Source organism: Limosilactobacillus avistercoris, assembly GCF_014836425.1.
Classification (GTDB): Bacteria; Bacillota; Bacilli; order Lactobacillales; family Lactobacillaceae; genus Limosilactobacillus; species Limosilactobacillus agrestimuris.
Map to the genome: position 1 here is coordinate 1 of NZ_JACSQW010000012.1, position 51,803 is coordinate 51,803.

Here is a 51,803-nt window from a genome sequence, read left to right on the forward strand (position 1 = left end):
TTGTCGTAGTCGGTTGGTAAGTGGAGCCAGTCACGGAAGTCAGCACCGGCACCGGTACCATTCCGTAATTCGTCATCCGCCGCATTTACCATTGCTTGCATTTCACCAAGTTCGTTATCGTTAACGAACTTTTTGAGTGAACTAGTATCTAATTTAACTTGTGTCATTCTCCCGATCTTCCTTCTTTTTTGATTCACCTTTAATAATACCGAACGATGTAGCCGTTTTCAATTAGAATTAACAAAATCTAACTACAAGTATTTTTATCTTTAATTAGTGAATTCTTGCCTATTTTTCGTCTTATTAATTGAGGAGTACTTTCCTCAAATTTACATAAGAAGAAGCTAAGCGAATGAATAAGACAAATTTAGAAAGGCGCTGGGAAGAGGCCGGATTAACTGATGACTTCATTTTCAGTAAGGTCTTTTTAGATCCAGAGATTACTTTAGAATTGTTGCGACGAATCTTCCCTGAATTAGCGATTGAAGGAATTAAGATTCTCAATAGCCAGCAGGAATTTAAGAGTACCTATGATGTAAAAAGCGTCCGTTTCGATATCTACGTCGAAGATCATACGAATAATCATTACAATATTGAAATGCAAGTCGCTAACCATCATAACCTCCCCCAGCGAAACCGTTTTTACCAATCCAGTCTAGCAACTGCAGCTTATACGAAAGGGCAAAACTACAGTCACGCTGACAACACATTTGTGATCTTCTTTTGTTGTTTCGATCCCTTTGGCCTTGGCGAGCAGCGCTATGAAAGCAAACGAATGCTTAATTATTATCCTAATTATCCCTACAATGACGGTGAAAAAACAATCTTTTTCGATATTACAAACCTTCGGAAAACGATCGGTCCAAGAATGCAACACGTGTTAGATTTATTAGCCAACCGGAAGCTTGATGAAGAGGATGATTTCATCATACAATTAAAGTAAAGAATCGCACTAGTTAAACAAAATCGGAAATGGAGGAAAGAATATATGCAACGATCATTGTATGAAATGGATATGGAAAATGCCCGAAACGAAGCTGTTAAAGAAGGCCATGAGCGTGATCTGCAGCAAGGGCTACAAGAAGGACCGCAAGAGGGACGTGAACGTGGTCTACAAGAAGGGCGTAAGCAAGGATTAGAGCAAGGTCAGAAAGAAGGATTACAACAGGGCCTAGAACAGGGATTAGAACAGGTAGTGCAGCAAGGTTCTGATAATGAACGCCTCGCTCTCGTAACCGACCTCATCAAGAGTGGTCAATCCAAAGACCAAGTCATTAGCTTCCTTACCAACATCCGAAAGATGGAGCTGACTGAAGCTGAAGGCTACTACCAAAAGGCAATTAAAGCAATGCACTAACCTTCACCACTTCCCAATAACCTTAACAAAGCACCCCGCTTTGTTAAGGTTATTTCTTTTCACTGAAAAAGGTACCGCCTTTTTTCAGTAAGAAAACAAAATTAGCGTTTCATCATCCATCCAGCACCAAAATATAGTATATTCGTATTTGAAAATAGCAGGAGGAATGCGGGATGTTAAAAATATTCATCATGGAAGATAACTCACAGCAATTGGTCTACTATACTGAACTCGTAAAGGAGATCTGCAAGCAATTTCATGAAACTGAAATTGAACTGACTTCTTGTAGCTCAACTGAAGAAATGTTAGCGGTGATGCCAGAAGCCAGTGCTGACAACGTCTTTATCTTTGATATTGACATCAACAGTAACAAACGAGCCGGCCTGCAATTGAGCCAACTGATCCGCAACCGCGATCACCTCGCCCAGATTATCTTCATCACCGTTCATGACGAATTCCTCTACACGACCTACAAGTACCGGGTTAAGGCCCTTGACTTCATTGCTAAGGACCGGGGAAATATCCACCAAGAGCTCACCATCGATCTCAAGCGGATCATTGAGGAACACAAAAAGCGCAATTCTACCCCAGTCTTCACTTATAAGTCTTACAATCAGACTTCCACAATCCCCCTCGACGACATTTGTTACTTCGCATCGAATAAAGAAAATAGTCATGCCTGCACGATCCACACCGTCGATCACCAGGCAATTCAAATCCACCAAAACTTACGAGAAATCGAAAAACAAGATTCCCGCTTCTTCCGTGCACACCGAGGCTACCTCATTAATCCCCACCAGGTCCGCAAAGTTGATTTCTACTACCGCAAAGCCGACTTCTACAATGGAGATTCTTGTCCCATCTCCCAACGGCACGCACGGAAGCTCCTTCAGCTAATTAAAGAAGATAAATAAAAGACACTTCATAACTGTTAAGCCCAATCTTAACAACATGGAGTGTCTTTTTTAGATAACTCAAATCTTATTCATTACTTTTATTGCCAACCGCATTTAGGACCGCTTCAGTGATCTCTGCCGCATTTTCGTCATGCTCTTCAGCACCCTTTTCAATCACTGATTTAAGGTAAAGTTCCGGTTTTTGAAGAAACCTATCATCCTAATTCTTATTTAAAGATAAATTAGTTTACTCGTTCTCTTTTCTAATATATAGAAAGTAATCTCATGGTATGATAGTTTATGTATTTCTATTTAGGTGGTGTAAATTATCATTCATTATTTTCTACCGAGTGACCCTTTCATAGTAGTCATTTGGAAAGCCCTTAACCCGTTAATTGTGTCAGTTATCGAGCTGTTACTATTTCAGCTCTTGACGAAGATCAAAAGTCCCTGGTGGCTTTACCTGATTAATGCCTTTATCGGTATTTCGGTTGTTAATTCCATCCCGCTTACCTACTTGGTGCTTGTTATAATCCCGGTCCTCATTTATTTCTTTGTTGTTCACCGGAATATTACTTTTACCTTTGTCGCCAGCAGCTTTATTTTCGCTTACCTTTCTTACAATGTAATTACGGCGCTGATCGGACCAACCGTGTTAGGAATCTATAGCTCAATCTCACCGGAAACTACAATGGCTTTCAGTAATTGGGGTGCTAACTTCATTTTACTTGTTGAGGGATACCTGACCTACCTTCTCTTAAAGTCATTCTTGAAATCCTACCAAAAGTATACCCAAGTAGTTATCCGTCAACGGCAAATCTTTGCGTGGATTGTTAACATTTTCTTCGCTAGTTTCGAGTTAGTCCGCTTTGGCTACCACTACCAAATTTTGAAGTTCCCGCTGCCGGTTTACTTCCTGATCCTTATCCTCTACATGGTAATTACAATGGCAACCATGAAGATCAGTGCAAACTACTTTGCTTACCGTGACCTGGCAAATAACCAAGCCGTGGAATTAGCAAACTTACAGATCTATACCAGTCATATTGAATCGATGTATGATGATCTGCGACGTTTTCGTCATGATTATAAAAATATTCTTTTGAGTCTCCGGGACGCGATCCAAACGGGAACGATTGAGGATGTCCGCCGACTCTTTAACGAGATCGTCCTTCCAACAAACAATAACGTTGAGATCCGAACCGCTGTCCTCGGGCACCTCAAGAATATTAAAGATCTCGAAGTAAAGAGTCTAGTTTACAGTAAGGTTATCGCGGCGATTGAGCAACAGATCGATGTAACAGTTGAAGTAGTTGACCCAATTAAACTACCAGATAATGTTGATCAAGTTGATATTCTCCGAATGATTTCAATTCTATTCGATAATGCGATTAACGCTGCAGTTCAGTCCGAAAAGAAGCAGATTAACTTTAGCTTCTTTACTAAGGATGACGCGGAATATATCGTGGTTGGAAACTCTACAAAAGAAGAACGGGTTGACCTGCAAAAACTTTCCGGAAGCTTTAAAGGCCTGTCTAGCAGCCGTCATTCATTAGGATTACGGAACCTCCGTATCTTGCTTGCAAAGTACCCGTTTATCCAACACAACCTTTCCGCCAACCATTACTGGGTTGAACAGGTTTTGATTATTCACGGAGCAGCTGGAAAGAAAACTGAAATTTAGCAAAAGAGGCTTGGAAAACAAAATGTTTTCCAAGCCTCTACCTATTTATTCATCCCGTATTGGTAATAATGATACTTATATCAATATAGCGAACCCTTGGCTGCCCACTAACCTTAACTAGATAACTCTTATCTTCTAATGGATCGAACAATTCCCAACCAGAAACATGATTCTCTTTTCGTGTTAACTTAATATCGATCCGTCGCGGGGTAGTTATTAATGTGTTGTGCTGATTCATAATGATTTGTCCCCGCTGGCTGCTTTGCTCATACAGCTTACGCATCTTACCGACATTAATCGTCTTAATTAGTCGCTTATCAGTTGTCGTCTGCCCAATATACGCAATGGGAAGGTGGTAATTATCCGGCCGCTTATCCGTTTGGTTAACCACATAGTAACTTTTGTATAGTAGCTTTTGCTGCTGATCCAGGTAGGTTAACTCTAAACCGTAATAACCAGTAGACCGTCCCGAAACAAATAATTGACGGGTCGAAATAATATAGTATGAGGTTAGAATAAAAAGGATGATTGCGCCAATCCAACTAATAATTTTAATTAATCGCTTGTGATGGGAGTGAACATGGTTTATCAGCGGTACCGTTTGTAATTTTGCCTGCTTCAATGGGGTATGACAAACCGGGCACTCCTTGGTTCCGATTGGCGAAACCTTTCCGCAATTGGGGCATACAAGAGCAAACATCCCTGGTAGTTTTGCCCCACAATTGCGACAGAACAAGGCATCATCACTATTTACCGTATTACATTTCTTACACGTCTTCATTTTAATTATCCTAACTCTGAAATAATCCTCTACCTATTATATAAGAAAACGAAAAAGGAGGAAAACGGTAGCTCATCACCTTCCCGTTTTTCTCCTTTATTTGGATATTTTCTTTGATCTGCTTTAATTTTGACCTAATCTCTATGCGAAGGCAGTTGCGATACTACCAACAACAATTAAAACAATTCCCCAGATAGTGTAGGTCATTTCACGGTGGCTCTTGCGTTCGTGAAGAATCCAAATACCACCAAATGTTGCGATGATAACGTTTAATTGAGTGAAGATGAATGCTTCGGTAACACCGAGAGCCTTAGCTGAAAAGATGTAAGCAAAGGCGGCAATTCCCCATGATAAACCACCAAGAATGTTTAAGTACTGTTCCTTTTGCTTGAATGATGAAGCATTACCAGAGCAGATTGCGTAAATTACGGAACCAAGTAAAATCCCGAGCATTTCTGGGAGAAAGATCCCTTGGGCACTTTCATGAGCAACAATTGGCATCTTTGGGAAACTGGAGTATACCCAGAAACCAACAGTCGTAATCAGCAAGAAGATGAAGTTACTAGTAGTAACCTTCTTGTCTGAATTACCGTCAGATACTGATGTCATTAAAGCACCAATGATAACGATTGCTAAGGCGATGAAACCAATAGTCAAAGCCCGAGCGCTGTGCCATTCACCAAAAATGATAACCCCAATCAATGAGTTACCAACTAATTGGAAAACAGTTGAGAGTGGCATTGTGTTAGAAACACCCATCCGCTTAAAGGAAACGAATTGACCAATTTGACCAATTGTCCATAAGGCACCACACAATACTGAGAACCAGAAGGCGGTTGTGCTGACAGTTGGTTGAGTAGTGACGTACGCAATCAAACCAACAATTGTTGCACCGGCACCGATACCGAACATCTGATTAACAGCTGAGCCACCAATCTTACCGGTGATCAATGGCATAAGCCCCCAACCAAGCGCTGGGATTAATGCGAGTAAATAAACCATCTTTTTTCTCTCTCCTATCAAATGAATAATGATTACGAGATAGTATTATAACTGGTTGCAAACGTTTACACAAGGGCTTTCACAAAATGAATTGATGGTCTAAAACAGCTTATAGGTATAAATAAAGGTAAGAAAACGTTTAACAAAATATTGGTCTAAATGTGAAATCAGGATTATTGAGCATTCCGATGCGGGGCGTTCTGCTGATCAGGGAGAAAGATTGTGAATGTCGTTCCCTTCTTTGGCTGGCTTTTGACGGTAATTTCCCCGCCATGAAGGTTCACTAATTCATGAACAATCGGTAATCCAAGACCGGATTCACCATATTGACTATTACTTCGTGACTGGTCTGCCTTATAGAAACGTTCCCAGATGTTCTTGAGTTGTTTATCGGTCATTCCAATACCATTATCGCTGATCTTGAACTCACAACCATGCTTAACTTTTCGAGCAGTCACCTTAATTAAGCCGTCATCGGTGAATTGGATGGCATTTTGAATAATATTAAACATGATTTGAACAAAACGGTCATAGTCGGCATAAACTAGAAGCCCATCTGGAACATCTAGTTCAAGTGTGTCTCCCTTTTCGCTAGCTCGCTTGGCAAACTGTTCCTTAAGGTTCGTCAAAACGGCGGAACAATCAAATAACTTCCGGTCCATTGAGATTTGGTTAGTCCGGATCTTCTCGTAATCCAGATTGTCATTCACAAGACGGATAAGCCGCTGAGTATCATTCCGCATTAATTCAAGACTGTGCTTCCGGTCTTCTTCTGGAATGGCATCATACTGAAGACCTTCTAGTAGACCGTTAATGGTGGTCAATGGCGTCCTCATCTCATGAGCGGCATCAGCGAGGAACTTACGACGACGTTCTTCCTGCCGGCGAATTTCTTGTTCGGATTCACGAAGAGCTGTCGTCATCTTGTTAAAGCTTCGGGCAAGATCATCCATTTCGTCCTTCCCATTGACAGGAACCTTGACCTGGTAATTTCCCTTAGCAACTTGCCGGGTCGCAACCCGCAAGCGATCGATCCTTCCAGTAATTGAGCGAGCCATAATATAGCTGATTATTAAAGCCACCAACGTAGCGATTAGGAAGGCAACTGCTAGATTAATCTTAAGCTGATGCATATTTTCCTCTACCACAGAAACAAAGGTTGCGATCGAAACAACCGCGATTAACTTTTTATGGTAGAAATACGGCCGAATTACCTCGGTCATTGCTGAATGATCTGAATTATGAACGTTGATTTGGGGGCGAATAATCCGTAAGTAGATTGTCTTTCCCTTGCATAACTTTTTCCAGTCACTTTTACTAATCTGTGGTGCAAAGCCGTTACTAGCAAAGGTCTGCTTCTGGCTCACATCGAAGATCGCAAAATGAACATGTTGATTGGAAAGTAAGGCGGCATTGCTAAGAAGGGCCTGATTTTCAAAGCCACGAAACTTATGATTCACAGTATCATAGCGGATCGCATCCTGAACAAGACTATCAGAGTACGTTTTTAACTGGTTCCAGGTATTCCGGTACATTGTCTCGTTAGTAACGTTGATGAACGCAAGACTCAAGACAGCCATTAGAGTAATGATTACTGTGAAAAAGGCAATCATTAACCGATATAAGAGCTTCATTATTCCTTACCTTCATCATCAAACTTGTACCCGACACCCCAAACAGTCTGAATTACTTGGGGACCAACAGCTTCGAGCTTTTGTCGTAATTTTTTGATGTGGGCATCGACTGTTCGCTCATCACCGTAATATTCATAATCCCAGACTAATTGAAGCAATTGAGAACGCGTAAAGACTTGCCGTGGCTTACTTGCTAGTGTCTTTAGGAGATCGAACTCTTTTGGTGTCAGATCCTTAACGGGCTTTCTGTACATGTAAACTTCACGGGTCTTGGTATCCATCTTAAAGTGCTTAGTCTTAACATCAAAGCGATCACTGGCTTCCTGGTGGCTTTCCTGGACAGCACCAAGTTGTGAACGGCGCTTGAGAGCCTTAATCCGGGCAATCAAAGTAATCGGGCTGAATGGTTTTGTTACGTAGTCATCAGCTCCGATCCCTAAGCCAAGAACTTGATCACTCTCTGAGTCCCGCGCTGTCAACATAATCAATGGGACTGTAGATGAAATCCGCCGAATATCAGCTGCGACCTGCATTCCATCCTTTTTAGGCAAGTTCAAATCAAGCAGAATAACATCCCATTCATGAGGATCCGCACTAAACTTTCCTTCAGCCTCTACCCCATCATAAGCAAATTCATACTGCCAATTTTCTTTTTTGAAAAACATTGCCATCATTTCGCATACGGAATGATTATCCTCAATCATTAATATCTTCATTATGTCAACTCCTCCAATCATGCATATTTAAGTACACTATAATTTCCTGGGAAATAATTTATCAGTTATTATCAATAATTTCCTAAGTGAGTCTCCTTATACAATAAAAAGACTGATCATGCTGGCTATCAACATTCTCAGTCTTTCAATCACTGGTTCATTCACTAATGGAGATGACGGGAGTAATACCCCTAGTCTCCTAAACGCTGTCATATCAACATTCTTATGTTGCTGGGCGTTAGCCATACAACATCTGTACAACATTACAAGTTTTCAATGATATTTCCGATTGAATTATCCTTGACCGGGTGTAAATCATTATAAACCTGAATGGTAATTGAAGCGTCCTTGTGACCTAAAACTGAAGCAACCTTGTTAACGTTGATTCCTTTATCAATCAGTAGCCCCGTATATGTGTGTCTCAAACCATGTGGGGTTACATATAATGGTAGATTATAATTTTCTTCAATTACTTTCAACCATTTACCAGGCTTTGACGGTGATAATATACCGCCCTGCTGACTAGTGAATACTAATTGACTTGGTTTCAAAGAATTAACGTTAAAATATTGTAATTCTTTTTGTTGTACCAGTCGCCACTTTTTTAACACTTGAATTGTTTGTTGACCAATTGGAACGTTACGAACCGAGTAAATGTTTTTAGTTTTTCCTATTATTAGGTGGTTATCCGTATCACGGGTAACCGCCTTTTTTATTTTCAAAAAGCCATGTTCAAAATCTACATTATTCCAGGTTAAGGCCGATAGTTCGCTTTTTCTTAACCCTGTATGTGACAAAACAAAGAGAAATGCAAACGCCTTGTAATTACTATCTTTATACTGTTTCCTTAATCCTTGTTGAAACTGATTAAATTCTGCTCTGGTAAATGACCTTATTTTCTTTTTATTATGAACTTTTGGCCGTTCCACTTGCCTGAACGGATTATCAAAAATCAATTTATATTTAATAGCCAAATCAAAAATACTGGCAGCGTCGTTAATTAGCTTGTTAAAGAACTTTAATTGATTAGCCCATTGATAAACTAGCAATTGACAGTCATTAACTTTTATTTCTTTAATAGCCCTGTTGCCTAAAGCTGGTAACAAATGATTTTTACATTCAGATTCATATTTTCTATAAGTAGAACCTTCAACTGTATGTTTCTTATTATCAAGCCAACGATTAGCTATTTCTTCAAAAGTCACCTGGTCATTATCACTGAAACCGTGATTCTCAATTTCAATCATCTTTCGGCGATACCAGGAACGAGCTTCACCTTTTGTAGTAAAGCCGCCCTTGTTATGTTGCTTGTTATCTGGTGTACGGTATGCAACCCGATAACGTCTACCATTCTTAGTTTGATACTCATATGGTGTCATTTTTCATTCTCCTTTATACGTCCATTGTCTGGGCGTGAATTAATGACACGGGGGATATGTTAGGAGATGAAAACACTGTGAGTAAATAGTACATTTGCATGGTACCTTGGTACCGCACCCCTTGAGCCTTACAGCCACAAGGGTTTAGCGGTACCTTTTTACTTTTTGCGGTACCACTTTTGTTTTAAATTGAAAGTGGTACCTGGCTACCTACTTGATTCGGGATCTTTCTTAACAGGAAAGCTAGAAAGAAATTTATCAATATTAGGAATAATATCGTCTTTATCATACTCAATAGTACCATTAGCGATTTGACGAAACATATTTAACAACGTTGCCATTTCAGAATTTTGATTATCTGAACCATATAGTCGTACAAGGTTAAAGAAAATTAAAAAATCACTTAAACTATATCCAGATAAAATACTTAATGGCTTCTTATCTATTAATTCTCCCTGCTGTTCTATTAATTGGCGAATTTCTTCACTAGAATTTTTAGCAAGCCTACTAGTGGTGGCACGGAGATCAAGCTGTGACTCTGCAAGCTTTTTTTGTTCATCACCAGTTAATTTTTCGCCACCGACAGCTTTATCTAATAATACTTTAGTAGCCATCAAGCTCAAACCGCTACCATTAATAAGGTAATCAACAGAGACAGAACCGAGATCGGCAATGTATTTTAGTCTCTTGGCACTGGGAAGAGTTTCACCCTTTTCCCAACGTGAAACAGATGACTTATTAACAGGCGGATTAAAAGCTAATCCAAAATCAATTTGTGTTTTACCAAGCTTTTCACGCACAGCTTTTATTCTATCACCAATAGCTTTATTACTTTTCAAAAATATCACCACCCAGAATTAAAATAGTTGCAAAAAAATTGCATTTAATTCTTGACATCATATTATCAGTAATGTATATTAAAGTCAATCAGTTGCATATAGGTTGCACTAAGCTGATTTTTTATTTGTTATTTAGTTGCATATAAGTTGCTTTTATAAGAAAGAAGGTGAAGACTATGGAACAGTTAAAAGTAGAGTTGCCTAAGAATGTTACAGACGCTATCACTGCGGCAGTATTTGACAGTTTCAAGCTAGCACAAAAGTCAGCAACTAACGACTGGCCGTTGTACTTATCTAAGAAGCAGGCTTGCCAGTACCTAAACATTGCTAACCGGACGCTCAATGAGTGGATCGAAACTGGTGACATTCCCTACAAGCACATTGGTAAGACCTACCGCTTCAACCGCAACGACTTAGACAAGTTCATGGCTACTAAGTAATCAACCTGGCACGGGGGATGTGTTAGGAGGTGGTTTATGCTGCAAACTTTCTAAGTGGTTCTGAACCACTTAAAAGTAAAGGGTTGAATTGGATAACACAAATAGTTAAATCGTAAAATATTATGGCAATATTTAGAAAGGAAGACCATTGATGATCAAGTTAATTAATTCTAAGCTTACTGCCCTTCTTATGGGTGGCTGGATTGTTTACTGTCTAACAGTTAAAGCATTTGATGGAGCATTGTTTTTATTAACAATCTACTTACTTGCTTTATATGAAAATAAAAAAGCCATTAGCAACCTACAAGATCCTACCCGAGTAGCTGCTAATGACTAAGTTTCATAGGGAATTTAATAAAGAAAAAGTCTATTGATGAACAACCAACAATAGACGAGATAGCTTTATTGAATTCCTTTTTATTCTAACAGAATAGAAAGGAAAGTTAAAGATGAAAGCAAATATCAATATAAACAATCTTGAAGAGACAAGCACGTATTTAAGCATAGTAGAAGGACTAGAACAAGCATTAAGTGATTCACTAGACATGTTATTTAGTCATGTTCCCGATGAAAAAGAAGAACATTTAAAAACCGTTGATATTTATTCAACTTTTTATGAATTAAGAAGAGATCAGAATAAAATATTTTCTTTAACAGCAGCTACTACGGATGTGCTTAAAAGAGTTCATAAGACATTAGATACTGAAATTAATAACTACTACATTGAATAAGGCAATAAGCAATGTATTTAATTGCTTCTCAGACAACACGAAAAAGGAGGTAGGCTATGAATAACACATTCAATGTGGCTCAGAGCCTTTCAAAAAGCGGGATAAAAGTTTATCCACTATCTACTGGTAGCAAGATCCCTGTTGCTGGTTCACATGGCGAACATGATGCCACCGATGATCTGGATACCATTAAAAGATGGTTCAATTATAACCCTAACTTCAACCTTGCTATTAATCTACAAGTTAGTGGATTAGCAGTTGTTGACTTGGATAATCATAGCAACGAGACAAACGGTGTTCAGAATTACAGTAAATATATTCGTAATCGTGGTAATGGTTATGTTGATACACTGAAAACTTACACGGAATTGACCCCAAGAAATGGGCTTCATATCTTCTACAAACTCAATCATGATTTAGGCAACAAAGATATTCAATTGATGCCCGGTGTGGAATTACTAACCGGTAAAGTCACAATTGCCCCTAGTTTCATTGCTAAGTTCAACAAAGGTTATCGAGCAGAATATCAAGGATTTCAGCTACTAAGTTATGACAACGTACAACCACTACCAGAATGGATTATTGAACTTGCTGAAGAAGCACAGAAAAGAACTGTTAAACCCGCTACTGTATATGAGAATTACCAGCCAGGTCAAAAGAGGTGGACGGGTCATTTACTTGATGACTTGGTGCAAGGTGCTAATGAAGGCGACCGCAATAATTATTTAACCAAGCTAACCGGTAAAATGTTTCGGGTTGGTGCTGATAGTAAGACAGTCTATAACTTACTATCATTTGCTAACAGTAATTGTGAACCACCCCTACCCGATCATGAAGTTAATTCAATTTTTGGTTCGATTCTTAAAAAGAACGGAGGACGTTAATTAATGCCAGTTAAAGAAATACCAAAAGAATACCAAAATGCAGCGGACAAACGAGATGCAGAAATGAAAGAACAAACCAAGAAAGTTACGCCTATTTGGCTATATCGTGACCAAGACGACAAAAAGAAAGTAAATACAGTTTTGTTTGCTAAAACAATCATTAAAGAGAACCCAATGGTCAACAATAAGTTTAGTCAAGATGGCTACTGGTACAACAAAAAAACGGGATATTGGTTCACTGACACCGATACCCATTTAAAGAAGATTATTGTTAACGATTTAATCAAAGCTAATAAGTGGCAGCCGTCACTATATGGCAATGTAAAATTATTAGTTACAGTTATGGCAACTTCAGAGAATAACGAAAATCCATTTGACCACAGCGACCCTTATTTAGTTAGTTTCAAAAATGGTACATATGACGTCAAGTCTGATGCTATGAAGCCTAATTCAGCGAATGATTATATACTACAAGGCCACGACTATAATCTAAATATTAGTGGAAGCGCGCCAATCACTAACAAATGGTTTAAAGAAAGTTTTGGTAGTAGAGAGGCTGCCAATGTTGTTAAAGCCTATATTGGTTACATGTTTGTACGGACTTATCAAAATTATCAAAAGTTCATGATCCTTCACGGAAAAGGTGGAGACGGTAAGTCAACTATTCTTAATTATTTACGTTCATTAATTGGAGCAAGCAATACTTCAAACGTAGATTTAGCTGATTTAGTAGATCGTTCCAATGGTAAGTTTTTAACTTCAAAGTTATATCAAAAAGACTTAAATTATTTTGCCGATATAGGCGATGGTTTCATGGAACAAACAAGTATTCTGAAGGGCTTAACTGGTGGGGATGCTATTACTGGTCAGTTCAAAAATAAAGACCCGTTCGAGTTTGTCAACCATGCTAAGTTGATTTTCAGTGCTAATAGTCTACCTGTTTTTAATGACTTCACCGATGGTTTTATTAGACGACCAATTATCGTAGAGGTTCATAGAATTAAACATTTTACTGATAAATATTCTATGAAAACTATTCAAGCAGAGCGTGGTGCCTTTGCTTACGAATGCTTAACATTGTTCAAACAATTATTAGATGACAATTACCCAGGCCAATTAGATCAGTGGGGCTTCCCTACTACCGATGAAATGAAGCAAGCATTACACACTTGGATCATTAACAATGACTTGGTCTCACGTTGGTTAGATGAACGATGTGATACTAGCGACAATACTGCTTTTGAAAAAAATGTATATGTATATGATAGTTACAAGCAATTCTGTACTAGTGAAGGCGGCCACCCGTTAGGTAAACAGAAATTCAACGCTAACTTAGAAAAACACGGGATTAATACAAAAGCTCAGAAAAAAATCGAAGGTAGAAAATATCGAGGTTACAAAGGGATTCGACTACTCAATGATTAAAGGTACCATTTTTACCCCTAAAACAAAAACGGTACCAATAAAAATAAAACGGTACCAATAAACGTTGATATATCAAGGGTTACAGTGTGCGGTACCAAGGTACCACTTAAATGCACTAATCAGTAGGGTAGAATACAGAAAGGAATTATTAAGATGCCAGTATTAAATCAAGGCAAGAAAAAAATACCACTGCAAAAACTAGCAGTAGTAAGGTTATCAATGGCAGATGGTCAAGTAATATATAGCGATGGTCAAGCATATGTTGGCGTGCAAGGCAATAAAACCTTTTTAGCTAAGGAATTTAAAAACCAAGTTAACGACATTCTTAAATATGATGGCAATACGCTAATCAATCCTAAACAATGTGTATGTGCTAGACCAATGATGAAATTAGTTGATATGAACCCAGGAGATGATAAGTGATAATGAAAGTTAAAATAATCCACCAATACAGAGACCGTCCGATTGATCTATCAATCAATGATTTTATAAAGGATAAAGAAGTAATAGATATTAAATATTCTATGTGTGCTTATGGTGAAGATTCTTTTGATTCGGCTTTAGTAATTTACAAGGATAGTGATAATTGATGCTTAATTATGATATTACACGAATGAAACAACGTGTTGAGTTTGGTACCTATGACTATGTATCAGATGATTCGTTGGAAGGTGGTCATGAAACTTTCAAGCCACTAACTACCGTTTGGTGTGGAGAATACACCAATACCCAGACCCAAACATTTGATAATCTAGGAACACACGTCAACGCTGATTTAGTATTGGCAATTAGACACAATCCAGATGTTAATAAGAAACTAAGTGCTAAGTACAAAGATCATGAATACAAGATTATTGCTATCAACAGCGATGACAGACTTAATGCCTTTGACCTTATTACTTTGCAAGATAAAAGTGGAGTAAGTAATAACAATCAATGATTAGAGGTGTCGTAATATGCGACACCCTTTTTATTAGGAGGCAAGTAATGAAACCTAGACACTTATGTAATTATCCTGGTTGTAATGAATTAATACCGTACGACCAGAGCTATTGCAGTAAACACGAATATAAGAAACCGATAGATAGAACTAACAAGCAGCAACGACACCAATTAAATAAGGCTATCTATCATAAGCGAATTACTAGCAAGCATGAAGGTAAGTACCAACGTTTCTATCGTTCGACAGCATGGAAGAAGCTAAGCCACCATTGGTTAATGATGCACCCGTTGTGTGTTAACTGTGAAGCACACGGAATATATCGCAAAGGTGATCTGGTAGACCATATCATTGAACTAAGAGACGACTGGAGCAAGCGACTAGATACAGACAATCTACAAACATTATGCTATGCTTGTCACAACAGAAAGACAAGGCAAGCTAAATATAGGAGACAACAACATGAAAGACAAATGGAATAGGTTCAAAGATAGCAACTGGTTTGTAGTTATATTCTTTTTGATTGTACTTTTAATTGGATTTATATTTGCCTATTGGATAGTCTTCAAGTTACACCTATTGTTACTAGTTATGTTTATCTTCTTGCTTTGGCTGCTAGTGAAGTTTATTGAATTGCTATTCTAATCAAAATAAAATTTGAAATTGCTGAACGTGAAATACCGTTCGGCTTTTTTATTGTTTAGGGGGGCTATGGCAACGGCGAAAAGAGCGGCACATCCACATTACTTTCGGTAAAAGTCCAAATTCGCTTGTTTTTCATAGTATTCACGAACATTATCAATAATAAATAGTATATTGTTCGTACTTTACACTATTTATGTTTTTTTCTTAACATTCAGTCAAAATATATAAGTATTGTTCGCAAATTAGCTAATATTAACTTGCCTTTTTGAGCTAAAAAGGGTATAATGTTCGTATAATAAAGATTACTGGGTATAAATAGCCATTAGATGTTCGTCTATTGGCTATTTTTTATATAACTAAGGTGGTGAATGTATGGCTGGAGCAAAAATTAAACCAGTAGAAAAGTTAAGAGGCCACTGGACGAAAGATCAGTTAGCAGATCGTGAAGAAGTCCAGAATAACCTTAAAAAAAACTATGATTCAATTGATGAAACAGTGCCCGAAGAGTTACACGGTTACGCCCGTAAGGAATGGCAAAAGATCGTGCCCCTGCTCAAAAAGGAAACACCAGCAAGCAACCTAGACCGTAGCCAATTAATTAATTACTGTGTCCTAGCACAGACAGTCCACACCTGCCAAAAGTATATCCTTCAAGATGGCTTGTGTGTCATGACTTCGCAAGGCACTAAGAAGATCAATCCATACTTCAATATGCAAGACAAGGCCATTAAGAATATGCGTGCCATTGCTAGTGACTTCGGACTGAACATTAGCAGCCGGGCCAAGTTAGAGAACCAGAAGGTAAAGCAACAAGACCCCGAAGACCCGTTTGCTGCCTTCTTAGAAGATGATGCCGGGTGATTAAATACGTTGATGATGTATTATCTGGCAAGATCGTAGCTGGCAAGAAGATACGCCTAGCCTGTGAACGCTACAAGCGTGATTTAGAGCGTTCAAAGAGTGACGACTTCCCCTTCTACTATGATGAAAAGATGGCACGTAAAGCCTGCCAGTTCGTCCAGATGTTGCCATTAACCGATGGTGGAAAGTTTCACTTAGCAGAATACCAAGAATGGATTGTAAGCGAGTTATACGGCTGGCGAGTTAAGGAAACGGGAGAACGGCGTTATACACAGGGTATGGTATCAATGGCCCGTAAGTCTGGTAAAACTTACCTAGCTGCTTCCCTGGCCGCTATTGGCTTGATGATGGAAAACAAACCGGCTAAGAACCGCCAAGTCCTATTCGTCTCAAATGCACTGAAACAAGCTAAGCTGGGGTACAATATGCTTTCGAGTAGTCTTAGACAGGTTCAAAAGACTAGCCGTCTAGTCCGTCACCGAGTTAAGGTGCAAAAAGAACGGATTACTGATCTACCTACCGATAGTTTTGCTACGGCCCTAGCTAGTGACACCAATACACTTGATGGTTACGCCGGGACAACGATTATCCTAGACGAATACGCCGCCGCCAAAGATCGCAAGGTATATGATGTTTTGAAGTCTGGACAAGCCCAGGAGCCTAACAGTCTGCTATTGATTATTTCAACCAGTGGCCTAGATTTGAATGTTCCTATGTACACTGAATATAAGATGTTAAGCGATGTGTTAGCTGGTAAGAAGCAAGCAGATCGCTATTTTATTGCTATCTGGGAGCTGGACGACCGTAAAGAAGTTACTAATCCTAAAACCTGGATTAAAGCTAATCCTATCTTTGAAATTCCAGCAATTAAGAAGCGTATGCAACCTAAAATTCAAGATGATGTGGATTTAGGAATAGCGCAAGATGATTTAATACCAGTCTTAACTAAAAACTTTAATATGTGGCTTCAAGCTGCCGATGATTCCTATATTAGTGTGGACGACTGGGATAAAACCGAAATAGATGCCCCCGACACCACCGGACGTGATGTCTATATTGGCGTGGATATGAGTAAGACCAACGACTTAACGGTGATTAGTTGGGTAGTTCCAATTGATGGCCGTTTTTACGTGGATTCTCATTCGTGGGTAGGCACTAAGTATGGTTTAGATCGCAAGATTAAGTTAGACGGCTTCAATTACCGGGCTGGTGAGAAGCGTGGTGAGTGTTCTATCACTACCCTAGAAAGTGGCGTAATTGATACCGATGATGTGTTCAGTTACCTAGTTAATCTAAGCAATAAGAACCACTGGAAACCGATTATCTGTTATGACCCCTATAACTTCAATGATATTTTAACCAAGATTGAAAAACAGATGCCTAACTGGGATATGCGAGCCGTAAGACAAGGTAGTTTGACGCTCAATGTTCCTACCCGTGATTTTAGAGACAAGCTGTTTCAAAAGAAGATCATTCATGGCAATAACAAATTGCTTCGCTACTCAATGATTAATGCCCGGATCAAAGAAGATAACAACGGCTGGCAACTACAAAAGAAAAGCCGTAACTCTAACAGCCGGATTGACCCGGCGGCTGCCCTTATGAATGCTTATGTATTCGCCCGTTCTTACTTTGATGACCAGGAAAAGAGTAAGACGCTCAATGACTTCTATTCCAGTTCAGAGTTTTTGCAATGAAAGGTGGTGAGATTTTTAATGAGTTTGTTTGATAACTGGTTTAGTAAGAATACGACTACAACCAATCATGACCCGTTTCTTGATGCGTTGGTTAGCATTTCAAGTGACGACCCCTATGCCTATGTATCACCATCAAACTTGCGCAATAGCGATGTTTTTACGGCAATCAACATTATTGCCAGTGACATTGCTTCAAACCCTGTTCTGTGTGATACGGACGTAATCAATAAAGAGATTAACAGTAGCCCGAACGACACGATGGACGGTTTCCATTTCAAATTCGCTCTGGCCGCTAATATGCTACTGAATGGTAATTCGTTTGCTGAAATACTGCCTAACCATAACTTGCGGTTTATTCCTAACAATCAAATGACCGTAAGCCAAGACACCATTACCGGGCGGTTAAAGTATACCTACTCACCTAACGGGAAAATTAAGCGAGTGATTCCACCGAACAAGGTGCTGCACTTCAAATATTTCACCCTTGACGGTGTATCTGGATTAAGCCCCCTGTATGCGTTGAAAGATGAGCTAGGAGTACAAAACGCTGGCAACAAGCTACTACTTAACTTCTTTAACAATGGGATTCACGGTACAACGGTGGTCAAGGTCAATCAAGCTGATCTAAACCCCGAAAGCATTAAAAACATTCGTAAGAAGTTCGATGATGCTAATTCCGGGCCTAACTCAATGAAAACCGTTGTGGTAGATGATTCTATGGACGTTAGCAACCTGTCACTCAATACAGACGTACTTAAACTGGTCAACTCTAACGACTGGACGACAAGACAGATTGCCAAGGCGTTTGGTCTGCCCGTTGAGCGGTTAGGGCTTGAAAACGAGCATAGCAACCAGCAACAAAGTAACCTGCAATACTTACAAAGTACCCTGCAACACTACTTTGATTGTTTTACAAGTGAACTATCGAAGAAGTTTGGTAAGGACTTTACCTTTAATACCGACAAGCTGCTAAGCCTTGATCCTGCTACCATTCAACAGCAAGCAATTGACGGCTATAATAACGGCTTGCTGACCAGGAATGAAGCCCGTAGCAAGTTAGGGTTGCCACCGACTAGCGATGGTGACAGCTTTAACGATGATTCAGAGAAAGGAATGAATGAAAATAATGGAAGATCGCCGATTAACGATTAACGCTGAATTGCGAGCAGCAGAACCGACCCCACAGCCGACTGCACAGCCCACTGACAGCGATAAGCAGGATAAGACAGATAATTCACCACAACCTGCTAAAACGGCCCAGAACAGCCCGAAGAAGCTCTCCGGTTATGCGATTGTTTGGAATACTCCTAGCAAGGATTTAGGGGGCTTCAAAGAAGTTGTTTCACCGGACGCTCTTAAAGGCGTTGACCTGTCTAATGTATTAATGCTCAATGACCATGACTATACACAAGTTCTGGCAAGTGTTAAGGCTGGCACCTTAAAGCTAACTCCAGATGATAAGGGGCTGCACTTCGATGCCACCCTGCCAGACACTACTACCGCCAACGATGTATTCGCCAATGTTAAGGCTGGCAACTTAGACAGTTGCTCATTCAGTTTTGATGTGGACGATGGTTCCGACAAGTGGGAAAAGGACGACCAGGGGAATATCACCCGGACTATCAATCAGATTAAAGACCTGTTTGATGTATCTGTGGTGGCCGTGCCTGCTTATGATTCAACCAACGTAGATGCCGACAATTCAGACAACCAAAATGTAAATGTTAATACACGTTCCTATGAAAAGTTTATCAAGGGGGAAAACAAGAAGATGACTGAAAAGACTATTATTGATAACAACGAAAAGACTGAAACCCGTAGCTTTGAAGACTTTATTCGCTCTCACGGTGAAATGCGAGACGGTTTGAAAACTTCCGGTGCTACTGCCGTAATTCCACAAGAAGTTGTAACGCCTGTCTTAGAGTTAAAGAACAGCAAGTATAATCTGGCTCAATACGCTACTGTTAAGACCGTTTCTGCTGGTTCCGGTCACTACCCAATCGCTAAGCGCAACAATAAGGCGGTCCTTGCTACGAAGGAAGAATTGGCCGACATTGCGGACGTTGACGCTAATATGTTTAAAGACGTGCCGTTTGATGTGAAGACCCGTGCTGGTAAGATTGCCCTATCAAACGAAATCGTAGAAGATGCTGCCGTTGATATTGTGGCTGAAGTTAAGAACCAACTGCAAAAGCTGGTTGACAACACCGATAATCAAAACATTATGAAGGTGCTGACCAGTGACACGTTCAAGAAGGAAACTGCTACTGCCACCGATGATTTAAAGAAGATCTTCAACGTTGAATTAGACCCTGCCTTAAACAAGATGTGGTTAGTCAACCAGTCTGGATTTAACTACCTGGATACTTTGAAGGACAGCGAAGGCCGTTACCTGCTGCAACCTAACCCAACCGCTGCTAGTGGTTTCTCACTGTTTGGTGCCCCAGTGGTAGTGATTAGTGATGCGGTTATGCCTAACAATGCTGACGGTTCATTCCCGATGATTGCTGGTGACATTTCCGAAGCCGTTGCCGTTTTCCGGCGATCACAATTACTCGCCCAGTGGGATAAGTTCGATCAATTTGCACAAGGTTTATCTGTCATTGTTCGTTCTGATTATGAACCTATTTCAAGTGACGCTGCTATTAACGTCTCACTTTCCGCTACCAAGCCTGCTGGCAAGTAGCCAATAATATAGTAACAGTCAATTCAAAGAGCCTACCTATTCGTTATGAGTGGGTAGGCTCTTATTTTGTTAGGAGTGATATAAAATGACAGATACAATAAACAATCAACCCGAAATCAGTGTTGACACCATCAAAGACGCTTTGAGAATTGATGGTAATGAAGATGATGTATTGATTCAAAGCTATATTAATACTGCCAAGAATTATGTAGCCAGTGCTATTGTTGATAGCCAGCCTAATGATGAATTAACCAAAAATACTAAATATCGTTTGGCAGTAATTATCTTAGTTCAGTTCTGGTATAGCAACCGCACAACTGATATGAAGAAGACACCATACCAAGTTCGCTCACTGATTCAACAATTACGTGGTGAATATTGGCAGTAATTCATTAAACGAATAATATAGAGAAAATTATTCATAAATGTTATAATAATGATGTGCTTTGAAAGGCACAAACAAAAAGAAAGGTGGTGAAAATCCACCTTCTTTGTAGATTTTTTCTTTGTTCAATGATGTAGTTGTTTATGTTGAAACAAGCAACCAGATTTTACAAACATCATTTGACTTTGTTAATCGATTTTTTCATCTACTAATAAAATAGCTGAAGTTACAGAGCTTTGCTCACCAGGCAACTGGCAGAGTTGTACGTAACTATTAAGGCGTCGTTAATTGCGACGCTTTTCTTATATACCCAGTAATCACATTAAAGGTGGTTACAATTATGCGAAAAGATATTAAAAAGATACGTCAAGTATTAAAAGACTATGCACAATTAAAAAAGGATCTAGCACTAATCAATGCACGTAATACACTGATTAGTAGTCCTTCATTTGAAGGTGTTAGTTCTCACAGCAATACTAATCATACTGAAATTAAATTCGTCAATCACGCTGATTTAAACTGGCGATTACACCACGTGGAAGAAGCAATTAACAATATTGAAGATTCTAAATACCGATTTATTATTAATAAGTACATAATCAACAAAAAGTACAATCGTCAAGAACTATGTGACCGATACAATATTGGCTTGCGAAGCTTTAACAGTATGAAAAATCGTGCATTAGTTGAATTTGCCAAAAATTATGGTATGGATCAGCTCTTAGATGAAATGAAAAAGCCACAGGTGTATGATTGATTATCTTATGTTGACTAGCAGGCCAATGATTGGTACAATGAATCTTGTCGTTATTTTTATCTCAAGGGCGCTCTCACAGTAGAGCGCCTTTTTTATTACACTAAATTTAAAATAAAAAAACCATCACGTTTTGTTGTGATGGCCACGCCCAGACAATATTTAATTTCTATACAACATTTCATACAACATTTATTTGCAATTCAATGCTATTTATTGAAAGTTGTATTTCTCAAAGCCTTATTATATCGGCGTTTTGAAGTTGCTTACTACTCAATGCAACCCCACAATGGAGATGACGGGAGTCGAACCCGTGTCCAAGCATATCGCCATTTCAATCTCTACGTTCGTATCTCAACTATTTAAATTTCATTAGCCAAAACGCCGTTGATCAGGGCAACCATGACTAACTAGCTTGGTAATCTCTTCTTAATGCTTCAAGCCTGAGCATTAAGCGTAGTCCACTATTTTATGAAACCCATCACTGCATCATGGACGAACCCAGGATGGATTTACGCGCGCTACTTGTTAGGCAGCGTATGCGTAAGAGTTTGAATTATTGTTTGCAGTTATAATTTAAAACTGAGCGTTTTTACGAAGACGCAACCTTCGAAACGCAATTGAAACTCGACCTATACCTGTCGAATCCAAAAAACATCCCCAAGATACTGTATTAATTGTATCATTGAAGTGGCTTAATTGCACTACTTAGACTTATTTTTATTCTAAGAAAGAACTCCCAACTAGATGCACTTAACACCTAGTTGGGAGTTTTATTTGTTAGGATTAACGTTCTAGGCAACATAGCCGAAATGTGTTTACCAGGAACCTGCTAGAGTTAGCAAACTCCTTCCTAGGCGCAAGACGCCTTCGTCAGGAGAAATTGCTAACTTTCCGCAGGCTCTTCGCTGGCTCACACTCTACTTTTAATACCAACCGTTTGCGATCCAGTGTTGTTGAGCAGCGGTCCAGGAACCGTAGCGACTAGCAACGTATTGGTCAGCAACCCGTTCTTGGTTAGCAGCTGAGTAGTCACCGTTAAGGTATGAGGCAGAAAGTTGGTACTTACCAATGTATTGGCCGTTAGTAGCACCGTAGTTACCACCAGATTCGCGGTTAGCAATCCATGCCTTGGCTGCGGCATCTGATCCACTTACAGTACTAGTTGCACTTTGTTGACTATCGTTAGTAGTAGTGCTCTTTTGAGTAGTCGTTTGAGATGGAGCTACTTGAATTTCACCATCGCTCTTGATAACTAAGCGTTGGCCAACGTAAATCTTGTTAATATCCTTGATGCTGTTTTGTTGAGCAATCTTGTTAACAAGGCTATTGTCTTTGTTAAACTTGTAAGAAATGCTTGAAAGTGTGTCACCACTCTTAACAGTGTAAATTGTGTCAGCGTTAGCAGCAGCTTGAGTTGCAGCAATACCAAAAACAACAGCACCAATAGAAGCAGTTAATTTAGCAAGCTTTTTCTTAGAAATCATAAATTCAATACCATCCTTTTTATTTAATTCGATTCAACGGTTCTTATATTACACGATGAATGTTACTGCCAGATAACAGCAAGATATCGATTAGCGGATTATTGCGAAGTGTTTGTAAAGTTACTGAAATATTAATTGTACAAAAACTCACATTTATTAAATTTATGGTGTTAAAGCCTAACATATCGCAATTTATCATTTCTTTGGCTAACCTAAATTAACTGTGTGAATAATAAAAAAAGTTGTTAAATTAACTGTGATTTTTCTCTAAATCACCTTATTTAACAACTTTTTAGTTATTTTTATCAACTTTTATTACAGCAATGTTGCAAAATACTTCTCACAATACGTAGCAACACCGTCATCATCGTTTGAATCAGTAATTGCAGTAGCGACCTTCTTAACTTGTGGCAGACCATTTGCCATTACAATTCCTTGGGCAGCAGTTTGAATCATTTCAAAATCATTATCCGCATCCCCAAACGTCATCAGGTTACTGAAGTCTAAGCCAAAATGCTTCAAAAGTGCTTGCAAGCCAACCATCTTGTTAACCTTTGGTGGTAAGAACTCCATAATTATTGGCTGCGATTGAACTGCATGATACTTTTCTTTTAGTTCTGCTGGCAACTGTTTGATAATTGGTGTCAGCTTTTCGGCTGGCGTTGCAATAATGGCTTTACTATAAGTTGTATCTGGAAGATCAGCACCCTTAATGTCACGGAATTCAATGTTCTTCAAGACCGTCTTATAAATTGATCCCGGTAGATCGCTTAATTCATATACCCGATCAAAGTCTAAGATATCAAGCGGAATCTTTTCTTCATTAGCAAATTTCAAAAGCGGCTGAAGATCATCCCGACTCATCCCTAGTTCAAAGAGTCGTTCCTTTGATACGTTATTGATTACCAAACCGCCATTAAAGGTAATTGTATAATCATCGGGAGTAGTCAAACCTAGTTGTTCAATCAATGGCCAGATAGCGTTAATTGGCCGACCAGTACATAAAACAACATGAATCCCCTTTGCATGTAATTGCTTGAGGACTCGTTCGTTCCGTGCGCTAATTTTCTTGTTACTGTTTAAAAGGGTATTATCTAAATCTAATGCAACTACTTTAATCATTTTCTTCTCCTCATTATTATTTGCTTGTTGAAATCTTCCAGAAGGTTTAGCAGTTCAGCGCCACGATCCTTCCCGTAAACATCGACCCACTTTGAAAAGCGCCTCATCACTAACGAGCTAATCCGGTGTTCAACTTGCTTACCCTCTGGTGTGCTAATTAAGAATAAGCGGCGCCGATCTTCCGGATCAGCCTCCTGCTTAATGTAATTATTATTCAAAAGTGGCCGAAGTTGTCGGGAAATAGCGCTTCTCGTTACTCCCCGCTCCTCAGCAATATCCATTAACTTAATTTTCGGTTTTCGCACGATCTTCTTTAAGATTAGGTACTGCTCAAAGGAAAGTGAATATTCTGCAGAAGGCTCAGAGATAAATGAACCGAGGCCCTTTAACCCAGTTAAGTATAAATCAATTGCCTTATCCAGCAGTTTTTCATTATCATCCATCCCTACTCACCTCATTGATATTTCAAGATTGTCTTTGTAATTAACTTGGCGTAGTGATTATTTCCCTGCTTATTCATATGGACGCCATCCTTAGCGAACCAGCTGGACTGACCATTACTTGTGGCATACCAGTCAACTAAGTGCACGTTATGGTGCTTCTTAGCAATCTCTTGGATTTGACTGTTAACCTGCTGCTGCCAACTCTTTGTTGGAATATGGGGAGTTACCCAATAGACTTGTCGCTCTTTACCAATTGTATTCAAGATCTCATCAATCGTTTTTTGGTCCATTGCGCCATTATTTCCCAGGTTAAGAATTACGGTCTGGTTAAGGTGACCTTCATCTTTCAGCTGGCTAAGGACCTTTGGAGTTTGCGAGCCTTGACGACCAACCTTAGCATCGACATAGGCAAGGGGCATTAATTGCTGGAGGCTATTTGAGGCATCGAGCATTACCGAATCACCGACTGCTGTAACCTTTAACTTTTGTGCTCGCTCAATTTCTGCCTTACTTAGCTGGTACTTCTTTTGTACCGTGCTAATTTTAGCCGTTTTAACATTCTTTCCCTTACTAAGTTGCTTATTATGCTGCTCGGTTAGTTGATCATTCTTTTCAATCCGTTTCTGAAGATTCGTCTTTTTCGGTTGAACGTTGTGTTGGCAAAGGCCATATACTGCTGTACCAACCACCAAGAAAGCAACAATTGCTAATGAAGCTTGCCGCCAATTAGTAAAGTAAATCTTATGCCACTTAATATCTGATAGTCGCCGCTTTAACAATGGTTGTTCAATTAACCGGTAAGAACACTCACTAATAATTATGATAATTGCCAATTCTTCAATCCCGCTAACTACGGGGTGAACACCAACATCAATTGCTCGTTCATAAAAGACGAGGACAGGGTACTGATAAACATAAATCCCGTAAGAGCACTGTCCACACCAAGTAAAGAATGGGTTAGTCAACCACCGGTTCATGTGACTTCCAGGATGAAGAATAGTTGCCATAAGAGCCATCCCAACAACACTATAGAAGAACATTCCGCCGTAATAAGTAAAGGATGATTGACCATCCAAACTTATAAAACCATACAAGGTAATGATTAAGGTAGTAATCCCTAAGCCATCTAAGGTTCGGGATGCAGTCACCGAAATGTCCTTCTTTAATCGATCTAATGGCCAAACTAAACCAAGCCAAGAGCCAAGCAAGAGGGAGAAAGCTCGGGTATCCGTCCCGTAGTAAACTCGATTAAGAGTCGCAGGATGATAAAGAATCGCCATTTCAATTGCAGATAAGACCGCTAATGCTAAGACAATGTACTGAATGATTGACCGTTTCTTAAAGATTTTGAACAAGAGATAGATAATTACTGGCCACAAAACATAAAACTGAGCCTCAACACCTAATGTCCAAAGGTGAGTAAACGGTGACTTATTAGCAAACTGATCAAAATATGACTGGCCGTGATAAATCTCCCACCAGTTATATACCCAAAGAATATTTGTAACAAAGATTTGCCGAATATTATGTAATAACTCACGAGCAAATAGCGTGATGTAAGCAATCGTCAGTACTAACATCGTAATGAGGACCGGGTACAGACGATAAAAGCGCTTGGCATAAAAATGACCTAAGCCTAGCGCACTGCCACGTTCAAATTTTTTACTGAATTGGTAAGTAATAAAATAGCCTGAAATTAACAGGAAAAGTGGGACACCAAGAAAGCCCCCCTTTACTTGAGTTGGCAATAAATGGTAACCAATAACGCCCAAAACAGCAATTGTCCGCAAGCCATCGATCCCAGTAACGTGGTGAGGACGAGTCCGGCGATTGCTAAAGTCTTTTTTTGTGTTCATCAACAGAACCCCCAAGAGATATCTTGTTTAATTATAATGTCTTGGCAAATGGCTGTATAGACTCTTTTAGAATTAAATTCATAAGCCCATAATTCACTAACCAATGTGGTTTTCTTCCAAAATATCGTGAACTAGTTGATCTGCTTCTGGTGTTCGTTTCCACTCCTCCCAGTGGTCCATTGACTCATCCTGCATCTTGTAATGCGTATTGATAAAGTGCTCATACTTAATAACGTTTTGTGAATGCGGAATGTTTAATTGGAGGATTCGGACCTCTTTAATAAATCCTCGCTCAGCTGCAAGTTCAGCCCGGCCATTTTGGACCATGTTACCAATCTCATAATAGGTGGTCCCGTCATTTCGGGTAATCAATTCAATTAAATCTAAGACTTCATGTTGTTCTTCCACAATCCCTACTCCCTTCATATACTCAAACTATTATAGCCGGAAAAATAAAAAAAATCATCGTCGAAAATGGCGATGATTGGCATAAGAGAGAAAGAGAATTGATTAGAAGGTAATTACTTAAATACCTTACAGCTATTATGATAGCGGTTTCAGGAGTTGATGTCAATAAGTTTTTTAATTATTTCCCTTAAAAATGTTAAGTTATTTCTTAAATAATGGACAAAAAAACGCTAGATGCTAAACATAAAAGTGCATCTAGCGATTATAAATTAATTATTGAACAGTAACTGACTTAGCTAAGTTACGTGGCTTATCAACATCCAAGCCTTTACCAAGACTAGTGTAGTAAGCCAACAATTGTGCTGGAACAACACTAAGCAATGGGCTTAATAATTCGTCAACGTCTGGCAAGATAATATTATCGTTATCCTTTGCCAAGTGACGAGAAACGATTGTCAGGGTATTAGCACCCCGGGCTTCAGTTTCTTCAAGGTTACTCCGAGTCAAACCGGCAGTCCGGTCTTGAGTAATGATTCCAATAACTGGAGTCCCCTTTTCAATCAAGGCAATTGTTCCGTGCTTTAATTCACCGGAAGCAAAGCCCTCAGCTTGAACGTAGGAAATTTCCTTCAACTTCAAAGCCGCTTCAAGAGATACAGACCAGTCGATTCCCCGACCAATGTAAAAGGCATTCCGTGGCTTGGAAAGGTACTTGTCTGAAAGGTCCTTCAAGATGCTCTTGCTATCAGTAATTGATTGCATCCCGTTGGCAACCAAACCAAGTTGATGCTTAACATCAAATGCACCAGCAACTGGCTTATCCATGTATTCCCCAAGGGCCTTAGCCAAAATTGCTTCAACAGCAATTTGAGCGGTGTAAGCCTTAGTAGAAGCAACGGCAATTTCTGGACCAGCGTAAAGCAATTCAGTGAAGGTTGCTTCACGAGAAAGAGTTGACTTGTCAACATTAGTAATCGTCAAACTTGGCCAGTTATTCTTATTAACGTTAACTAAGACTTCACGACTATCAGCTGTTTCACCACTTTGACTCAAGAAGATAAAGAATGGCTTCTTAGAAAGAAGTGGTTGTTCGTAAGCAAATTCTGATGAGATGTGAACAGAAGTTGGGATACCAACCAATTTTTCAAAGATCCGTGCACCAATCAAACCAGCGTGGTAACTAGTACCAGCACCAATGATGTAAAGGTGATCAGCTTCTGACATTGCCTTTAACAATTCTTCGTTGATTGTTGGCTTGCCATATTCGTCAAAGTACTTTTGGACTAACTTCCGCATTACAGCAGGTTGTTCGTCAACTTCCTTTAACATGTAGAATGGGTAAGCTCCCTTATCAGCAGCATTTGGATCCATATCAACAGTAAAGGTATCACGGTGCTTTTCGTTTCCATCAAAGTCTTCGATCTCAATGGAGTGTGGCTTAACGATAACTAATTCGTGATCGTCCAATTCCATGAATTCGTTAGTTTGCTTCAACATTGAAGTAGCATCTGAACCAACCATGTTGTAGCCATCACCAATTCCCACAAGCAATGGACTCTTGTTCTTAGCAACGTAAAGGGTGTCTGGTTCTTCCTTATCCATTAAGACAAAGGCGTATGATGAATCGGAACTGATTAACTTCAGAACCTTAAGCAATGCTTCCTTGGTGGTTAAGTTATCTTCAACCACAAACTTATCTACTAACTGAACAATTACTTCAGTATCAGTTTGACTCTTGAAATCAACATCAGCCAAGTAGTCAGCCTTCAATTGAGCATAGTTTTCAATCACACCATTGTGAACAAGGTAGAAACGTTCATCGCTTGAGTATTGTGGGTGAGCGTTGGCTTCATTTGGTTCACCATGGGTAGCCCAACGAGTATGACCAATTCCTGATAACCCTTGAACCTCATCAGTCAAAGCGGCTTCAAGGTTACTAATTCGCCCAGCCCGCTTTACAAGGTAATCATGACCTTCATTATCGTTAACATAGACACCAGCTGAATCATAACCACGGTATTCAAGCCGCTTTAAGCCATTAATTAAAATTGATAGACTGTCCTTATTTCCAGTCACTCCAACAATTCCACACATAATTAATACCATCCTTTTAAAATTGGTATAGACACTTATAAAGTGTCCTACTTATTAAATACACTTAGTATCATAATGCCTTGCGCAGTTCTTGTCAATTTAATTATCTTTAATTGGTCTAGTTTATAAAATTGTGAAATAAAAGGTGAGAAAAAGCAAAACGCTTTTTCTCACCCTTAACCAATTATTTAACTTCAAGTTCTTGCCGAGCAACATCAGCAATCCGTTCAACATATTGGTGGACCAATTCTGGAGTGGCTGCTTCTGCCATAATCCGGAGTAGTGGTTCAGTTCCACTTGGCCGAACTAATACTCGACCATCGCCATTCATTTCATTTTCAACTTCTTCAATGATTGCACGAAGCTTTTCGTTATTCATCGCAGCAGCCTTATCAGCAACCTTGATGTTTACAAGTTCTTGTGGATAGTCAGTCACATCACTGGCTAATTCCTTCAATGACTTACCAGTTTCCTTAATTACGGAAAGTAATTGAAGGGCGGTCAACATTCCGTCTCCAGTAGTGTTATAGTCCAAGAAGATAATGTGACCGGATTGTTCACCACCGAGGTTATAACCGTTCTTCAACATTTCTTCAACAACGTAACGGTCACCAACCTTGGTCTTTACGCTAGTCATGTCATGACTTTCAAGTGCCTTGTACATCCCCATGTTACTCATCACTGTCGTTACAACAGTATCTTTCTTCAACAAGCCCTTACTATCCATGTACTTACCACAGATATACATTATCTTGTCACCGTTAACGATATTTCCTTCATTATCAACAGCAATACACCGGTCACCATCACCGTCAAAGGCAATTCCAAGATCAGCCTTATTTTCGACAACGGCCTTTTGTAGTCCTTCTGGGTGAGTTGAACCACAGTTAAGGTTGGTATTTAAGCCGTTTGGTTGGGCGTTGATTGGAATAAAGTCAACGTTCATGTCAGCAAAAAGGTTGGAAACAAAACCTGAAGTAGCACCATTAGCGGCATCAACAACAACTTTCAAACCAGATAGATCTGTTGATACAGTTTGTTCAAGGAATGAAGTATACTTCAGTGCCCCTTCATGATAATCCGCCACAGTTCCAAGACCTTCGTCAGATGGACGTGGTAAAGTATCTTCTTCAGCATCTAATAATTGTTCAATTTCGTATTCCAAGTCATCAGATAACTTAAAGCCGTCTCCACCAAAGTACTTAATCCCGTTGTACTTGATTGGATTATGACTTGCAGTAATCATGACACCCGCATCGGCTTCTTGGGCCCGAACAAGGTAAGCTACACCAGGCGTAGTGACTACTCCTAACCGTAAAACTTCGATTCCCACTGATAGCAAACCAGCAACCAAAGCACTCTCTAACATTTGACCAGAGATCCGGGTATCACGTGAAACTAACACTTGTGGTTGCTTCCGATCAGAGTGACGGGTTAGAACATACCCACCAGCACGGCCAACACGAAAGGCTAATTCAGGGCTTAAATCTCGATTTGCAACTCCACGAACTCCATCAGTACCAAAATATTTTAACTTCATTATTTTCTCCTCTTAATCATTATTATTTGAACTTACTTGTGTGCTACTACTTGACGAACTATTTTCACTCGAACTTTCGCGACTGGAGTGGCTAGCACTGGAACTAGACTGCTCATTTTCACTACCACTCGATGAATTCTCAGTATCGCTATCGTTACCGTGAATTGGGATCGTCACGTTAGTTGTATTCGGCTCAATCACCACGTTTAGTGTTTGACCATTCTTATCCACTGCTTGTAAGGTTACTAGACGGTGAATATCTTCTGTAGTTTTATTTGGCATCGCAACAAAGGCCACTACCCGGTCAACCTTATCAACCTCTTCACGTGAGCCAGAAACGCGGACATGATCCACATCAGTCCGCGGATTCCCAACTTTGAAATTATTGCTTAAGGAATGGGAACTCAAACGAACCGTAATCTTCTTTACGATCGTCTTCCGTGGTTGAATATTAATCGTCACGTACTTTGGTTTGACCGTTGCGTGAAGTTCAGAATTCAAACCACTCGTTTTTACCTTTACCCGGTGCTTACCGGTCCCAACGTTGGTTAAGTCGATATAGGCCTTAAAATTCTGTGTGTTTGAGGTCGTCGTTACTAACGCTGAAGGACCACTAACACTGACCTTCACCGTTTTGGGATAACCACTCACTACATAGTTGCTATCCGTAGTAATATCAAGTGGCATCCGAATAACTGCTGTTTTGTTAGACATTAACGCACTCGTTTGATCATGCTGTCTAGTATTCTGGCGAAGGAAACCATTACTCCCGTTATTAACATAGAAGAATAGGAACAGCGCCAAAACCAGTGATGTTATCCGCAAGAACCACTTATTATTGAAAAATTCCCAGTTATTCATTGCTGCCACCTCCCCGGCGACTAAAGAATGAGAAGAGCTTGGTAAAGAAGTTCGTATTCTCATTCCCGGATGACTCACTGTAAAGTTGGGCCCGCAAGAATTTCAGGTAATCATTTCGTGACATATTACGGATTAGTTCGTTATCTTTTGTAATCGAAACTTCACCAGTCTCTTCAGAAATAACAATTGTCAACGCATCTGTCACTTCACTAATCCCGACTGCAGCCCGGTGACGGGTTCCTAGTTCCTTTGGAATCAGCTTACTATCGGATAACGGTAGATAGGCCGCAGCAACTGAAATCCGATTATTCTTAATAATAACCGCTCCATCATGAAGTGGTGTGTTAGGAATAAACGTATTAATCAGTAACGCTCCTGAAATATCCGCATCTAGCGGAATCCCAGTTTCAATATATTCCTCCAAACCGGTCTTCATTTCAATACTAATCAACGCACCAATTCGTCGTTTTGACATATACTGGATTGCCTGATCTAATTGTCTAATGGTCTCTTCCTCAGTCTCATTAGCTGTCTGGTTATGGGTAAAGAAGGTGCCACGTCCCAGGTGCTCTAGTCCCCGACGAATTTCTGGTTGGAAAATGATCACAATGGCGATAACTCCCCAATTAATGATCTGATCCATAACCCATGAAACCGTACTCAGACCGATATACCAGCTCACAACCTTAACCAAGATAATAATCAAGATCCCCCGGAATAGCTGAACAGCACGGGTACCACGAATTAACAGCAATAATTCATAGATTAAAAACCAAATTACTAAGATATCGATTAGATGGATCAGGTTCTGCCAAGTAAACAGCGCTGAAATAAACTGCATAACTTATCTCACCATCCTCTAAATTACCATAACATTATATCATTTTCTTCCAAAAAGAACCGTAGTTCATTAAATTTCTGGTATCTACAGTAAAGTCTGGTATTCTGGACAGTGAAACAATTATTTCTGGAAGGAACCGATTAAATGTTTAAATTAACTAAGCAGTGGCAAATCCGTATTTTCTTTTGGATTGCGATTATTCTCCTTAAACTTTTCATTCCTAAGCCATTTAACTTCATGGCTTTCAACGTTTTTCTTGCTTATATCCCGGTAGAAATCGGCTTTCAGTTACCACGGTTCAATGATCGCCGGGCACTAGCTTTTTGGGTTAGCCTGATCGTTTGGCTATTATTTTATCCCAACACCCCATACGTCATGACCGACCTCTTTCACCTTTCCTGGCTCAATCCCCATACTAGTATTAATGGGATCCTCAAGTCAGATCCTCATATTTGGCTGATTTTTGCGATCATGGTTCTTTGTGCCGTCAGTTGCCTTTTCTTCGGTTTACTTTCATTAGATCAAGTCAGCCACCAACTTACTGAACTGATTACTCCTAAACACCCGAAGCTAAAATTTGGGTGGATTATTCTCTTTTCATTTATTTCCAGTATTGGGATCTATATCGGCCGCTTCCTCCGTCTCCATTCCATCTACCTCTTTTTCACCCCAAGCTGGTTTTTCCACCAACTCATGTCTATCTGGTCAATTAACATGTTAAAGTTCACCCTCATTCTCACCTGCCTCCAAGTTCTTTCCTATTGGATCCTCAAAACGGTGCAGAATACAAGATTTAGAGTGTGAGCCCGTTAAAACAACGATTTCTCCACCGAACGGCGTCTCGTCGTCGGAGGTGGAGTTCGTTAGCTCAAGGAAGGTTAGGGCGAACTCATTTTGACCATATTACATTAGGATCATTAACTCTAGCAGGCTCCTGGCGAACTCATTTTGACTCTGCTGCAATAAAAAACTATCTCAACAAAAAAAGTAAGTCCTAAAGCCATTCAAATACCATGGCTTTAGGACTTACTTTTTATTAATCGCGTCCAATAATCCGGACTTCCGTTTCGAGATCAACACCGAACTTCTCTTTAACAACCTTTTGAACATGGTGGATAACATTCAAGTAATCAGTAGCTGTCCCGTTATTTATATTAACAATAAAGCCAGCATGCTTCTTTGACACTTGGGCACCACCTGAAGTGTAACCTTGAAGACCAGAATCATGAATTAATTTACCAGCAAAGTAACCCTTTGGTCGCTTGAAGACACTCCCACAGGATGGTAACTCTAATGGTTGCTTAGCCGCCCGACGAGCATTAAGATTATCCATTTGGGCAGTAATCTCTTCTTTGTTACCCGGCTTTAAACCAAAGGAGGCTTCTAGCACAACCCCGTTATTGTCCTGAACGCTACTGTGTCGGTAACCAAAGTCTAGTTCTTCGTTATTTAGTTCTTGAATCTCACCAGTTGGTAACATGATCGTTGCTGACTTAACAACAAATTGGGTCTCACCACCATATGCTCCGGCGTTCATAAAGACTGCCCCACCAACACTTCCAGGAATCCCAGCAGCAAACTCTAAGCCAGTCAAACTGTGATCCCGGGCTACTTGAGTTGTTTTAATATAAGTAGCGCCAGCTTGGGCCTTAACTATATTACCTTCAACCTTAATCTGATTCATCTTCGTAACAATCATTACCAAGCCAGCAATTCCACCATCACGAACGATCAAATTACTGGCGTTTCCGATGACAGTTAATGGAATATCGTTTTCCCGGGCAAAATCAACTAATTGTTGAACCTGTTCAACACTTTCTGGAAAAGCTAGCCAATCAGCCTTACCACCAGTATGAGTAAAAGTATACTTTGAGAGCGGTTCTTGCTTTTTTATATCAATCTCAGGAAATTCTTTAATTAAATCAACTACCATTGTTTCGTCGTCCTTTATTTTGTTTTAATAATATTGTATCATGTTTGTTCAATAAACTTTTGCAATCTACACAAAATTATTGTTAGAATTAATTATATTATTAATAATTTAACTATTGAAAGGAGAGCCTGCTTCGTGAACTTCATCGCGATGGATTTTGAAACTGCAAGCGGCAAACGTTATAGTGCCTGCTCATTGGCCCTAACAATCGTTCGGGATAACCAAATCACTGACGAATTTTATACCTTAATTAATCCCCAAACTGATTTTTTCTGGCGAAACGTTCAAATTCATGGCATCCATGAAAAAGATGTTCAGGATGCTCCACTATTTCCCGAAGTTTGGCAACACATCAAACAATTCTACCAGCCGGAGCAACTTGTGATTGCCCATAATAATAGTTTTGATAATAGTGTCTTAAAAAACACCCTTCTTCACTACGGAATCCAACCACCGACTTACCAGACACTTGATACTGTTAAGAGTAGTCGTCAACTAATTCCAGGTCTCAGCAACTACAAGCTCAATACCGTTTGTGACGCCTTGCAGATTGACCTGCACCACCACCATAACGCCCTTAATGACGCCCAGGCTTGCGCAAATATTCTATTATATGAAGCCGAGCATTTTGGTGGCGACAAACTCCGACCATTCATTAATTTTTACAATTAAAGGAGAACCCAATCCATGAATAACGAGACAGTTAATCTCCTGGGTGGTAATCTAACCTTAACCCAGCTTAACGCAATTTTTCAAACCATTCCCGAAGAATTCGATTTCATTGACGAGCACGATATTGTTCGTTGGTCGTCTGCAAATAAGCACCGCCTCTTCAAGCGGACCGATGACGATTTAGGCAAGCATGTTTTAGAAGTCCATCCCGGTCACAGTCAAGAACGGGTTAAGCAAGTTCTCAAGCAAATGCATGACGGCAAACGTGGTGTTCTTAGCCTGATCATCCATTATCATGACAAGCCAGTTAACATTGCCTTCTACTCACTTCATGATAACAATGGCAAATATATTGGTTGCGTTGAAGTTACTCAAGACGTTTCAGGGCACCAAGAAAAGGGTGCTTGGTGGCATAATCTTAAACAAGTGTTTTTTAAGAAGCATTAAAAGTAACAGGGATGGAAAAAATTTTTTCATCTTCTCTATTTATTACTGAAAGTAATTAATTCAATACTAAATACGGTCCAGAGTTCACTTTTAACGAATTCTGGACCGTATTTTAATTTAGTTTTTATTATTTGGAATAATACGTCATCAATAAAGCAGGGCGTCCTGCGATTTGCACGTGTTTTTGAACCACAAAGTTCATTTTTCGATACAGGTTAATTGCTGGAAGATTATCTTCAAACACATCCAACACTAACCCACTTAAACTACTGTAATTACTATACCAATATTGAGCTTCATCAACTAAGAGCTGACCGATCCCCTGGTGCCAGTACTTTTGGGCAACGATAACACCAAGTTCTCCCATTTCCGGTTTTTCAGCTAACCGCATTACCGTAACGATCCCGATAATTTGGTCACCTAAAATTGCTAAGAGGATCACACAATCATCAGAGTCATCAATTACTTGTAGGTTTTCCTGTTCTTCCTTTACGGTAACTCGTTCTAAGTGCGGAATTGTTACCGCATCACTTTCGGTTGCAGCTTGCCGGAGAAAACTCAAGACTTTAGATGCTTCCTTTGGTTCTGCTAATTTAATTTTAACTGTATCTGCCAAGATTAAAGCTCCGTAACGATCCGTTCAAAGTGCTGTCCATGAGGTTCGAATTGTAGGCACCGCGTATTCTCATCATCTGTCCGCTTAAAATGAATTGCTAAAAAGTCGGCCGGCAATTCATCCGCAACAAATTGAGCCCACTCAACAACACTGACTCCATCACTATCAAAGTATTCTTCAAGTCCAAGGTCTTCTGCCCCACCATTCTCAAGTCGATAAGCGTCCATATGATAAAGTGGTAATCGCCCATCATGATATTCCCGAACAATGGTAAAAGTCGGGCTCTTAATTAGATCTGGGATCGCTAAGCCCTTTGCGATTCCTTTAGTGAAGGTCGTTTTACCGGCTCCTAAGTCACCATCAAGGACAAGAACATCTCCCGCCTTAAGTAACCGGCCAATTTGTTCACCGAGATTAATTGTTTCTTCCCGATCAGTTAAAGTTACTTCTTTCATATTTCCATTTCTCCTTGAATTTTCTGTAACCATTGTAGCCGATTCTTTGCCTTAAAAGCAAAAAAGAAGCAAACAAAAATAAGAAGGAAACGTGATCTTCACGTAACCTTCTCATTATATCTATCTTAAATTAAATTATAGTGCTTGTGCGGCCGTGATGATGGCAACCTTGTAAGCATCATCTTCACTGCATCCCCGTGAAAGGTCAGCGATTGGTGCATTCAACCCTTGAAGGATTGGACCAACAGCAGTAAAGCCACCAAGACGTTGGGCAATCTTGTAACCAATGTTTCCGGCTTCCAGACTTGGGAAGATGAAGACATTTGCATGACCAGCGACCTTAGAATCTGGGGCCTTTAGCTTTGCAACTTCCGGAACAACAGCAGCATCAAACTGCATTTCACCATCTGCTGCAAGGTCTGGTTCCATTTCATGAACCTTTTTCACTGCTTCAGCAACTTTGGTAACCATATCACCCTTAGCAGAACCCTTAGTAGAGAAACTAAGAAGGGCAACCTTTGGATCAATTCCAAAGAGCTTAGCAGTTTCAGCACTTTGAACAGCTACTTCAGCCATTGTTGGTGCATCCAATTCAATGTTGATCGCACAATCAGCAAAGATATAGCGTTGTTCACCCTTCTTCATTAAGAAAGCACCACTGATTCGATGAGCGTTTGGCTTAGTCTTGATAATTTGCAAGGCAGGCCGAACAGTCGAACCAGTTGAGTGAACGGCACCAGAGACCATCCCATCAGCTTTACCCATGTAGACTAACATGGTCCCAAAGTAACTAACGTCTTCCAACATCTTTTTAACTTGCTCTGGGGTGTTCTTTCCCTTCCGCCGTTCAAGCAGGGCATCAAACATTTCCTGCTTATCTGATTTTGGATAGGTCGCAGGATCAATAATTCTTAAGCCATCACTATCTAAATTATTTTGACGAGCAGTGGTCTTAATTTCTTCTTCGGTACCTAAGAGAATTGGCTCTACTAATCCATCGTTTTTTAACCGAATAGCAGCACCTACAATCCGCTTATCAGCACCTTCAGGGAAAACAATTGTCTTGCCCTTTCCCTTTATTTTTGCAGCAATTTCATCAAATAAATCCATCTACAAGAACCTCCTTGTTGGTTATCAAGCCTTACCGTCAACTATCGGTTGATCCGGTAATTGCCAATCAATTGGCTCCTCTCTCATTGCGCGAAGTGCTTCATTTGTCTTTGAAAATGGTTTTGAACCAAAGAATCCGCGGTTAGCTGAAAGCGGGCTTGGATGAGCTGACTCCAAGATGATATTAGTCTTAAGGTTAATCAGCTTTTTCTTATCCCGTGCCGCTCTTCCCCACAGAATAAAGACAACCGGTTGGGGACGCTCAGACAATGCATGAATCGCAGCATCCGTTAATTGCTCCCAACCATGCCCCTTATGAGAAAAGGCTTGGCCTGCACGAACTGTTAAGACTGAGTTCAAAAGTAAAACACCTTGATCAGCCCATTTCTTTAGGTAACCATGTTGAACCGGATGACAACCAACATCACTTTGCAACTCTTTATAGATATTCTGCAAAGATGGTGGAACCGGGATCCCTGGTAAAACTGAAAAGCTGCACCCATGGGCTTGGTGAGGACCATGGTACGGATCTTGACCTAAAATGACAACCTTAACTTTACTAAAGGGCGTCCACTCAAAAGCCTCAAAAATATGATGCATCTCCGGATAAATCGTCCGGTGACTATATTCTTCTTTTAAGAAATTATGTAGTTGCGCATAATATGCACTTTCAAATTGGGGTTTTAAAACGTCCCACCAATCATTATGAATAAGTTGTTTCACGATTCTAGCACCTCACCTAATATTTTAGCATAAGTCGCCAATAGCCGGAACCAAAAATGAAACCGCTTCGTAAAGTTAACAATTTTATAATTAACCTGTACAATAGTGGTAATTAACTTATCTTATAAGGAGTGGTGATTGAATGCGGCAACTTTATCTACGTGATCATGATACAGACCTCCACGGAACCACTGTGATCCGGAACTACCAAGGACGCTCATTGTATCTGTTGGTAGGTAAATGGGGAATGCTTCATGATGTTCTCTCTTTGTATTCAATTTCTGGGGACTTACTTGCGGAAGTTAAGCAGCTTAGCTTTGGAATTATTCCGAAGTTTGCATTATATAAGGATCGGCAAAAGGTTGGTACCGTTAGCAAGTCGCTTGGTTTTGTTCGCGAAGTAATTTACATCAAGGGGCTTAGCTGGGTTGTTGTCGGTTCACCATTCTCCGGAAAGTACCGGGTCTTTAAGAAAAATCACCTCGTCTTCTCAATTCAACCAGTCGCATTCACTGGTGACTATTACCATGAACTAAAAGTCCAAAGAGAAGAAGACGAGCCACTAGCGATCCTCATTGCCAGTGTTCTCCAACATTGGGCGCGTCGCAAGCAAACTTCCCCTCTCCGTGTTCATTGGGGCAGTGTTGCTACGGGAAATGATACTTGTTTAGGTTACCAGATTGAACCATCACAACTTAAGAAACGACGTTAAATGAAAATAACAAAAGACATCCAGAAATGATCACTTCTGGATGTCTTTTGTGTTATTTAGTTAAATTTCTCGAACTAAGCTTATGACGTCCTAGGCATCATTGCTTAGATCTGTTCGCCAGATACTTGCTAGAGCTAGAAATTTCTTCTAGGCAACACAGTAGAAACGTGTTCGCCCTATTAAGTAGACTTGCTTCATGTTTTAGGCATCATTGTCAAGATCTGCTTGCCAGGAACTTGCTAGAGCTAGCGACCTCCTTCCTAGGCGGAAGACGCCTTCGTCAGGAGAAATCGCTAGCTTTCCGCAAGTCCTTTGCTGGCTCACACTCTCTTTTAATAGTGCTTCATTACTCTTTCCATTTCACGGTTGGCTTCGCGACGTTTGATAGATTCACGCTTGTCGTACTCATGCTTCCCTTTAGCGAGGCCAAGGAGAACCTTAGCATACCCATGCTTAATATACATTTTCAGCGGAATTAGGGTGACCCCCTTGTCTTGGAGGGCACCGGTAAGTTTATGAATTTCCTTCTTATGGAGGAGGAGTTTCCGGTTACGGAGTGGATCCTGGTTAAAGAAGGTCCCGTTATCGTACTCACTAATATGAACATTCATTAACCAAGCTTCACCATTCCGAATTTGAGCAAAGCCATCTTTTAAGTTTACCCGGTGGGCACGGACAGATTTAATCTCAGTTCCTGTCAAAACGAGCCCTGCTTCATAGGTATCCGTCACAAAATAATCATGACGAGCCTTTTTATTCTGGGCAATTAAATTATCATTATTCTGTTTCTTTTTGGCCATGGTATCCCTCCATTAGGTCAAAATATTAGTGACGACGCTGACGACGTCCTTCAAAATCACGAGAGTTATTATGGTGACGGGTCTGGCCACGGTTAATTTGCCGATTATTCCGATGCCCATTCTCGTGACCGTCATGCTTCCACTTTCCTTGAGTATTTCGGAAGTGTTCTTTGTTATGACCATGACGGTTATTATTGCGACGACCTCCCCGGCCACCGCGACGCCGATCATCATTATGGGGAACCCGAATCTTTGTTGTTGGGGCTTCTTCAGGATTAACTAACTCGAAGTCAACTTCACGAAGATCCTTATCAACCCGAACCAATTTAACTTTAATTGGCTGACCAATTTGGAAAATCCGGTGGTGACTACGTCCAATCAAAGCCATATGCTTTTCAGAATATTCATAGTAGTCATCATTCATAACACTAATATGAATTAACCCTTCAACGGTATTTTCTAGTTCAACAAATAAGCCGAACTTCATCACTGAACTAACAACAGCATCAAAGGTTTCACCAACATGGTCTTCCATGTATTCAGCCTTCTTCATGCTATCAACATCCCGTTCGGTATCAATTCCCCGTCGTTCAGTAAATGAGGTGTGTTCCGCAATTTCAGGCAAACGATCACGCCAGGCAGCCTTCGCTTTTTCACCCTTACCATGTTTTTCGTACCACTTAATTAAACGGTGAACGGTGTCATCAGGGTAACGCCGAATTGGTGAAGTAAAGTGGGTGTAGTAGTTTGCACCCAGGCCAAAGTGACCAACTTCTTCATCGTCATACTTTGCCTGTTGCATGCTCCGTAACATCATTACCTGAACCATCTGTTCTTCCGGCTTACCAGCAACTTGTTTCAGGACATTTTGAAGCATCTTTGGCTTGATATTATTAACATCCCCATGAGCATTAATCCCGAAGACGCTCAGGAATTCGAAGAAGGATTTAATCTTTTCGTTGTCTGGTTGTTCGTGGATCCGGTAAAGGAACGGTACGTGTTCTTTGTAATAATGCTCAGCAACAGTTTCATTGGCAGCCAACATAAATGATTCGATCATCCGTTCAGCCAAGCCCCGTTCCCGAAGTTGAATATCGGTTGGGTGTCCCTTGTCATCAACAATGATCTTTGCTTCTGGAGCTTCAAAATCAATTGCCCCGCGACGTTTCCGGGCATTTAAGAGGATCTTGTGAATGTCCCGCATAGTTTCAAACATTGGGACTAGATCTTTATATTCAGCCATCGTTTTGGCATCGTGAGATTCCAAGATCCGGTTAACTGCCTTATAAGTCATCCGGGCATGTGACCGCATCACACTTGGGAAAATCCGGTGTTTAACAATCCGTCCCTGTTCATCAATCTCCATTTCACAACTCATTGAAAGCCGTTCTTCTCCAGGATTTAACGAACAAATACCGTTAGAAAGTCGCTTAGGCAGCATTGGAACTACCCGGTCAGTTAAGTAAACGGAGGTCCCCCGTTTAAATGCTTCCTTATCAAGAGCAGAACCAGGTTTTACGTAGTGACTAACATCAGCAATGTGAACCCCAAGGTGGTAGTGACCGTTATCCATCTTCCAAGCAACAACCGCATCATCCAAGTCTTTTGACTCAATGGCATCAATTGTCACAAGTGGTTGATCAGTGATGTCTTCCCGTCCCTTCTTTTCTTCAGGAAGGACTTTCAACGGGATCTTATTTGCTTCATCCATTACTTCTTTTGGAAATTCATGAGGAACATCATGGGCATAGATTACCGAGAGAATATCAATTCCTGGTTCATCTTTATCCCCGATTACTTCGTTAATTGCCCCGGTCATGACTTGGGGAGCTTCATCATCAGGATAGGTAGCAACAGTTGCAGTTACTACTTGACCATCCATCGGCTTGAGACCCTTATCGTTGACGAAGAAGCGGTAATTAGAAAGTTTTTTATCCTTGAGGAGGATTTCACCAATGTAATCCCCAACAGTTTCCTGCTTAAATTCACCAACAATCTGATCGTAATTGTGTTCAACGATCTTAACGACTTGACCTTCCGGGCCCTGATCACTTCCCGGCTTAGCAGGACGCAGAATTTTAACTTCAACCTGATCACCATTTAAAGCGTGCATTGTGTGATCGGGATTGATATACATATCCGGCAAATCAGGATCGTAATCTACAAAGCCAAATCCCTTATCATTAGCATGGAAAGTTCCAACAATCGCTTGTGGCTTAATTATTGCTTTAAATTCTCCCCGATCCGTTACTTCAACTTGCTTCTCTCGTTCGAGTTCGGCAAGCGTCTGGACGATTGGCGTAAAGGATTCAGCATCATCCATCTTCAATGCCCGACCTAACTTTTCTGCAGAAAAGCTAACGTTAGCATTATCCTTTAGATAATCTAATATCTGATCTTTTAATTTTGTTTTTGTTGTCATATTACACCTCAAATATTTTTTGTAAGAAGTTAGTAACATCAGCAAATAATTGCCGGTGGGCATCATTAACGGTAAGGACATGACCTGCTTGTGGGTAGTAATGGTAATCAACCGGTGTCCCCTGCACTAATAATTTATTTCTTAATTCTTCTCCAGAGTGCGGATCAATCATCTCGTCTTTCCCCCCCTGGCCAATAAAAAATGGCTGGTGGATCTGATCAAGGTGTTGATCGATTTCTCGGGTCATTTGACTAATTTCGGTTAATTGCTTAGGTAACAATTGATTAATTTCTGTAATCCGCTCAGTAATTTGTTGCGGGCTTAATCCGGCTTTCTGGTAGTAAGCAGCAGCTAACCGAGGGAAAAACTGAGGTACGTTAGACTTGCCCCAGCTAGTCACAGGAGAAGCAAACACGCCTCCCCCAGCTAAACTTGGATCATTTTCTAACGCCTTCGTTGCTAGTAACCCTCCTAATGATAGACCAAGAACCGCTATTTTTTCCATTCGTAAGTCTTTTAGCTTGCGAATTGCAAATTGCGTATCCGCCCACCAATCATCTGGACTACTCTTTTTTAGAACAGTAAGGGGATCACTACCATGTCCCGTAAATACTGGAGCATAAATCGTATAATTCTGTCTTTCTAAGTGCCGTGCAAGCATTCGCATGTCCGCACTGCTACTTGTATATGAATGAAGCAAAACAACACCAAAGCGCCCGTGCGGAAATAAAAAGGGCTTGCCCGAACTAACTTCCATTATTTCTTACTCCTTAAAATAAAAAAGACCTCCTGAATACATGATACAGGAGGCATCGCTACTCTAGTGTGATGAAACGAAAACCAAGGCTAAAGCAAGGATAAAGAAAATTGCCCCACAAATTGTAGTAACAACTTGCATTACCGCTTCAAAACCACGAGCCTTACGCCGTGAGAATAGGTCTCCAGCACCACCACTTAAAGCAGACATTGCATCATTATCGTTTTTAGCTGGTTGCATCATTACACATGCAATCAAAACTACACAGTCTATTAAAAATAAAGTCATTAATGTGTTATACAAGGATTTTTCCTCCTAATAATTGCCCACTATATCTAGTACAGAATAACATATTATTTAACTAATTTCTACATTTTTGGCGCGTGAGATGCTCGCTCCAATATTTCTTGTAGTTTATTCTTATCAGAAATATTTGCTTGAATTACAAGGGTATCTCCTGCTAACAAAACTGTCTTCCCGTTTGGAATAATCTTATCTTCTCCACGGTAAATCAAGGAAACAATACAGTCAGCTGGCCAGTTATAATCTGCAATCTTACAACCATCTAGCTCAGAACCTGGATAAATTGATACGGAAAGTGTTTCCTGGTGAAGCGGCTTTTTCTCGGCCCGTAATCCAATAAAGTTCTCAAACATTTCAGTATAAACAGGCTTACCGTGAAGGGCATCGACCACCAGGTAAGCGATAATTGAAACCATTGCTAATGGCATTAAGTGAGCTAGTGAACCAACCATTTCGGTAATAAGGAGGATTGCGGTAAACGGTGCTTTACTAATGCAGGCAAAGTAACCAGCCATCGCATAAATAATAAAGTTTGGTAAGTATTGAATTGGAAGGATCCCTAAATTAGTCATCAAGGCACAATAAGCTGCACCAAGAACAGCTCCTAACGTCAAAATTGGAAGGAAAATCCCCCCTGGCAACTGGCTCCCGTAACTAACCATTGAAAAGACAAAGCGTAGAATAAAGAGTCCCACGAAAAGAGAGAGTGAGAATGGCAAGAGGCGTAATTCAGCGATTAACTGGTTACCACCGCCAAGGGTATAAGGAAGGTACCAGTCAACCGGAATAACTAGGAGGAACGGGATGATTGGGTAAGCTGTAGGTTTGAGCCAAGTAAGTTTACCAGACCAATAATCAAGGTGCAAAATTACAACCTGATAAAGACGACCAAGAATTCCCAGAATAACCCCTAAAACAATCAAGTGCCAATATAAGCCAACTGGCAGTTCATAATGGTAAGGAACGTTCAATACCGGCTCAAGCCCAAAAATAGTCATTGAAACCATATTTGAACAAAGGGAACTGATGAAGGTTGCCAACCAAATTAACGGTGAGAAGTTATGGTAGACTTCTTCAAGGATAAAAATGGTACTGGCAATTGGCGCATTAAAGGCTGCTGCTAGTCCCGCAGCTGCCCCACTAGCAATCCCAACTCGTCGGTTTAGTGAATCCACATGTGCCGTTTCAGCGACTCCTTGGCCAATTGTTGCCCCCAATTGAATAGAAGGTCCTTCACGGCCAAGAAATAGTCCTGAGCCAATTGCAAAGATTCCACCAAGGTATTTCCGCCAAAGAACCGGCCACCATTTTTCCTCAAATTGACACTTTAGTTGTCCCTCAACTTGAGGAATCCCAGACCCCTTAATATTTGGATACCGTTGTGCCAAATGACCTAAGATTAACGCCAAAATAACAGAGCCAACCGCCCAATAAATTAATCCAGTCGGATGATGGTGGAAATAGGTAAAACTAATCTGAACAAATTGCAAAAAATGTTGAATAATTAGTCGAAATGTACTAACCACTAAGCCAGTTAATAATCCAATAATGATTGCACGAATCATTTGCTTAACTTGGCTATTTTGGTTGGTAATCACTTTTTTATCCATTCTTTCCCCTGACTTTCCTCAAAAGATACACCAGAATATTGTACTACACCAATTAAGATAAAAAAATAGGCGTTAGGCAACGAATGTCTAACACCTCTAATTTAAATTATTTAACTGTTGATTTACTTAAGCCGTGACGAATCAAGTAAACAGCCGTTGCAACAATCAAGACAAGTGCACCAACAATAACTGAAATCCGTGTATCAGGATTAATAAACATAAAGATTACGATTACAATCAGCATTATAAACGCAAAGTAATTAGAAAATGGGTAAAGGGGCAACTTAAATGGATGATCCGTCATTAAGTCGGGATTATTCTTCCGAAAACGTAATTCAGCAAGTAAAATTACAAACCACGGAATCATCCCAGGTAAGACTGATGAACTAAAGACAACCACGAACATATCAGACGTCGAATGGTTGTAAGTCGATGAAATCATATCAATAATGAACCCGATTAAAATCCCACCAGAAATTCCTAAGATTGCTGCATCCGGAACAATCCGTTTAGAAAGACGGCCAAAAATCTTTGGCGCATCCCCTTCATGCGAGAGTTTAAATAACATTCGGCTTGAACTATAAATCCCAGAGTTAGCACCAGAAAGAGCAGCCGTTAAAACAACAAAGTTAATAATAGATGCTGCTGCAGTAATCCCAACCTTAGCGAAAGTCGAAACAAATGGTGAGCCAACACTGCTCAACTTATCCCACGGGTAAATCGTGACAATTACGAAAATAGCACCAACATAGAAGATTAGAATCCGAAAAAGGACAGACTTAACAGATTTGACAATTGCTTCTTGTGGATCGGCAACTTCCCCGGCGGAAATCCCTAACAATTCAATTCCTTCATATGAACCCACAATGATTGACATTGAGAAGAAGAAACCGCTAATCCCACCGGTAAAGAAACCACCATGTGCCCATAAATTACTAAAGCCTGTTGGATGACCACCATTACCAAAACCAAAAAGGATCACCATAAAGCCAAGGAAAATCATGAAAATAATGGTAACGACCTTAATCATCGCAAACCAAAATTCAAGTGAACCGTACGCCTTAGCACTAGCAAGGTTAGCTAACACTAAAAAGATAATGATTATAATTCCGGCAATCCATGTATGCATATGCGGCCACCAAAATTTTAGGTATTCCGTTGCCGCAACCACTTCTGACATTCCCACTACGATGTACTCAAAGACATTCGCCCACTTGGCAAGGTAACCAGCAAGGGGATGAACATATTCGGTAGCATAATCCGCAAAGGAACCAGTTCCTGGATTAATATAAATCATTTCTCCTAAGGCCCGCATAACGATATAAAGGATTAAACCAACAAATGCATACGCTAAAAGGACTGAAGGTCCCGTCCACTTAATCGTTGAGGTTGATCCCATAAACAAACCAACACCGATGGCGCCCCCTAAGGAAATCATTTCCATTTGGTTAGCAGTCATCGATCGCCGCAACTTTGGCGCAGAATCTTTCATTAGTATCAAATTCCTTTCTCAAACTATAGCTTTTCAAATTATATTATATGAATTACTAATTGCCAAGAGTTTTCTCATCGTTTTCTCATTATCAATTAGGATAGTTACGAAAGTAATTGTTTAACCTAAAGAAAGCAAAAATAGGTTCCTTACACCCAGATTTAACCAGGTGCAAGGAACCTATTCATATTTTAACGCTAATTAAATTAACGGTTTTCGATGTCTTGACGAGCTTGTTCACTCAAGTTGTAGAATGAGTGGATACCCTTGTATTGAGCAACGTCACCAAGTTGATCTTCAATCCGCATTAATTGGTTGTACTTAGCAAGACGGTCAGTCCGGCTCATTGAACCAGTCTTGATTTGTCCGGCATTAGTAGCAACAACCAAGTCAGCAATGGTAGTGTCTTCAGTTTCACCAGAACGGTGTGAAACGATGGCAGTGTAACCAGCTTCCTTAGCCATTTCGATAGCTTCAACAGTTTCAGTCAAAGTACCAATTTGGTTAAGCTTGATTAAGATTGAGTTAGCAGCACCCATCTTAATACCCTTCTTAAGGTAGTCGGTGTTAGTTACGAAGAAGTCGTCACCAACAAGTTGAACCTTCTTACCAAGCTTGTTGGTAAGGGTTACCCAGTCGTCCCAGTTGTTTTCATCAATTGGGTCTTCAACAGATACTACTGGGTACTTTTCAATAATACCTGATAAGTAGTTGATCCATTCTTCAGTGGTGTATTCTTCACCAGTTGACCAACGAAGCTTGTACTTCTTGTCTTCGTCGTTCCACAATTCTGAAGCAGCAACGTCAAAGGCAATAGCAATGTCCTTACCTGGCTTGTAGCCGGCATCCTTGATAGCCTTGATCAAGTATTCGAATGGTTCTTCGTTGTTAGCAAAGTCAGGAGCGAATCCACCTTCGTCACCAACAGAAGTTACCTTACCAGCTGCTTCTAATTCCTTCTTCAAAGCGTGGAAAGTTTCTGATCCCCAACGAATTGCTTCACGAACAGTTGGTGCACCAACTGGCATGATCATGAATTCTTGGAAATCAACCTTGTTATCAGAGTGGGCACCACCGTTGATAACGTTCATCATTGGTGTTGGCAATACGTGAGCATTGAAACCACCAAGGTAGTTGTAAAGAGGAACTTGTAATTCGTCGGCAGCAGCACGAGCAGCAGCAAGTGAAACAGCCAAGATAGCGTTAGCACCTAACTTACCCTTGTTTGGAGTACCGTCTAACTTGATCATTGCCTTGTCAATTGCGATTTGGTCGGTAACTTCCATACCAACAATTTCCTTAGCAATAACGTCGTTAACGTTAGCAACGGCCTTTAATACTCCCTTACCGCCGAAACGGTTCTTATCACCGTCACGCAATTCAACGGCTTCGTGTTCACCAGTTGAGGCACCTGAAGGTACGATTCCACGGCCAACACCACCAGCTTCAGTATAAACTTCTGCTTCAACTGTAGGGTTACCACGTGAATCAAGAACTTCACGTGCATAAATATCTGTAATAAGTGACATTTGATGAATCTCTCCTCTGTCTTAAATTCGATAGCAATCGCGCTATTTCATTAATATTGTATTATTTTGTGCATCCAAAAACAAGCATTTAGTGGTTAACTAACCTTAAAAATGTTTCAGGATCTAAACTTGCACCGCCTACCAAGACCCCATCAATGTCTCGACTGGCCATTAGAGCATTGATATTTGAAGTCGTGACACTACCGCCATAAAGAACCCGAACATCATCAGCAACTTCTTTTCCATACATGTATGCAATTGTTTGCCGAATCAGGTAGCACCCTTCTTCCGCTTCATCGGGATCAGCACTTTGACCGGTACCGATTGCCCAACTCGGCTCATAAGCGATGGTTACGTGCCTAATTTCATCGCTTGATAGTCCCTTGGCATCAGATAAGATCTGATTAACAACCCAATGAACCTTCTTACCAGCTGTTCGCCGGCCCATTGTATCGTCACAACAAACAATTGGACAAAGATGATCAACTAAAGCTGCCTTGATCTTCTTATTTACAATTTCATCAGTCTCATGAAAATATTTCCGGCGCTCAGAATGTCCAAGGATTACGTGGTGAATGCCAGCTTGGTATAGAGCATATGGGCTTGTTTCCCCTGTATAGGCTCCCTCATTTTTGTAATAACAGTTTTCGGCAGCGATTTTTAGTGGGGAACCAGCAGCAGCTTCTCTCATTGAAACTAAGGATAGTGTTGGCCCTGCAAGTGCTGTTTCCAACTGATTTGCCGGCGGTAACTGGTCCTTTATCTTTTTAACAAACTCAACTGATTCGGCCACCGTTTTGTTCATTTTCCAATTACCAGCAATAATTGGCACCCTCATAAAATCACTCCTTTGCACCATATTGGTACTGCGGTAAGAATCAACCTCAATATACAAATAGGTCCAACCACCCGGAACTTCCGAGTACTTGGACCCTATTGTATTTACGGGGTTTGCAGAAAGCTAGTATCGCATCAATACAATAAACGAACTAGTAGGCTTTCTCCCCTATTATATATTACTTTTCAGAAATTGCAGCAATTCCTGGCAAAGTCTTACCTTCAAGGTAGGTTAATGAAGCCCCACCACCAGTGGAAATGTGGGTAAGCTTATCAGCAACACCCAATTGCTTAACGGCAGCAGTTGAGTCACCACCACCAACGATAGTAGTAGCGTCACTCAAAGTACCAAGGAACTTACCAATTTCAAGGGTTCCCTTAGCAAAGTTAGGCTTTTCAAAGACACCCATAGGACCGTTCCAAACAACAGTCTTAGCATCCTTCAATACGTCTTCAAATTCCTTGATGGACTTTGGACCAATATCAAGGGCCATCCAGCCATCATCAATGTCACCTTCAACAACCTTGGTGTTAGCATCGTTGTCAAACTTATCAGCTACAACGTTGTCAATAGGAAGAACAAGCTTGTCGCCAGCCTTGTCGAGGATCTTCTTAGCAACATCAACCTTGTCTTTTTCAACAAGTGAGTCACCAGTCTTAATACCCTTAGCAGCGTAGAATGTGTAAGCCATTCCACCACCGATGATGATCTTGTCGGCCTTTTCAAGAAGGTTATCAATAACACCAATCTTGTCAGATACCTTAGCACCACCAAGAATAGCAACAAATGGACGTTCAGGGTTGTCAACAGCGTCACCCAAGAACTTGATTTCCTTTTGCATTAAGTAACCAGCAGCAGCCTTACCTGGCATGTTAGTAGCAATACCAACGTTTGAGGCGTGCTTACGGTGAGCAGTACCAAAGGCATCGTTAACGAAAACGTTACCGAGTGAAGCCCAGTACTTACCTAATTCAGGATCATTACCTGATTCACGCTTTACGTATTCGCCGTCCTTAACATCTTCATAACGGGTGTTTTGAACAAGTAATACGTCACCATCTTTAAGTTCGTTAATAGCATCTTCAAGTTCCTTACCTTCAGTAACTGGAACGAACTTAACTGGCTTATCAAGTAATTCAGAAAGACGTTCTGCAACAGCCTTCAATGACTTAGCAGGCTTGTCTTCTTCCTTCTTAATCCGGCCAAGGTGTGAGAATAAGATTGCCTTACCATTGTGTTCAATAACATACTTAATAGTTGGCAATGCAGCAACGATCCGGTTGTCATCTTCAACCTTACTACCATCGTCACTAATTGGGACATTAAAGTCGACCCGCATTAAAACCTTCTTACCTTCAAGAGGTAAATCTTCAACAGTTAATTTTGCCATGAATTATGTTTCCTCCTTCTCTGTGAAGAAAAAGGTGGTTGGAGTTTCCTCCTCCCACCTTTCATTTAGCTTATTTAAGCAATTAGATTAAAGACTTGCGAAGTGAAGCAAAGTCCGGATCATGTTGCAAGTGAAACCATTTTCGTTATCGTACCATGCAACAGTCTTAACTAATTGAGTACCGTCTTCGCCTTCCATGATTTCGGTTTGTGATGGGTCAAATACAGAACCAAAAGTAGAACCGATAATATCACTTGAAACGATTGGGTCATCAGTGTAACCGAATGCTGGGTTATCCTTAGCAGCTTCCTTCATAGCGTTGTTAACATCATCAACAGAAACCTTCTTGTTCATGATAGTAACAAGTTCAGTTAATGAACCATCAGGAACAGCAACACGTTGTGCGTGACCTGAAAGCTTACCGTTCAATTCAGGAATAACAAGACCGATAGCCTTAGCAGCACCACTTGAGTGAGGAATAGTGTTAACAGCAGCGGCACGGTTGTTACGGAACTTCTTACCACGTGGTTGGTCAAGAACAGCTTGGCTACCAGTGTAAGCGTGAACAGTAGTCATAGTACCAACCTTGATACCAAAGTTCTTGTTCAACCAGTATGCCATTGGTGCAAGACAACTAGTGGTGCATGAACCAGCTGAAACGATCTTGTCGTCAGCCTTCAAAGTATCCAAGTTAACACCAGGAACAACAGTTGGAATGTTACCAGCAGGTGCAGAAATAAGAACACGCTTTGCGCCGGCATCCAAGTGAGCTTGTGACTTTTCTGCAGAAGTGTAGAAACCAGTACATTCAAGGACAAAGTCAACACCGTCGTTCTTTACCCAAGGAATGTTACGTGCGTCACGTTCTGCGTATACAGGGTATTCCTTACCATCAACAACGATACCCTTGTCAGTTGATGAAACTTCGCCATCAAAACGACCTTGGGTTGAGTCGTACTTAAGTAAGTAAGCCAACATTTCTGGTGAGGTCAAGTCGTTAATAGCAACAACTTCAATGTCATCAGTGTTAAGTTCGTGAATACGACGGAATGCCAAACGACCAATACGGCCGAAACCATTAATACCAATCTTTACAGTCATACTGCAATTTCCTCCTTTAGGAAAACATAATTAGTGTCTTTGCTAACTCAATCACATTTACTTAATATCAACTGTAATTAAGTGATACCAAGTATTTATCTAAAATCATGACTTAGCAATTACAACCTTACGGTATTAATAATACTCACAATTCACTAACTTGTCTATCCAATTAGACCGAAAAGTTTGATTTTTCTTGTGAAAACGTTATCATTTTAAAAAATTTAAATTTATTGTTGCAATTATGTTTGAAGTAAGATAATATAATATTTGTTGACGCGCCCTTAGTGTAATGGATCGCACGTGAGATTCCGGTTCTCGAGATCCGAGTTCGACTCTCGGGGGGCGCATTTTTTTATGGTGTTTGATTTTGATTACATATTTCACCTAAAAAAGAACCGTTGCTTATAAGCAACGGTTCTTTTTATATTAGTGTCTTTAGACCTAGTTGAGCACGCGAGCAGAGCGAGTGTGCGAAACAAAAAACCACCTGCTATGCGGGTGG

At 40.3% G+C, this 51,803-nt stretch carries 53 protein-coding genes, 1 tRNA gene, 1 other RNA gene and 1 pseudogene; 24 read left to right on the forward strand and 32 right to left on the reverse strand.

The features are described 5' to 3' along the window. Positions 1–167, reverse strand: a pseudogene (pgi, locus tag H9564_RS05390) (glucose-6-phosphate isomerase); the annotation flags it as partial. A 185-nt stretch (positions 168–352) separates the two neighbouring features. On the opposite strand from pgi, the gene H9564_RS05395 reads away from it, so the two are divergent. From H9564_RS05395 to H9564_RS05410, 4 genes are all read left to right on the forward strand, one after another. Then, positions 353–943, forward strand: coding sequence for an Rpn family recombination-promoting nuclease/putative transposase (locus H9564_RS05395; protein ID WP_191684482.1), 591 nt, complete (start codon positions 353–355; stop codon positions 941–943). 45 nt (positions 944–988) lie between these two features. Continuing rightward, positions 989–1,357, forward strand: coding sequence for a FliH/SctL family protein (locus H9564_RS05400; RefSeq protein WP_191684483.1), 369 nt, complete (start codon positions 989–991; stop codon positions 1,355–1,357). Positions 1,358–1,530: 173 nt separating this feature from the next. After that, positions 1,531–2,271, forward strand: coding sequence for a LytR/AlgR family response regulator transcription factor (locus H9564_RS05405; RefSeq protein WP_191684484.1), 741 nt, complete (start codon positions 1,531–1,533; stop codon positions 2,269–2,271). 412 nt (positions 2,272–2,683) lie between these two features. Further along, on the forward strand, positions 2,684–3,937 hold the full coding sequence (locus H9564_RS05410; RefSeq protein ID WP_191684485.1) for a GHKL domain-containing protein: 1,254 nt from the start codon (positions 2,684–2,686) through the stop codon (positions 3,935–3,937). Between the two features lie 49 nt (positions 3,938–3,986). Here the strand turns inward: H9564_RS05410 and H9564_RS05415 are convergent, their stop codons facing one another. From H9564_RS05415 to H9564_RS05440, 6 genes are all read right to left on the reverse strand, one after another. Beyond that, positions 3,987–4,718 carry a zinc ribbon domain-containing protein gene (locus H9564_RS05415; protein ID WP_191684486.1) on the reverse strand — a complete coding sequence of 244 codons (732 nt, stop codon included), beginning with the start codon at positions 4,716–4,718 and terminating at the stop codon, positions 3,987–3,989. A gap of 141 nt (positions 4,719–4,859) precedes the next feature. Beyond that, positions 4,860–5,720, reverse strand: a complete 861-nt coding sequence (locus H9564_RS05420) for a GRP family sugar transporter (RefSeq protein ID WP_191684487.1) — start codon at positions 5,718–5,720, stop codon at positions 4,860–4,862. A gap of 173 nt (positions 5,721–5,893) precedes the next feature. Beyond that, a complete protein-coding gene (locus H9564_RS05425; RefSeq protein ID WP_191684488.1) occupies positions 5,894–7,354 on the reverse strand; it encodes a sensor histidine kinase in 1,461 nt (486 codons plus the stop codon). Further along, on the reverse strand, positions 7,354–8,070 hold the full coding sequence (locus tag H9564_RS05430) for a response regulator transcription factor (RefSeq protein WP_191684489.1): 717 nt from the start codon (positions 8,068–8,070) through the stop codon (positions 7,354–7,356). The genes H9564_RS05425 and H9564_RS05430 overlap by 1 nt, the downstream gene beginning before the upstream one ends. Positions 8,071–8,333: 263 nt before the next feature. Continuing rightward, the gene (locus tag H9564_RS05435; protein WP_191684490.1) at positions 8,334–9,449 is read right to left on the reverse strand and encodes a tyrosine-type recombinase/integrase; all 1,116 of its coding nucleotides are present in this window, start codon (positions 9,447–9,449) and stop codon (positions 8,334–8,336) included. Positions 9,450–9,655: 206 nt separating this feature from the next. Continuing rightward, positions 9,656–10,288, reverse strand: a complete 633-nt coding sequence (locus tag H9564_RS05440) for a helix-turn-helix domain-containing protein (RefSeq protein WP_191684491.1) — start codon at positions 10,286–10,288, stop codon at positions 9,656–9,658. Between the two features lie 176 nt (positions 10,289–10,464). Between H9564_RS05440 and H9564_RS05445 the strand changes: the two genes are divergently transcribed. The 15 genes from H9564_RS05445 (at position 10,465) to H9564_RS05515 (ending at position 21,739) form a co-directional block, all read left to right on the forward strand. Next, a complete protein-coding gene (locus H9564_RS05445) occupies positions 10,465–10,728 on the forward strand; it encodes a helix-turn-helix domain-containing protein (RefSeq protein WP_191684492.1) in 264 nt (87 codons plus the stop codon). A 151-nt stretch (positions 10,729–10,879) separates the two neighbouring features. Continuing rightward, a complete protein-coding gene (locus tag H9564_RS05450) occupies positions 10,880–11,065 on the forward strand; it encodes a hypothetical protein (protein ID WP_191684493.1) in 186 nt (61 codons plus the stop codon). A gap of 112 nt (positions 11,066–11,177) precedes the next feature. After that, positions 11,178–11,459 carry a hypothetical protein gene (locus tag H9564_RS05455; RefSeq protein WP_191684494.1) on the forward strand — a complete coding sequence of 94 codons (282 nt, stop codon included), beginning with the start codon at positions 11,178–11,180 and terminating at the stop codon, positions 11,457–11,459. Positions 11,460–11,515: 56 nt separating this feature from the next. Next, a complete protein-coding gene (locus H9564_RS05460) occupies positions 11,516–12,343 on the forward strand; it encodes a bifunctional DNA primase/polymerase (protein WP_191684495.1) in 828 nt (275 codons plus the stop codon). Positions 12,344–12,346: 3 nt separating this feature from the next. Beyond that, a complete protein-coding gene (locus H9564_RS05465; protein ID WP_191684496.1) occupies positions 12,347–13,768 on the forward strand; it encodes a DNA primase family protein in 1,422 nt (473 codons plus the stop codon). A 153-nt stretch (positions 13,769–13,921) separates the two neighbouring features. Then, positions 13,922–14,191: a hypothetical protein gene (locus H9564_RS05470; RefSeq protein ID WP_191684497.1), complete on the forward strand. Its 270-nt coding sequence runs from the start codon at positions 13,922–13,924 to the stop codon at positions 14,189–14,191. 2 nt (positions 14,192–14,193) lie between these two features. After that, entirely contained in the window at positions 14,194–14,358 is a 165-nt protein-coding gene (locus tag H9564_RS05475) for a sporulation protein Cse60 (RefSeq protein WP_191684498.1), read from the forward strand. Next, positions 14,358–14,708, forward strand: a complete 351-nt coding sequence (locus H9564_RS05480) for a phage head closure protein (RefSeq protein WP_191684499.1) — start codon at positions 14,358–14,360, stop codon at positions 14,706–14,708. The genes H9564_RS05475 and H9564_RS05480 overlap by 1 nt, the downstream gene beginning before the upstream one ends. Positions 14,709–14,989: 281 nt before the next feature. Continuing rightward, the gene (locus H9564_RS09135) at positions 14,990–15,190 is read left to right on the forward strand and encodes an HNH endonuclease signature motif containing protein (protein WP_225209563.1); all 201 of its coding nucleotides are present in this window, start codon (positions 14,990–14,992) and stop codon (positions 15,188–15,190) included. 535 nt (positions 15,191–15,725) lie between these two features. Continuing rightward, positions 15,726–16,214, forward strand: coding sequence for a phage terminase small subunit P27 family (locus tag H9564_RS05490; protein WP_191684501.1), 489 nt, complete (start codon positions 15,726–15,728; stop codon positions 16,212–16,214). After that, a complete protein-coding gene (locus H9564_RS05495) occupies positions 16,211–17,911 on the forward strand; it encodes a terminase large subunit (protein WP_191684502.1) in 1,701 nt (566 codons plus the stop codon). Before H9564_RS05490 ends, H9564_RS05495 begins: the two co-directional genes overlap by 4 nt. Positions 17,912–17,929: 18 nt before the next feature. Continuing rightward, complete coding sequence (locus H9564_RS05500; RefSeq protein WP_191684503.1) at positions 17,930–19,063, forward strand: phage portal protein; 1,134 nt, start codon at positions 17,930–17,932, stop codon at positions 19,061–19,063. Beyond that, positions 19,038–20,597 (forward strand): phage major capsid protein, encoded by a 1,560-nt coding sequence (locus H9564_RS05505; protein WP_225209560.1) that lies wholly within the window; start codon positions 19,038–19,040, stop codon positions 20,595–20,597. Before H9564_RS05500 ends, H9564_RS05505 begins: the two co-directional genes overlap by 26 nt. 85 nt (positions 20,598–20,682) lie before the next feature. After that, entirely contained in the window at positions 20,683–20,985 is a 303-nt protein-coding gene (locus tag H9564_RS05510; protein WP_191684504.1) for a head-tail connector protein, read from the forward strand. A gap of 337 nt (positions 20,986–21,322) precedes the next feature. Further along, on the forward strand, positions 21,323–21,739 hold the full coding sequence (locus H9564_RS05515; RefSeq protein WP_191684505.1) for a hypothetical protein: 417 nt from the start codon (positions 21,323–21,325) through the stop codon (positions 21,737–21,739). A 284-nt stretch (positions 21,740–22,023) separates the two neighbouring features. On the opposite strand, the gene ssrA is transcribed toward H9564_RS05515, so the two are convergent. The 10 genes from ssrA to cdaA form a co-directional block, all read right to left on the reverse strand. Beyond that, positions 22,024–22,398, reverse strand: a transfer-messenger RNA (tmRNA) gene (gene ssrA / locus H9564_RS05520). A 264-nt stretch (positions 22,399–22,662) separates the two neighbouring features. Next, positions 22,663–23,223 carry an aggregation-promoting factor gene (gene apf / locus H9564_RS05525; protein WP_191684506.1) on the reverse strand — a complete coding sequence of 187 codons (561 nt, stop codon included), beginning with the start codon at positions 23,221–23,223 and terminating at the stop codon, positions 22,663–22,665. Between the two features lie 315 nt (positions 23,224–23,538). Then, complete coding sequence (locus tag H9564_RS05530) at positions 23,539–24,345, reverse strand: Cof-type HAD-IIB family hydrolase (RefSeq protein ID WP_191684507.1); 807 nt, start codon at positions 24,343–24,345, stop codon at positions 23,539–23,541. Next, positions 24,342–24,788, reverse strand: a complete 447-nt coding sequence (locus H9564_RS05535; RefSeq protein ID WP_191684508.1) for a MarR family winged helix-turn-helix transcriptional regulator — start codon at positions 24,786–24,788, stop codon at positions 24,342–24,344. The genes H9564_RS05530 and H9564_RS05535 overlap by 4 nt, the downstream gene beginning before the upstream one ends. An 11-nt stretch (positions 24,789–24,799) precedes the next feature. Next, positions 24,800–26,644, reverse strand: coding sequence for an acyltransferase family protein (locus H9564_RS05540; RefSeq protein WP_191684509.1), 1,845 nt, complete (start codon positions 26,642–26,644; stop codon positions 24,800–24,802). A 96-nt stretch (positions 26,645–26,740) separates the two neighbouring features. After that, positions 26,741–27,052 (reverse strand): hypothetical protein, encoded by a 312-nt coding sequence (locus H9564_RS05545; protein WP_191684510.1) that lies wholly within the window; start codon positions 27,050–27,052, stop codon positions 26,741–26,743. Positions 27,053–27,325: 273 nt separating this feature from the next. Continuing rightward, positions 27,326–29,146: a glutamine--fructose-6-phosphate transaminase (isomerizing) gene (gene glmS / locus H9564_RS05550; RefSeq protein ID WP_191684511.1), complete on the reverse strand. Its 1,821-nt coding sequence runs from the start codon at positions 29,144–29,146 to the stop codon at positions 27,326–27,328. Positions 29,147–29,330: 184 nt separating this feature from the next. Next, positions 29,331–30,686, reverse strand: coding sequence for a phosphoglucosamine mutase (gene glmM, locus H9564_RS05555; RefSeq protein ID WP_191684512.1), 1,356 nt, complete (start codon positions 30,684–30,686; stop codon positions 29,331–29,333). 12 nt (positions 30,687–30,698) lie between these two features. Continuing rightward, on the reverse strand, positions 30,699–31,547 hold the full coding sequence (locus tag H9564_RS05560; RefSeq protein WP_191684513.1) for a CdaR family protein: 849 nt from the start codon (positions 31,545–31,547) through the stop codon (positions 30,699–30,701). Next, complete coding sequence (gene cdaA, locus H9564_RS05565) at positions 31,540–32,388, reverse strand: diadenylate cyclase CdaA (protein ID WP_191684514.1); 849 nt, start codon at positions 32,386–32,388, stop codon at positions 31,540–31,542. Before cdaA ends, H9564_RS05560 begins: the two co-directional genes overlap by 8 nt. 144 nt (positions 32,389–32,532) lie before the next feature. On the opposite strand from cdaA, the gene H9564_RS05570 reads away from it, so the two are divergent. Beyond that, positions 32,533–33,192: a DUF1361 domain-containing protein gene (locus H9564_RS05570; protein WP_191684515.1), complete on the forward strand. Its 660-nt coding sequence runs from the start codon at positions 32,533–32,535 to the stop codon at positions 33,190–33,192. Positions 33,193–33,424: 232 nt separating this feature from the next. Here H9564_RS05570 and murB read toward each other — a convergent pair whose 3' ends face one another. Continuing rightward, entirely contained in the window at positions 33,425–34,321 is an 897-nt protein-coding gene (gene murB, locus H9564_RS05575) for a UDP-N-acetylmuramate dehydrogenase (RefSeq protein ID WP_191684516.1), read from the reverse strand. 135 nt (positions 34,322–34,456) lie between these two features. Between murB and H9564_RS05580 the strand changes: the two genes are divergently transcribed. Then, the gene (locus H9564_RS05580; RefSeq protein ID WP_191684517.1) at positions 34,457–34,993 is read left to right on the forward strand and encodes a 3'-5' exonuclease; all 537 of its coding nucleotides are present in this window, start codon (positions 34,457–34,459) and stop codon (positions 34,991–34,993) included. Between the two features lie 15 nt (positions 34,994–35,008). Then, positions 35,009–35,440 carry a PAS domain-containing protein gene (locus tag H9564_RS05585; protein ID WP_191684518.1) on the forward strand — a complete coding sequence of 144 codons (432 nt, stop codon included), beginning with the start codon at positions 35,009–35,011 and terminating at the stop codon, positions 35,438–35,440. 127 nt (positions 35,441–35,567) lie between these two features. On the opposite strand, the gene H9564_RS05590 is transcribed toward H9564_RS05585, so the two are convergent. From H9564_RS05590 to H9564_RS05605, 4 genes are all read right to left on the reverse strand, one after another. After that, positions 35,568–36,056, reverse strand: a complete 489-nt coding sequence (locus tag H9564_RS05590) for a GNAT family N-acetyltransferase (protein ID WP_191684519.1) — start codon at positions 36,054–36,056, stop codon at positions 35,568–35,570. 2 nt (positions 36,057–36,058) lie between these two features. After that, a complete protein-coding gene (gene tsaE, locus H9564_RS05595) occupies positions 36,059–36,511 on the reverse strand; it encodes a tRNA (adenosine(37)-N6)-threonylcarbamoyltransferase complex ATPase subunit type 1 TsaE (RefSeq protein WP_191684520.1) in 453 nt (150 codons plus the stop codon). Positions 36,512–36,646: 135 nt separating this feature from the next. Next, positions 36,647–37,621 (reverse strand): phosphate acetyltransferase, encoded by a 975-nt coding sequence (pta, locus tag H9564_RS05600; protein WP_191684521.1) that lies wholly within the window; start codon positions 37,619–37,621, stop codon positions 36,647–36,649. A 24-nt stretch (positions 37,622–37,645) separates the two neighbouring features. Then, the gene (locus H9564_RS05605; RefSeq protein WP_191684522.1) at positions 37,646–38,344 is read right to left on the reverse strand and encodes a uracil-DNA glycosylase; all 699 of its coding nucleotides are present in this window, start codon (positions 38,342–38,344) and stop codon (positions 37,646–37,648) included. A 142-nt stretch (positions 38,345–38,486) separates the two neighbouring features. Here H9564_RS05605 and H9564_RS05610 point away from each other — a divergent pair, with 142 nt between their 5' ends. After that, the gene (locus tag H9564_RS05610; protein ID WP_225209562.1) at positions 38,487–39,056 is read left to right on the forward strand and encodes an LURP-one-related/scramblase family protein; all 570 of its coding nucleotides are present in this window, start codon (positions 38,487–38,489) and stop codon (positions 39,054–39,056) included. A gap of 332 nt (positions 39,057–39,388) precedes the next feature. On the opposite strand, the gene smpB is transcribed toward H9564_RS05610, so the two are convergent. The 10 genes from smpB to gap form a co-directional block, all read right to left on the reverse strand. Next, positions 39,389–39,856: an SsrA-binding protein SmpB gene (smpB, locus tag H9564_RS05615; RefSeq protein ID WP_191684523.1), complete on the reverse strand. Its 468-nt coding sequence runs from the start codon at positions 39,854–39,856 to the stop codon at positions 39,389–39,391. Positions 39,857–39,881: 25 nt separating this feature from the next. Beyond that, positions 39,882–42,278: a ribonuclease R gene (gene rnr / locus H9564_RS05620; RefSeq protein WP_191684524.1), complete on the reverse strand. Its 2,397-nt coding sequence runs from the start codon at positions 42,276–42,278 to the stop codon at positions 39,882–39,884. Position 42,279: 1 nt separating this feature from the next. Further along, positions 42,280–43,035 carry an alpha/beta hydrolase gene (locus H9564_RS05625; protein WP_191684525.1) on the reverse strand — a complete coding sequence of 252 codons (756 nt, stop codon included), beginning with the start codon at positions 43,033–43,035 and terminating at the stop codon, positions 42,280–42,282. Between the two features lie 63 nt (positions 43,036–43,098). Beyond that, positions 43,099–43,338: a preprotein translocase subunit SecG gene (gene secG / locus H9564_RS05630; RefSeq protein ID WP_182580987.1), complete on the reverse strand. Its 240-nt coding sequence runs from the start codon at positions 43,336–43,338 to the stop codon at positions 43,099–43,101. A 65-nt stretch (positions 43,339–43,403) separates the two neighbouring features. After that, on the reverse strand, positions 43,404–44,948 hold the full coding sequence (locus H9564_RS05635) for a ClC family H(+)/Cl(-) exchange transporter (RefSeq protein ID WP_191684526.1): 1,545 nt from the start codon (positions 44,946–44,948) through the stop codon (positions 43,404–43,406). Between the two features lie 106 nt (positions 44,949–45,054). Next, a complete protein-coding gene (locus H9564_RS05640) occupies positions 45,055–46,440 on the reverse strand; it encodes an amino acid permease (protein WP_191684527.1) in 1,386 nt (461 codons plus the stop codon). A 206-nt stretch (positions 46,441–46,646) separates the two neighbouring features. Next, positions 46,647–47,969, reverse strand: coding sequence for a phosphopyruvate hydratase (eno, locus tag H9564_RS05645; protein WP_191684528.1), 1,323 nt, complete (start codon positions 47,967–47,969; stop codon positions 46,647–46,649). 88 nt (positions 47,970–48,057) lie between these two features. After that, positions 48,058–48,807 carry a triose-phosphate isomerase gene (tpiA, locus tag H9564_RS05650; protein ID WP_191684529.1) on the reverse strand — a complete coding sequence of 250 codons (750 nt, stop codon included), beginning with the start codon at positions 48,805–48,807 and terminating at the stop codon, positions 48,058–48,060. 178 nt (positions 48,808–48,985) lie between these two features. Continuing rightward, positions 48,986–50,197 carry a phosphoglycerate kinase gene (locus H9564_RS05655; protein ID WP_191684530.1) on the reverse strand — a complete coding sequence of 404 codons (1,212 nt, stop codon included), beginning with the start codon at positions 50,195–50,197 and terminating at the stop codon, positions 48,986–48,988. An 87-nt stretch (positions 50,198–50,284) separates the two neighbouring features. Continuing rightward, complete coding sequence (gap, locus tag H9564_RS05660; RefSeq protein WP_191684531.1) at positions 50,285–51,298, reverse strand: type I glyceraldehyde-3-phosphate dehydrogenase; 1,014 nt, start codon at positions 51,296–51,298, stop codon at positions 50,285–50,287. 278 nt (positions 51,299–51,576) lie between these two features. Between gap and H9564_RS05665 the strand changes: the two genes are divergently transcribed. Further along, positions 51,577–51,648: transfer RNA gene (locus H9564_RS05665), tRNA-Arg, on the forward strand. The last annotated feature ends 155 nt before the right edge of the window (positions 51,649–51,803 follow it).

Excerpts from the sequence above, each read along its gene's own strand:
- H9564_RS05395 (WP_191684482.1), top strand. The coding sequence starts at position 353 with ATGAATAAGACAAATTTAGAAAGGCGCTGGGAAGAGGCCGGATTAACT.
- H9564_RS05400 (WP_191684483.1), top strand. The coding sequence starts at position 989 with ATGCAACGATCATTGTATGAAATGGATATGGAAAATGCCCGAAACGAA.
- H9564_RS05405 (WP_191684484.1), top strand. The coding sequence starts at position 1,531 with ATGTTAAAAATATTCATCATGGAAGATAACTCACAGCAATTGGTCTAC.
- H9564_RS05415 (WP_191684486.1), bottom strand. The coding sequence starts at position 4,718 with ATGAAGACGTGTAAGAAATGTAATACGGTAAATAGTGATGATGCCTTG.
- H9564_RS05420 (WP_191684487.1), bottom strand. The coding sequence starts at position 5,720 with ATGGTTTATTTACTCGCATTAATCCCAGCGCTTGGTTGGGGGCTTATG.
- H9564_RS05425 (WP_191684488.1), bottom strand. The coding sequence starts at position 7,354 with ATGAAGCTCTTATATCGGTTAATGATTGCCTTTTTCACAGTAATCATT.
- H9564_RS05430 (WP_191684489.1), bottom strand. The coding sequence starts at position 8,070 with ATGAAGATATTAATGATTGAGGATAATCATTCCGTATGCGAAATGATG.
- H9564_RS05435 (WP_191684490.1), bottom strand. The coding sequence starts at position 9,449 with ATGACACCATATGAGTATCAAACTAAGAATGGTAGACGTTATCGGGTT.
- H9564_RS05445 (WP_191684492.1), top strand. The coding sequence starts at position 10,465 with ATGGAACAGTTAAAAGTAGAGTTGCCTAAGAATGTTACAGACGCTATC.
- H9564_RS05450 (WP_191684493.1), top strand. The coding sequence starts at position 10,880 with ATGATCAAGTTAATTAATTCTAAGCTTACTGCCCTTCTTATGGGTGGC.
- H9564_RS05455 (WP_191684494.1), top strand. The coding sequence starts at position 11,178 with ATGAAAGCAAATATCAATATAAACAATCTTGAAGAGACAAGCACGTAT.
- H9564_RS05460 (WP_191684495.1), top strand. The coding sequence starts at position 11,516 with ATGAATAACACATTCAATGTGGCTCAGAGCCTTTCAAAAAGCGGGATA.
- H9564_RS05465 (WP_191684496.1), top strand. The coding sequence starts at position 12,347 with ATGCCAGTTAAAGAAATACCAAAAGAATACCAAAATGCAGCGGACAAA.
- H9564_RS05470 (WP_191684497.1), top strand. The coding sequence starts at position 13,922 with ATGCCAGTATTAAATCAAGGCAAGAAAAAAATACCACTGCAAAAACTA.
- H9564_RS05475 (WP_191684498.1), top strand. The coding sequence starts at position 14,194 with ATGAAAGTTAAAATAATCCACCAATACAGAGACCGTCCGATTGATCTA.
- H9564_RS05480 (WP_191684499.1), top strand. The coding sequence starts at position 14,358 with ATGCTTAATTATGATATTACACGAATGAAACAACGTGTTGAGTTTGGT.
- H9564_RS09135 (WP_225209563.1), top strand. The coding sequence starts at position 14,990 with ATGCACCCGTTGTGTGTTAACTGTGAAGCACACGGAATATATCGCAAA.
- H9564_RS05490 (WP_191684501.1), top strand. The coding sequence starts at position 15,726 with ATGGCTGGAGCAAAAATTAAACCAGTAGAAAAGTTAAGAGGCCACTGG.
- H9564_RS05500 (WP_191684503.1), top strand. The coding sequence starts at position 17,930 with ATGAGTTTGTTTGATAACTGGTTTAGTAAGAATACGACTACAACCAAT.
- H9564_RS05505 (WP_225209560.1), top strand. The coding sequence starts at position 19,038 with ATGGAAGATCGCCGATTAACGATTAACGCTGAATTGCGAGCAGCAGAA.
- H9564_RS05510 (WP_191684504.1), top strand. The coding sequence starts at position 20,683 with ATGACAGATACAATAAACAATCAACCCGAAATCAGTGTTGACACCATC.
- H9564_RS05515 (WP_191684505.1), top strand. The coding sequence starts at position 21,323 with ATGCGAAAAGATATTAAAAAGATACGTCAAGTATTAAAAGACTATGCA.
- apf (WP_191684506.1), bottom strand. The coding sequence starts at position 23,223 with ATGATTTCTAAGAAAAAGCTTGCTAAATTAACTGCTTCTATTGGTGCT.
- H9564_RS05530 (WP_191684507.1), bottom strand. The coding sequence starts at position 24,345 with ATGATTAAAGTAGTTGCATTAGATTTAGATAATACCCTTTTAAACAGT.
- H9564_RS05535 (WP_191684508.1), bottom strand. The coding sequence starts at position 24,788 with ATGGATGATAATGAAAAACTGCTGGATAAGGCAATTGATTTATACTTA.
- H9564_RS05540 (WP_191684509.1), bottom strand. The coding sequence starts at position 26,644 with ATGAACACAAAAAAAGACTTTAGCAATCGCCGGACTCGTCCTCACCAC.
- glmS (WP_191684511.1), bottom strand. The coding sequence starts at position 29,146 with ATGTGTGGAATTGTTGGAGTGACTGGAAATAAGGACAGTCTATCAATT.
- glmM (WP_191684512.1), bottom strand. The coding sequence starts at position 30,686 with ATGAAGTTAAAATATTTTGGTACTGATGGAGTTCGTGGAGTTGCAAAT.
- H9564_RS05560 (WP_191684513.1), bottom strand. The coding sequence starts at position 31,547 with ATGAATAACTGGGAATTTTTCAATAATAAGTGGTTCTTGCGGATAACA.
- cdaA (WP_191684514.1), bottom strand. The coding sequence starts at position 32,388 with ATGCAGTTTATTTCAGCGCTGTTTACTTGGCAGAACCTGATCCATCTA.
- H9564_RS05570 (WP_191684515.1), top strand. The coding sequence starts at position 32,533 with ATGTTTAAATTAACTAAGCAGTGGCAAATCCGTATTTTCTTTTGGATT.
- murB (WP_191684516.1), bottom strand. The coding sequence starts at position 34,321 with ATGGTAGTTGATTTAATTAAAGAATTTCCTGAGATTGATATAAAAAAG.
- H9564_RS05585 (WP_191684518.1), top strand. The coding sequence starts at position 35,009 with ATGAATAACGAGACAGTTAATCTCCTGGGTGGTAATCTAACCTTAACC.
- tsaE (WP_191684520.1), bottom strand. The coding sequence starts at position 36,511 with ATGAAAGAAGTAACTTTAACTGATCGGGAAGAAACAATTAATCTCGGT.
- pta (WP_191684521.1), bottom strand. The coding sequence starts at position 37,621 with ATGGATTTATTTGATGAAATTGCTGCAAAAATAAAGGGAAAGGGCAAG.
- H9564_RS05610 (WP_225209562.1), top strand. The coding sequence starts at position 38,487 with ATGCGGCAACTTTATCTACGTGATCATGATACAGACCTCCACGGAACC.
- smpB (WP_191684523.1), bottom strand. The coding sequence starts at position 39,856 with ATGGCCAAAAAGAAACAGAATAATGATAATTTAATTGCCCAGAATAAA.
- rnr (WP_191684524.1), bottom strand. The coding sequence starts at position 42,278 with ATGACAACAAAAACAAAATTAAAAGATCAGATATTAGATTATCTAAAG.
- H9564_RS05625 (WP_191684525.1), bottom strand. The coding sequence starts at position 43,035 with ATGGAAGTTAGTTCGGGCAAGCCCTTTTTATTTCCGCACGGGCGCTTT.
- H9564_RS05635 (WP_191684526.1), bottom strand. The coding sequence starts at position 44,948 with ATGGATAAAAAAGTGATTACCAACCAAAATAGCCAAGTTAAGCAAATG.
- H9564_RS05640 (WP_191684527.1), bottom strand. The coding sequence starts at position 46,440 with ATGAAAGATTCTGCGCCAAAGTTGCGGCGATCGATGACTGCTAACCAA.
- eno (WP_191684528.1), bottom strand. The coding sequence starts at position 47,969 with ATGTCACTTATTACAGATATTTATGCACGTGAAGTTCTTGATTCACGT.
- tpiA (WP_191684529.1), bottom strand. The coding sequence starts at position 48,807 with ATGAGGGTGCCAATTATTGCTGGTAATTGGAAAATGAACAAAACGGTG.
- H9564_RS05655 (WP_191684530.1), bottom strand. The coding sequence starts at position 50,197 with ATGGCAAAATTAACTGTTGAAGATTTACCTCTTGAAGGTAAGAAGGTT.
- gap (WP_191684531.1), bottom strand. The coding sequence starts at position 51,298 with ATGACTGTAAAGATTGGTATTAATGGTTTCGGCCGTATTGGTCGTTTG.